This window comes from Euryarchaeota archaeon (assembly GCA_016207515.1).
Classification (GTDB): Archaea; Thermoplasmatota; SW-10-69-26; order JACQPN01; family JACQPN01; genus JACQPN01.
Genome location: JACQPN010000025.1, coordinates 173,014 through 230,684, shown reverse-complemented (window position 1 = coordinate 230,684; position 57,671 = coordinate 173,014). Strand labels below are relative to the sequence as shown.

The following is a 57,671-nucleotide window of genomic DNA, read 5'->3' as shown; positions in this document are numbered from 1 at the left end:
GGCGTTTCGTTCGTTGTCCACGACCGGCCCGACAATCGTGGCACGGAACTCGGTGTCATCGAAGGTGGGCGCGGACACCCTGGCGGAACCGGAGGTTCCGCCGGGCCGGACGCGCCCTACGGGGCGCGTCACGGGTACATGCTCATCCGCTTGAACCAACCGCTTCACGTCGGCGATGGCGTCGAAGTCGAGAACCCGGACGGAGGCACGGGCTTTGGTCAGGCCGTGGAGGCGATGTATGTCGATGGACGCCCCGTCCAGGAGGCGTCGGCGGGCACGTTGGTGGCTGTGCCGAAAAAGGGTTGGGTCGTCGAGGGCTCGAAAGTGAACAAGACGCTAGACATCATTCTTTTCACCGACGCACAACTTTCTTACACCGATCGACAACGGCGTATCGGCGTCTCCGTCCGGGCAAGTCTCAACGCGGCCGGGCTCGTGGTCACGATAGCGGATGATGACGGGAACACCGGTGTCGGGTCGTCTCCCGCGGAAGGCGCGCGTGGCGAAGGAATGACTGCGGAGGCGTTGAAGCACCAGCTGAAGAAACTCGGGGACACGCCGTTCAAGCCGCGCCAGTTCGAGATAGACGTGGCGCCGGGCCTACACGTGAGTCTGTCGCAGGTGAACGCCGCGCGACGCGCCGCGGTGGCAGCGCTGAAACAGGTACGTACAAGTAGGTACAAGAGAGCGCCCGCGGCCTTGCCGGCCGAAGATCCATCGCCGGGGCCGGCCCACGTCGTCGACAGGCCGCGCCTCGCCGTCACGGTGCAAGGCGTGAAGTTGACGACGGCAGCTTGCGAGAACGGCGCGGATGCGGTCTACTACGCTGGACTAGATTGGGGAGGCGACAAGGACGAGTGGAACCTCGAACGGATCCGCGAATCCGCAGAAGTCGCGAGATCACACAACGTGCCGTTCTGGATACACTTCCCGTACATCACGCGAGACGCCGACCTTGAGTACATCCGCACGATAATGCCCGACCTTGCCGCCATGAAGCCTGCGGGCGCGGTCGTTGGAAACCTCGGAGCCTTGGAACTAGTGAAGGAGTTCGGGCTCAAGGCGCGCGCCGATTACCCGATGAACACGTACAACAGCCACGCGCTCTCCGTGATGAAGGAGATGGGCTTCGAATCCGCGTGCCTCTCCCCCGAGATGACGCTTGCCGAGATGGCGGCCGTGGCGAAAGAATCACCGATACCGATCGAAGCGGTCTCGCACGGCCAGTTGCACCTCATGGTGTCGGAGCACTGCGCGATCGGCGCCGTCGAAGGCTGCTACACGAAGGGAAAACACGTCCCGTGCAGGCGCCACGACTATGAACTCGTCGACGAGAAGGGATTCAGGTTCCAACTCGTCACCGACGGAAAATGCAGGATGCACCTCATGAACTCGCGAGAACTCGCGATGTTGAACAAACTCCCCGACCTCGTGAACGCCGGGATAGCGACCTTGCGCATGGACACGGAAGGGCTGAAGCCCGAGACGGTGGGGCCGATACTTCGCACGTACCGCACCGCCCTCGACGAACTCATCCTGCAGCGGGAAAGCTACCGGTTCAACGACTCGTTGTGGGAATCGATGAAGGCGAACAGCAGCCTGCCGTTCACGACGGGGCATTTTTACCGGGGCGTGGATTGAGATCGTGGCGCCGAGAGGACTTCGCGCCTGCGCCGGCTAACTCACTTCCGGACCTTGACGCCGATGGCCTTGGCGACCGACGTCTGGTCCTCGTCCCAGGCGATGAGAGTGGCCCCACGTTCGGCTGCCGTGGCGAGGGCAAAAGCGTCGCCGAGACTGATCGAAGCGTGCTCCGCCTTGATGTCGGCAGCATGGTCCCAAGTTTCAATGGCGTCGGCGGCCTCTACACCAGCCGCCTGGAGCCACGTGAGCGCCTCACGCGCTCTCCCCTTGTTCTTCCGCGCAAGCACGTATCTGACTTCGCTCAGGTTCACGACACTGCAGGCCGCGCTGGCCCTGCCGGCACGCACCTCGTCGAGGAAAGTCTCGATCCGATCGGCCCCCGGCTCGTCGAGAAAGAACGCAACAAGCGGCTCCGCGTCGAAGACGATCACAGGCGGAACTTCCGCCTGGCGCGCGCCTCATCGTCGCCGCGTTCCCTTCGAAGCAGTGCCACGCCCGACTCTCGGCCAAAGTCGGCCTTCATGAAGCCCTTCATCTTGGCAGGAGTCGGCAGCGGCTCGACAACCAATCTTCCGCTGACGATCCGAAAACTCACGAAGCCAGGTGCCCCGATGCCGAAGAGGGCTCCAAACCTTGACGGGATGATCGCCTGGCCCTTCTCCGTGACTCGGACAACCTCGGGATTATTACTTGCCATGAAATATTACTTCGACCCAAGCAATACTCAAACCCTACCAAGAAATGGGCGATTCGCCGCCCCGTTGAGACCAATACGCCTCACGAAGCGCGTACGTCGTCTCCATGTACTGGATGGCCTCCGATGGCTTCGGCGCGGGTGTCGACTCACCCTTGAGGTAGGCGACGGCAGCGGGGACGATCTCGGGACCGACGTAGCCCCAGCCCATCTGGACCCAGGGCGTGGGGAGGATGGGGGCACTAGTCCCACTAAAGACAGTGTCGATGGGATCTTCATAGGCCCCCGGTCGAGGCGTCCAGTCGCGTGGCCCCCAGTAGTTCGCGGTGACGTTTAACGCTTCAAGGACCATCGCACCCTCTTGGGCATGGCCCCTTGTCGCGTTCGCATGAATTTCCTGTAGGAGCAGCGCAGCGGTTCCGGCGACCAACGGGGTGGCGATGCTGGTGCCGGAAACCAAGACGAATCTGTTCGCAGAATACGCGTCCACTACGAGGGCGACGTCCTCTGCGACGAAACTCGTCGCTCTAGACGTTGTGGCGTCATCGCCGCTCTGATTAGTGTGAACTCCGCCCACAATGATTGCAGGTGGCGCGTGGTAGACCGATGCGTATGACGGCGAAGGATCGTTCCCGGCCGCGACGAAGAGAAGTTTTCCGCTCTCGCCTAACGATTGGATGGAATCACGAAGCTCGGAATCCCACGGCGTCGATGGATTCCCTGGGATGGCGAATGATAACGAGGCTATGTCGATCCATTGCTGGTCCCTCACCCACCGTAGGGCCGCCGCCGTGTTGCCGATGACCTCCGGGAGGTTTGTCGCGTAGGCGTTTGGGATCTTGATCATGACTACGGTTGCGTTCGGAAACGCCGTGCGTGCCAGATAGCTCATAGCAGTGCCGTGGCCGTTTTCGTCGAACACCGGCCGGTATTCCGGCGGATACACGGGTCGCTGGGCGTCGCTAGGGTTGTAAATCGACGGCAGTGAAATGGCGAAAATCCCGGTTCCGGCGAATTCATACAAGGTGTCATTCTTTAGGCTGTTCCACAAATCGCGATCTTTTTCTAATCGTTGCTCGAACGTAAGCGTCGAATCGAGCGACACTTCCAGCGTGGTTGCGTTCGCGCCGGAAAGGACGGCCCGCGCTCGCGCCCCCGACGCGGCCGCCGGCGAGTAGGAAGCCGAGAAGAATTCGTGGTACGGTACGATGCCGGTGTCGAGAATTGCTACTACAATCGGGCCGACCTCCCTGATCGCGCCTACGGTGACCCCCGAAGGCGCGTCTGACGTTGGTGTACCAGGGGCCACGCATCCAGATATGATTAGGACGGCTAGAAGCGCCGCTGTCGGGTGCCTCATCCTGCGTCGATGAGCCTTCGCGCTTATCGGCATTATGGAACGGTTCATGTCCAGAGGAAGGGCATTTAAACTTTTCCCCAAACGGGTCGAACCTTGGGCCCTGTGTAGACGAAAGTGTTTTGGCGTGATACGACGCCTGGTGTCGTGGTTGGTTCTATGTCGGGAGGAACGCTGGTTTGGAGCAGTGTGGCATGTTTGTTAATCGTTCTTGCGGCTGTAGCGCCACCGGCGACGGCAGAAGACGGGCGAAACACGGGTTCGGTCGCCTCCACGTGTGGCGTCGGCAAGATTCCTGCTTTCAATCCTGCGGCATGCGTCAAGGCGGCCGCGGCATGCGCCAAGGACATTTCACGTCCCTGCCCGGTTTACGTGCCTTGTAAACTTAATGAAGAATGCAAACGCCCGCAATTCTAGGGGTTTTCATCGTGCGCTCCCTCGCCCTTGTTGTCGGTTTGTTCCTCATGGCACAAGGAACGGCCTTTGGTGAAGTCTCCGCTGGCATTGCGGGAGTCCTCGGATTGGAGGTCGAAAACGGGCGCCCGGGCGATTGCTCAATCGAAGACGTCCGGTCAGATTGCCTGTTTTCGTACGCGGGGCGTGAAACCAGTGAGCCCGGCGACGACGAGCTAGAGGCATCTCACGACGTTAATGCCATGAAGGGATTCGTTGCGGCCCCGTTAATCCCAGCGGTCCAAGTATCGAAGGAGATCGACCTCGAACACGCGGGAACTGGAAACCCGCTCTTTATGACATATGCGACCTCGGATGATGTGAGAAGGTCAACAATACGCGCTAATTCAGGTTTGGATGTAACGACGAATCGATCGGGATTGTGGATCGACTCGCCTTCCGCCCTAGAGGACGCCGCGTTCGCGCGTTGGCACTTCGCCGCGTGGGATGATGACGATCACGCAATCAACTACACGCGAGTATCATTTCCGATCTACGGGTTCGTCGTCGGTCCATCTGACACATATCTTGACCTCCTCCCGGCAACAGAGGATGTGCTATGCGAAGCTGTCGGACCTGAATGGGTCAGTTGCAATGATCGAACTCTGGCCGCGATGGAGAACGCGTCCCAAACCGCTCTTCCAAATGTAACGGCGACAGTCCTGTACGATGAGGTGGGTCTGGCTGTTTCCACGGCGCCGTCTGATTCCACCGCGAAATACGATTCTGGTCACGGCGCAATCTTCGCCGATTCTCGGGACGATGTCAAGGGCGGAAAATGGCCTATTCCACCGCGGCAGGGTTTGGCTGTCGCTCCACAGTCGCATGACCGATTTCGGTCTCCGGCCGTCGCGTCAGACACGGCCGCTTTGGTGCCATTCACGAATGCCGGAGCCCCCGTGTCCCCGGGCTCACCGGATCAGGTTTCCCCAATCTTGGTATTCTTCGCAACGTTGGGCTTTCCACTCGTGATTCTCGCCCTCTACCGCCGTCTCCATGAGCGCAAGATTCTGGACAACCCTATCCGTCAAGAGATGTTGGCCTTGATCAAGAAGAGCCCCGGAATCTCCGTGTCTGACACGGCGCGTCTGTTGGGCGTCGACTTCAAGACCGCTCTTCATCACTCTCGTGTGCTTGCCGATTACGCCCATGTCGAGTTGGCGAGGAAGGGTCGTTTCCTTCGTCTCTTCGAGAACCACAATTCGTTTGGTGTCAATGAGAAGGGGTACATCCTCGCTTTCGATTCGGAGGTCCGGCGCAAGATCGCGAAGCTTGTGCTTCTTGAGCCCGGCATCACGCAAGCGGAGATGCGGGGCCGTCTCGATTTCGCGAAGAGCACGGTGAACTTCCACGTGTCGCGGTTGGCGTCGAGTGGGATCGTCAAGGCGCACCCGGAGCGGCCGACGGGTTATGTGGTGGCTTCGGAGATCCGTAACAAGGTCATCGACGCCCTCGTCACGGTGGCGGAGACTGCGAGCGCGCGTTCGGTGCCGGCCAAGGGCGATGCGTCTACGCCTTCTATCGTCTGATGGCGTGTGCCTATTCGCCGCATGGACGGCGCTCTTAGGCGAGCGCTTTCTTTGGCCGCGACGTGCGCGTGACGAGTTGCTCAAAAGTCTGCGGTGTGGCGCTCTAGCGGCCCCGGCACGTGGCCGCGAAACCGTGGGTGAAGATTGCTCGGCCAAGCCGCTCACCGTGCTTGACCGTGGTCGAAAATGGTCGTTCTGGCACGATCCGCATGGCGACGCCGGCCGACGACCGAGAAAATCGATGGCGCTGGCCCTTCGTGGCAGGCCGGGCGATAGGCGTTCCCCTACCTGACAGCATATAAATACGGCTGTCCACATTGGCAGCCCGACAACTTGGCTGGCGACGACGAAAAGGAAGGGGAGGAAGGCACGGGCGCCCCGGCGGAACCAGAGGAACCAGAACTCTCGGAACAACAGCTCGCCGAATTCGACAAAGATGGATTGGCCTCCGAAGGAGGCTACATCCGCGTCAAGATGCCGGACAAGAAACAGGGACAACTTTTCGGGATCGCGGATCAGCTGCTCGGCGGGTCACGCCTCAAGGTCATGTGCGAGGACGGGAAGGCCCGCATGTGCCGCATACCGGGCAAGATGAAGCGGCGCATGTGGATACGCGAAGGCGACCTCGTCATCGTGAAGCCGTGGTCTTTCCAGGACGAAAAGGCCGACATCGTCTGGAGGTACACGAAGACGCAGGGCGCGTACCTCTCGAGGAAAGGGATGATTCCGAAGCAGATTGATGTTTTCTAGGCGAATCGGATCAGAGGCCCCTCGTGCCGGTGCCTGGCAACAATTTGCGCGGCCCCCTCACGATTCGTGGGTTCCGGGCAGATCCTTTTCGCGTTCATAGTCCCACGCGGGAACCACCGAATCCGGGCCGAATGCCCGCCTGTCGGTGCTTACGACGAAGGTCCCGAAGTAGCGGGCGGTTGCTGCGACCTGAAGGTCCGACCAGGAAAGGTTTTTTCCGCGCTCTCGCGCCTCCCTTGCCACGCTGGCGGCCTCGCGTACAATCTGCGTGTCGCAGGGAACGAGTTCGAAAAAGAGCGCGAGGTCTGTGATCGCCGCGTTGGCGTCGCTCGCTCCGACGCAATACTCGATCGCCGCCTGCATGGGGACGAAGATTGGGCCTGGCAACTGGCGAAGGCGCGCCAGGGCGGGCCGGATGGATGCGGGCCTGTGCTTGGAATCGATGAGGAAAGTCGCGTCGAGGACCGGCACGTCTCACTCCTCCTTCTCGCCATCGACGGAATCCGCTTGCCTCATCTTTCGGATGAACTCGAGATGCTCCTCGCGGGACATGTCGAATTCGATAGGGGTATCGAGGAATTTCATCGGGTCTTTTTCCCAATGGAGTGCCTGGACAAGACGGATCACTACGTCGCTGTCGCTCTCGCCCTCCCTTTTTTCGCGCCGAAGCATGGCGAAGGCGTCGTCGCTAAGGGTCGTTGTGCGGGCCATAGGTAACAGTAGGTAACGTTTTAGTATTTATGTGTTTGGTTTTCGATGTGGCACGGTCAGGAGAAAAGGCCGCTGTTCGGCATCGCGGCGCATCATGTCGCATAATCCGAACTGACGATCATACGGGAGGGCCGGAAGGTTCGGAGGTGCCGAAAGCCAGGAAACGCTGAAGCGCCGGATGTGGAAAGGCGATGTCGATCTCGTCATCGTGAAGCCGCGGGCGATCCAGGATGAGAAGGCCGAAATCGTGTGGAGATACACGAAGGGCAAGGGCTTTGCCTTTCGAGGAAAGGGATGAAACCGAAGCAGACGCGTGTATTTTTTTAGATGTGGGCGACGGCGTCCTAGCGGGTCAGGCGTTGATCGGCGGTCGGAGCTCCGGCAGATGGTGCCGGTGCCAAAGCGGCCTGCCCCATGCGTGGAAAGTGCGAGAGGAGGAACGACCGCGCAGCTTCTTCGTCGCCCGCGAGCACGATCTTCCTGACTGGTTCCAGGATCTCGTCCGGGTTCGCCGCGGCCTCGGCCCGGGCGCGAAGAACAAACGGGTGTTTCGTGGCCGACAAGGGTTCCGATGGGTAGGTAAGAGTCTCCTGAAGCCTCTCGCCGGGCCTTAGGCCGGTGAATTCGACCTTGATGTCCTTTCCAGGCTCCAAGCCATGGAGGCGGATGAAACCTTCCGCGATCCGTAGTATCCTCACGGGCTTGCCCATCTCGAGAACGAAGAGTTCCTCTCCGTCGCCCATCGCGGCCGCTTGGAGGACCAAGGAGACGGCTTCGCTGGTCACCATGAAATAGCGTTCGACGTCCGGATGGGTCACCGTCACGGGCCCTCCCCGTTGTATCTGTTTTTCGAATATGGTCAGTACGGATCCGCGCGAACCAAGGACGTTGCCGAAGCGGACCGCGGCCTTCTTCATCGATCCCTGTGTCTTTCCGACTGCGGAGAACACCACCAGTTCGGCGAGGCGCTTCGACGCGCCCATCACGCTCGACGGGTCTACGGCCTTGTCGGTGGAGATGAGGACAAAACTTTCGCAACCCGCGCCCTGGGCGGCGTACATGACGTTTGCCGTGCCGAGGACGTTCACGTCGAGGGCCTGGATGGGCCAAGCCTCCATCATTGGAACGTGCTTGTAGGCGGCCGCATGGAAGACGAGTTGTGGCCTTTCGCGGTGTAGAAGGCCTTCCAATGCGCGGGCATTTCGTACGTCGACGAGCGCCTCGTGTATTCGGACCGTAGTCGCGATTGTCCGAAGCTCCATGCCGAGGTCGTGGAGCCGGCTCTCGTCAGTGTCCAGGACGGTGATCGTCGAGGGGCCGAAGGCCACCACTTGTCGGCACAATTCTGCGCCTATGGTCCCGGCCGCGCCCGTCACGAGGACACGTTTGCCCGCGATGAGACCGTGCAGGTCGTCCGGGTTGATCTTGACCGGGTCCCGGCCTATCAGATCCTCTACGCGGACGTCCCTCGTGGATTCGATAGTGAACGAGTCGTCCATGAGTTCCCGCAGCGTCGGGACGATGCGCACCTTTTGGATGCCGTTCGCCCGGCACGTCTCGACGACGTCTGCGACGAACTCCCCGCTTGCGTCCGGGACGCATATGACGACTGCCGAGGCGCCCGTCTCGCGCAGTTTCTGCCCAAGGGCGGAGGTGGGTCCAAGGACGGGGACGCCGAGGATCGCGGTAGAATGGGCGAGTGCATCGTCCTCAATGAAACCGACGACGTGGTAATCAGTGCGCGTCGTCGATTCCTGGATGCTTTTCAGGACCTGCACGCCCGCTTCGCCGGCTCCGACGATCAACGTGCGCGTTCCTTCCTGGAGCGCCCCGCTCACGACGATCCGCCTCAATCGCTTGGCCAGCCGGAAAGACGCGATGAAAAGTAGCGACAAGGGTGCCTGGATCAGGACTAGGGTCCGCGGGAAGGCGGTCGCCGGGTCTACGACGTACCAAGCCTGGGCGACGGTAGCGACCACGGCGGTGGCGGCGAGCATCGCCAGGGTGAGCTTCACCGCGTCCCGGAGCCCGAAAAACGCCCAACTGATGCGGTAGAGGCCGAATGCAATGAAAGTCGAGACGGTCGCGGCCGCGCAGAGTCCGGCGACGATCGCGACGCGGTCGAGGCCGATCGTGCCCAAGTTGCCTTGGAAACGGAGGAGGAAGGTGACGAGGACCGCGGTACTGACGAGGATCCCGTCCACCCCGATGAAAAACGCCAACCGACGGCGTGGCGTCACCCGCAAGCCGTGAATTAGGCGCGCCTCGTCGCCTTTCCGTCCCAAATCGTCCGCCATGGGAAGCCCGTGCGTTCTGCCCCGGTCCTACGAATCCGACACAGAGACGTAGGTATATATAGAGGTTCCATGACGGCCGCGTCTTGACTTCTTTCATGGTACGAGGGGGTGCCTCGACCGGGGCTCGAATCACGATCGGGCGGGTCTGGGTTTGACCGCCGCCCAAGCGCCGATCACCACGATGTACGCAAGGGCCACCATCGGCACCGCGGTGTCGGGGCTCGAATAGGCGAGGAACGCCGCGAGAGCAAGAAGGACATCCAACGCAAGAACGGCACCAACGACCGCCGAGTGCGACCACCCCCCCTGGACGAGCCGCTGATAGGCATGTGACCGGTGAGCGACCCAGAACGGCTCTCGGTTGCCGATTCTCCTGATGACGGTGAGCGTCGCGTCCCCGATGAATGGCGCAAGAAGGATCGCCCATACGGTGAGCGGCGGGCCGTTCGTCACCTCCGACAGGATGGCCAAGGCGGCGAAGGAGAAGCCGAGAAAACCGCTGCCGACGTCTCCCATGAAGATCCGCGCCGGGGACTTGTTCCACGCAAGAAATCCGAGGCAGGCCGCCCCGAGCGCCGCGGAAAGGGTCGCAAGCGCCTCTGAACCGGAGGCATATAGTAACGCCGCGCCTACGCCGGCCACGAAGACACCTTGAGCCGCCGCGAGGCCATCGATCCCGTCCATGAAATTGTAGAGGTTAATCATCCAGATGACGCCGATGATGGCGATCGTCGTGCCAAAAACGCCAAGCGTCCACGACCCGGCGCCCACGCGTAGGACCTGAAGACCACCGAGGGCGAGAAGCGACCCCACCGCCACGCTTGTCCAGACCGCCATTCGGACGGTGTTCCCGCGACTCTTCACGTCATCGAGGAAACCGATGATGGCGACGATGCCACCGCCCGCGCCCAGGACCAAGGCGGGCAATGGTCCTATTGCGGATGAGTTGTACAACAGGTACAAGACACACTCAAAAGTCACGACGATGGCGACGCCGCCGCCGCGAAGCTTCGGGGCCGTGTGCAGGCTCCGGTCGTTTGGGCGGTCGACGAGGCCGATCCGTTTGGCGACATGGATCATCGCCCCGGCCAGTACGAAGCTCAAGAGCGCCGCCGCGGCAATGAGGCCCCAATCCGGTGTCACATTCTCCGCTCCGGGACCGGGGCTTTGCCGCCCTCAATCGATAATCTCTTCAACGTTTCCCGCCAGCCTTCACCGAGGGGCCACTTCGGTACGTAGCCAAAATCCCGGCGAGCGGCGTGGCCTACGACCGACATGTCCTCGGTGATCTTCGCCAGCGTCTCGCGGTTCCAACCGACGGCGTCACCCTTTAGACGCCTCCAGGCCCCGACGGAAGCAAATGCGATTCCGGCTGCCGCCGCCGGCACATGCAGGGTGGGGCGCGGTCTTCCGAGGGCATTGGCCATTGCGTCCGCGATCTCTTTCATGGTGTGCGGTTCGCCGTCCGTCACGATGTAGGTCCGGCCACGGGTCTCTTTGTTGTGGGCGGCGGCCGCGAGGGCCGCCGCGGCATCGTCTTCGAAAACGAGGCTTCTGCGGTTGTCGGCTCGCCCCACGTGGACGAACCGTCCCTTCCGGATGTAATCCAACATGCGGAGATAATTCCCTTTCATGCGGCCACCGTAGACGGCGCCGAGGCGGATCACCACTGAATCGGGCCTCGCCTCCCGGACGGCAAGCTCCCCCTCTAGTTTGCTCCTGGAGTAGGGGTCAGGGGGTCGTGGCGGGGTCTCGTCGTCCCATGTTTCGCCGCGGCGCGTCGGCCCGAGGACGTTGATGGTGCTGGCGTGGACGATCGTCTCCACGCCGGCATCTCGCGCGGCACGCGCGACGTTTCTCGCGCCGTCCACGTTGACGGCCGCGTATCTCTCACGCGGCACCGCGATTGGTGCGCGCTCGTGTAACGTCGCCGCCAAGTGGAAAACCGCCTCAACGCCTCTTGTAACACGCTTCATCGCTTCAGGATCGGAGACGTCGGCGGCCACGCACTCTTGGCCTTGGCGGAAGGAGGCTTGAGGCGGAAGGCGTCGGGCGACCGCGCGGACGTTCCAACCCTGGTCTATGAGCAGCTTGATGAGTGTGGGTCCGACCACACCGGTGGCCCCTGTGACGAGCGCTGTCTTAGTCAACGGTAACAGTCGCCGATTATGGTAGATGGGCATTTGAAATAGGCGGAAACGGAGCCCACGCTGGCGCGAAGAAAAGGGCCAGGTGGCATAAACACGCCATCAGCCGAAACGGACGCGCGCCCGCGGATCAGGGTGCAAGAGCTGGCTCCGCCAGGATGGACGACTCGTTCTCGAGGAACCAGCGGTAGGTGTCTTCCAGGCCTTTGCGGAAGGGGATCTTTGGCCGCCAACCCAGGTTCGAGAGGCGCGTCGTGTCGAGCAATTTCTTCGGTTGGCCGTCGGGCTTACTCGGATCGAACATGACTTGGCCATGGTATCCGACGACTTCGGCCATGGTGCGTGCCGCTTCGCCGATGGTCATGTCGGTGCCGGCGCCGACGTTGATGGTCCGTTCGTCCTCGTACGTCTCCATCAGGAAAAGCGCGGCATCGGCCAAGTCGTCGCAGTGCAGGAACTCGCGCCGCGGTGCGCCAGTCCCCCAAATCACGACATCCTTGGCGCCCGCCTTCTTGGCTTCGTGGAATCGTCTCATCAATGCCGGAAGCACGTGGGAATACAAGGGGTGGAAGTTGTCGCCGGGCCCGTAGAGGTTCGCCGGCATGGCGCTTATCGCATCGAACCCGTATTGCCGCCGGTAGGCCTGGCACGTCTTGATGCCGGCGATCTTCGCCACGGCATACCATTCGTTCGTGGGTTCGAGGCTACCAGTCAGCAGGTGTTCCTCTTTCATCGGCTGCGGAGCGAGGCGCGGGTAGATGCAGGAAGAACCTAGGAATAGGAGCTTCGTCACACCCGACCTGTAAGCGGCATCGATTACATTGGATTGTATCATCAGGTTGTTCCAGATGAACTCGGCCGGGAGCGTGTTGTTGGCATGGATGCCGCCGACCTTTGCGGCCGCGACGAACACGAATTCGGGTCGCTCCTCGTCGAAGAACCCGCGTACCCGGGCCTGGTCCGTCAAGTCGAGCTCGTTTCGCGTCCTCGTGACGAGGTTGGTGTGGCCGGCGGATTGTAATCGTCTCGTTATCGCGGAGCCGACCAGGCCGCGGTGCCCAGCGACGAAGATCTTCGACCCCCTATTCATTGGCCTTGCCTCCGCCCACTTTGTGGCCCGCTAGTCTTAGCGTCTTTTCCTGCTGGGCGAGCTCAAGATCGTGATCGACCATCATCTGGACGAGTTCCTCGAAGCCGATACGCGGCTTCCAACCGAGCGTGCGCGCGGCTTTGGATGCGTCGCCGCGCAGGTGATCGGTCTCCGTGGGGCGAAGGTATCTCTTGTCCACCTTGACGTGGGCCTTCCAATCCAGTTTGGCATGAGAGAACGCCGCCTCCACGAACTCGGTCACCGAGTGCGAGCGGCCCGTGGCGACGACGAAATCCCCCGCGGTCGTTGCTTGGAGCATCGACCACATGGCCTCGACGTAATCCCCCGCGAATCCCCAATCGCGCTGCGCTTCGAGGTTGCCCAAGTACAGTGTTTTCTGGAGGCCTAACTTGATCCTGCCCACAGCCCTCGTGATCTTCCTTGTCACGAAAGTCTCTCCACGTCGAGGTGATTCGTGGTTGAACAGGATGCCATTCGCGATGAAAAGCCCGTACGCCTCGCGGTAGTTCACAGCGTAGTGGTGGGCAGCGACCTTGCTCGCCGCGTATGGGCTACGAGGAAGGAAAGGGCTGGTCTCGGACTGCGCCGGAGGCGTCGATCCGAACATCTCGGAGGATCCAGCCTGATAGTACTTCACTTGCCGACCCGTCGTCGCGGCGTGGTCTCGAAGGGTCTCCAGCATCCGTAGCGTGCCCATGGCGACCGTATCGGCCGTGTACTCCGGCAGGTCGAAACTCACCTTGACGTGCGATTGGGCGCCGAGGTTGTAGACCTCGTCTGGCCGCACCGTCTCCATGATGCGTCGTAGGCTCGTCCCGTCCGTCATGTCGCCGTGATGGAGGAAGAGGCGGGTCCCCTTCTCGTGCGGGTCATGATAGAGGTGGTCGAGCCTACCCGTGTTGAAACTCGAAGCGCGCCGGATGATCCCATGGACCTCGTAGCCTTTCCCTAGGAGCAGTTCGGTGAGGTAGGACCCGTCTTGGCCCGTCACCCCGGTCACTAGCGCTTTCTTCATTCCCTATCGCACACTCTCCGACATGGCCGTGGACGTCTTAAGCCGTTGGTGAGGCGTGCCTGAGACGTCTTGAAAGAGCCGCTCGTAGGAGTCTATTGCGGTGTTCTTGGAGAAGGATCCGTCCGCCTCGAGGCGGCCGCGCCTTCCCATCTCCGTGCGCATCGTCGCGTCCTTCTCAAGCGAAAGAAGGGCTTCGGCAAGTCCCTTTGCGTCCCCGGGTTCGAGGCATATGCCACATCCAGCCGATTGGACGAGGTTCCAGACATCGCTCCCAGGATCCGCCGCCAGGACGATCGGCCGCCCGCTGGCCATTATCTCGTACGTCTTCGACGGCAACGAATCGCTTGACGCGCCCCGCTTGTAGAGTGAAAGGTGCACGTCCATGGCGGCGCGCATTTCGGGCAACCGTTCGCGGGGTTGGAATGGGAGGAAAAGTATGTTACGAAGACCAAGGCGCCCGGCTTCGGCCACGAGCCCTGGTTTCGAAATCCCCTCTCCGACTATGACGAACCGCATTTCCGACAGGCCTTCGACCGCCTTTGCGGCCTTGAGGAGGGTCTCGAGCTCGGAGGCGTAACCGAGGTTGCCGGCGTAACCCACGGCGAACCTTCCGTCGAGCCCATGTTCGGTCGAGAATGCGTTGATGCGCGCAAGGGGCCGGATGAAGCGGGTGTCAACGAAATTCGGGACCACCACTACCCGTCCAGAAGGCACTCCTTTCCTCTCGATGTTGGTCTTGAACGACGGGGCGATCACCGTGATCCGCGAGGCCCTGTCGTACATGAACCGTTCGAGGCGGCGAAGCAAGGTGATGGTGCCCCGGCCGCGGACCATGCCCATCCGGATGGGAACATCCGGGTAGAGGTCTTGTACGTTGTATATCCAGGGTGCGCCGAACCGTGACGCGGCCAACCACGCGGTGAGTCCCACGAAGAAGGAGCCGTTCGGCGCGAACACGGCATCGTATGGGCCTTTCGCCGTCAACGAAGCCCAGAGGGCGAACAGGTTGAACGTGAGGTAGTTGAGGATACGCCGGGTCCGCTTCTCCTTCCCGCCGCGAGCGTGCACGTATACGCGGATGATATCGACGCCTTTCTCGTTGGTTCGATAAGAGAAACGGCCTCGCCACTCTGGCTCCGTCTCGAAGCGCGCATAATGGGGAACGGCCGTGACGACGGTCACGGCGTGCCCTCGTTCCACTAGGCCTTCTGCAACTTGAGCGACAAGGTTCCCGGTGGGGTTCGCGTCCGGCGGGTAATGGTTGTTGATGAAAAGCAGGCGCATTGGACGGGCCTTCAAGTTCTCTTTTCCAGGACGCGGTTCCCGAGCGCCAGGACGTCCATCTTTGTGCGCAGGAAACAATCCAGCGCCTCCTCCGGCCTGTGCACGATCGGTTCGTTCTCGTTGAATGAGGTGTTCAAGAGTACCGGCACACCGGTGCGCTTCTCAAAGTGCTTCAGTAAGAGCCAATAGCGGGGATTGGCGGCCCGGTCCACGGTCTGGAGCCGCCCCGATTCGTCGACGTGTGTCACGGCCGGGATGATCGTCCTTTTGTCCGCACGGACGGGGTAGACTTGGATCATGAAAGGATCCGGGACGGCGTCCACGAAGAAGTCGCTAAGAGATTCCTTCAGGATCGATGGTGCGAACGGTCGGAACCTCTCCCGGAACTTGATCTTCGTGTTGATGATCTCGCGCATGTCCGCTCTTCGTGGATCCGCGAGGATGCTCCTGTTCCCAAGGGCGCGCGCGCCCCATTCCATGCGGCCCTGGAACCAGCCGACGATGGCGCCCTCTGATATCCGGCCGGCCACATACGAGCAAAGCGCCTCCTCTTCGGGGAATTCCTTGAAAGTGCAATGTTGGCCCAGGAGGTCAGTCTCCCGCGCTTTGATGGCTGCCCCGTGGGAAGCGTCGTCGAACGAGGGCCCCCAATAGGAATGGTGCATCACGAACCGCGGTCCGGTTCCGCCCTTCATGTTATGGACGTAGAGCGCTGCGCCAAGCGAAGTGCCGGCGTCGCCGGCCGCGGGTTGGATGAAGACCTCTTTGAAATCGGTCCTTTCACGGATCTTGCCGTTCGCGACGCTGTTCATCGCGCATCCTCCGGCAAAGGCGAGCCTCGACATCCGCGTACGTTCCGCCAAGCCATTGAGCACGTGCGCCTGCGCCTCCTCGAACACGACTTGCAAGGAAGCGGCGAGGTCCTCGTGCTTCTTTGCCACGGCCTCCTTGGGATCTCGTCGTTTTCCGAGGAGCTCCTCCATCCTCTTCGAGTAGACGGCGCCCATCGTGGGCTCACCTTCGTCCCACGTCATGTTCACGCCGCCCGTGTGGTGGCGGAAGTAGGACAGATCCAATTCGAAGCGACCCTTCGGCCGGAGGCGGAGGAGCTTTCGGATCTTTTCGGCGTGTTCCGGCGAGCCGTACGGGGCAAGGCCCATGACCTTGTACTCATCGCCGTACTTCGTGAAGCCGAGGAATTGCGTGATCGCGAGATAGAGCATCCCAAGAGAGTGGGGGAAATGCACACGATCGACCACGTCGAGGCGGGGCCCGCGTCCAACGGCGTACGAAGTGCTGACGAAATCCCCGAAGCCGTCTATTGCGCAGACCGCTGCCTCCTCGAACGGTGATGCATAGTAGGCGCTGGCGAGATGCGCCGGATGGTGTTCGACCCAATGGGTCCGGCTTGACACGCTTTTTGAGTCGAGCCCAAGCGTCTCCGCCACCCGACCGGGAACGTTCCTAATGCGGCCGGAGTTTCGGGCGCGGTCACCCACGAGCCTTGGGCTGGGGAGCCGCGACGCGACGAACAATGCCTTGCGCAGGAGGTGGGCGTTGGGGTCTCGCGCGATAGCGAAATCCGTGACCGCGGCAGGAGAAACGCCTCCGATCTCCAGACACCTCTTGATCGACTCACTCGGGAACCCTGCCCAATGCTTGATGCGGCGGAACCGCTCCTCCTCGACGGCTGCCACCAGTTGGCCGTCAACGACCAGCGCGGCTGAAGAGTCGCCGTGGAATGCGGAGATGCCGAGGATGACGCGCTTCATGGGGGATTCTCCTTCTAGTCACGGGCTTGGATTCACACGCGCCGCGGCGGCTCGTCCTTGAGGCCGAGTCCGGGTCGGGGGGCGCCACGGGCCCTGAAAAGGTCGCACTCAGGCTTGAAAAACACAGACGTACAATGGGGGGTCCAAACGCCCGGCGCGAACCCGTGGAAGTCGACGCGGCCCCAGCCCGCGTCATCAATAGCATCGAGCATCCGGTACTTCCCTTCCCCCCGGGGGTCCCACGGGTAATCCGTGTCGTCGACCACTATCAAGCCGGTCGGTTTCGTCACGGTAAGCGCGGTCTCGACGCACTCGAACCTAGGGCCGCCGTCGACAATCGTGATGTCGAAAGGGCCACCATTTGCCAGATTTGGGAACGAGCCGGTATCCGCGGCGATGCGAATCTCGACATTCGGGAGTGCGGCCAAATCGCGCCTTAAGAGTTTCTCCCAGGATGGATCGTCCTCAATCGTCGTGACCCTTGCAGCGCGGTGCGCCCACCAAATGGTGGATTGGCCGCCGCCGAATTCCAGGATGGCAAGCGGGGCCGTTTCGAGGCCCGCCAAGAACGCCGTCGCACCATAGGTGTACCATGGAATTGGGTCATGGGCCGCATTTTCCGCGCGCCCGACGAGGGCGCTATGCGCATGTCCGGTTTCCAGCGCGAACCGCACGGGCGTGAGGACGGCGCTGAGGATCCGGTTTGCCAGGCCGCGTCGCCGTTGCGCCGGCGTTCTCAATCCGCGGTACTTCGGCCAATTCGCCGTCGTGACTGCCATATCTTCACATCCACCATGAACCTGAACCAGAGTCCCTGCATGAAGTGGAAGATCAATCCTTCTCGCCCATCAACAAACCCGAGCCTCAGGAAGTAACGGTAGAACCAGTAAAGGAAGGCCCGAAGGAAAAGCGGTGCCCGATCATAGAGCCGTGAACGCAGCCACCGTTTCCTTTCGACGGGCGTGCCGCTCGCCCGCGCTTGGACGGTCCTAGGTTGGTCGGCCCGCGCGCGGTATTCATCGGCCTCAAGCGTGGCCCAGCGGAGGTGTCGCGCGACGAACCGGTCAATGTCGCTTGTCAGGACGTCCACGTAATCGTTCTTGAGTCGTCCGACATCGCCATCCACGACGAAGTGTTGATCGTAGCCGCGGTCCTCGCACCGGCCTGCACCACGTTTGTACAGGCGCAGATGGAAAGAAGGGTAATGTCCGCCGTGGCGGATCCAGCGGCCCATGAAGATGGTGCGTTTACAAAGCAGATACGCGGCCGTTTCGGCGCGGGGTTTCTCCAAGATGGAGTTGATCTCCTCCACGAGTTGCGGTGTCAGCCGCTCGTCCGCGTCCAGGTGCAGCAACCACGGGTTTTCAAGCGCCACGTTGTCTTGCGCCCAATTGCGCTGGGCGGCATAATTTTCGAAGGGATGGCTTACGACCGAGGCGCCCGCCTTTTCGGCAAGCGCCACGGTGGAGTCCCGGCTTCCCGAATCGACGACGAATACGTCGCACTCGAGCCCTTCTAGGCTGTGAAGACAGGCCGGGAGCAACCGTTCCTCGTCCTGCGTCAAGACGATGACGCCGAGGGGTGTGGAGGATCGCCCCATCACTGGTTACCCTCCAGCATCGCCTCGTTCTTGGAAAGCCACGCCCCAAGGGCCACGACCGCCCAGACCCGGGACCATGCGGCACTATCGGGTTGTCGCTCGAACCGTTGGACCAATCGGTCCACAGAGGTCGAATCGACGAGTTTGGCGTCTTTGACCACCCTGACGTTCCTGTCCATCGTGGCGGAAAGCGGTCCTTGGAGCCATCTGCTGATCGGAAGCGTGAAACCGCGCTTTGGCCGCCGAAGCTGTTCCGGCGAATAAAACTCGCGGCACGCCTCTCGCAGAAGGAATTTCGCCGGTTTTCCGCGCGGCATGAAAGAAGGTCCCGGCAGGCCGCAGGCCCATTCCACCAATTCCCGGTCAAGTAGCGGTACGCGAATCTCCAGGGAGTTCGCCATTCCGAAGACGTCCCCGTCCCGAAGCAGCGTGTTTCTCATGTAGTAGGAGCATTCGAGCATCCGGACAGCGGCCTGCGCATCCCTTGGCAGGGTCGCAGGCGGTCCACTTTCCGGCGTCGGTTGGTAATCATCGTCGAGTCCGAGACGGCTCGGGGTCGTTACGAGTTCGCCCATCTCGGAATCCGACATGAGTCGGCGGTAGTGGAGGTAGAGCCCGCGCACTTCGGCGCCGTTCATGCCGATGTCGGCGGCCTTGCGCCTCGCCACCTCGCTTCTCATCCCGCCGACGAATGCGAGCGCCTGGGATCGCACGCGTTGCGGGACAGCCGCAGTAAGTGCCATGCCACGGTTCCAACTGGGGACGTCCCTGAACGAGCTGTAGCCTCCGAAGACCTCGTCGCCGCCTTGGCCGGATAGAGCCACCTTGATGCCCCCTTCATGGACGGCCTTGGAGACAAGGTACGAGTTCGCACCGTCCATGCTCGGTTGGTCCATCGAGTCAAGAGCCTTTTCGATCCATTTGCAGGCCGTCGCGGACGTGATGGGCTTCTCGTGGTGATCTGTTCCGAGACGGGTCGCCGTCTCGCGAGCGATCACGCCTTCGTCGAACGTCTCTTCGTCGGGGAAAGTCACGGTGAAGGTGTTCACGCTAGTCTTCGAGGCCTTGGCGGCAAGGCCCGCGACGGCGGTCGAGTCGAGTCCTGAGCTCAAGAACACGCCCACTGGGACGTCGCTCATGAGGTGGCGGCCGACGGCCGCTTCAAGGAGGCGACGGGCCTCAATGACGTTTTCTTGAATCGACGAGTGCCCTAGAACGGGCGATGGGAAATCCCAATACCTGTGGGGTCCGTGAATGCCCCCGTCATTACCGACGGCGAGCCAGGTGGCCGGCGGGAGGCACCGGACGCCTTCAAGGATCGTAAGGGGTTCCTGGACCGATCCGTAGGCCAGGAATGAAGCGAGGCCGGCGCGACTGATTGTGGGCCGAACGAGGCCGCTGGCGGTCATGGCCTTGACTTCGGAGGCGAAAACAAATTGGCCTCCGGTCGTGGAAGAATAGTACAGCGGTTTGATGCCTAGGGGATCGCGGGCCAGGGTCAGCCGGTGTTTGTCCGGGTCCCAGATCGCAAGGGCGAACATTCCCGAAAACCTGGAGAACGCGTCCGGGCCCCAACGTTCGAATGCCTGTAGCGCGACCTCCGTATCGCTCGTGCCTGTAAACGATGCTCCGGCCGCTTCGAGCTCTGACCGGATTTGGGGTGCATTGTAAAGTTCGCCATTGTAGACCATCGTGGCGCCGCTCTTTCCCACCATGGGTTGGTCGCCGGTCTTGGAGAGATCCACGATCGCCAGTCGCCGGTTCCCGATGCAAGCGGCCGGATTCTCCGCCACGATCGCCGCGCCGGAACCGTCGGGACCGCGGTGGACCTGCGCAGCCAGCATCCGGGACGTCGCCTCCGAGGCTTCGCCGCGCCGGATATTCCCGATCACACCGCAGATTCCGCACATCTTAGGTCCCTGAGCCTAGGCTATGGTTTTCCTGTCGCGCGTCGAGAGTGCATAGAGGCTGTCCGCCAGTCCCATCAGCGGCGGAGCCAACTTGCTGAGCGATTTCAGCGTCTCGGAAACGCGCACGACCGCGCGATGTTCTGGTCGAAGTAGGTCGAGGTCGGTCGTCTGCGGGTTCAGGGTGAAGAATCCATCGATCATTATGCGGGTCTTTCCTATTGCCTTACCGAAGACGGCCCTCATCTCGCCGGCCGTCCAATAACGGACCCCAAAGCCAGTGGCCTCCTTGAAGCCCTGGCGCGCCTGATGCAAGACGTTTCGCACTCCGTAGCGGTTCGGCAGTTGCACGAGGGACGTCCCTCCCGGCCGAAGCACCCGGCCCATGTCTTGAAGGGCATTTGTCGCGTCTTTCTTCGAAAAATGCTGCAAGACACTGTAGGAGAAGCACGTGTCGAAGCTGGCGTCGCGAAATGGCAGGGCCCTTCCGTCGCCGACCACAAATCGTGGAGAAACGCCCAATTGCTTCGCGACGCGGTTGGCGGCCATTACGGCGGGAAGCGACGGGTCGAGTCCTATGGCGGCATATCCTTGGCGTTCGGCCGCGACACACCAGCGGCCCCAATTTGACCCGATCTCCAGAAAGGTCTTCCCCTGCCCGGGCTCGAGCGGGAGTCGAGGGATGGGATAACGCTTGAGCCGCCCGATCAATGGGCGGTACATGTACCCGTTGGTGGCCGCGATCTCCTTTTGGACGAACGGGTCGATTTCGCCGGGTGAGAGCAGGCGATCGATCGTTTGGTCCTCGTTCTTTTCCCGTTTCCATTCGTCGGCCAGCGCGAGCGACGTCGTGATCGTTGAATGGGTCGGTTCGGTTTCGCCGATGAGCATCACTGGAACGCCGGCCACCACGGGGTACCGATGGTCCTTGCTGCACGCCAAGGAATCCTTGTCGAGCGTCACGTCGAGGCGGTCGCGCGGGCAGACTAGGAGCCTCTCGAACCATTCGTGATCCTCTGCATCGATCATCGCGCCACGACCACCTCCGTGGGGGTTCGTTCCCGTTTTTCGCCGGACAGAAGCCGCTCATAGGCCGAGTGCATCGCCCGGGCGACCTTCGGCCATGCGAGGCGCTCCGTCGCCAGGCGGCGCCCACCGGCCGACAGGGCGCTTGCGACCGGTAGGTCCGAAAGGACATCCGTGATTCCATTCGCGAGCGCGTCCGGGTCCCACGCCACGACACGGGCGGCGGCGTACTCGTTGAGCAATCCGAAACAGATGTTTTCCGTGATCACAAGCGGCGTGCCGAGGGCAAGCGCCTCGTTCATCGCGACGGAATGCGCCTCGTGGAGCGAAGTGAGGAGGAAGGTGTCTGCATCGACGATCGCCTCCATCGCCTGGACCGTGGAAAGCGGGCCGGTGAAACACACGTGGTCCGCGATTCCGAGTTCCTGCGACAATGTCTCGAGGCCGCGTCGTTCGCCTCCATCGGGGCCCGCGAAGACGAGCACCACGTCGCCGCGCGTCCTTAGGACACGTTGGAGCGCCATCAATTGGAGATCGAGCCCTTTGCTCCAGTGGAGTCGGCCGAGGAAAAGCAGCATCCGCCTTTGCGCCACCTGGGGGAAGGCGGCGCGGAAGCCGCCTTTGGCGGGGATGGTGGTGGGCAGATCGATGCCATTTGGGACCACGAACGTCTCGGTGTGGTCACCCACGCTCGTTTTCGAGTCTGCCGCCTCGTACTCGTTGAAGAAATGGATGGCGCGTGCCCGTCGTACAGTCGATTTTTCCAAGAGTTCGAAGTACGCCGCCTTCACGAACCCGTTTCTGCGCCTCGATGCCGTCTGAAGCATCCCGCGCGGGGAGATGACGTATGGTACTCCCGCTCGCGAGGATTCCCTCGCGGCCAACGTGATCGCGGGCCCCCACAGGCTGTGAAGGTGGATGAGATCGTAGTCCTTGGCCGATGCACGTAAGGCGTCGCGGAAATCTCGCGTCGGCATCTCGCGTGTTCTCCATGCGGGCGCAAACCAACGTACGTCAAAGCCGTTCCCGGAATCCGGGACGGTTGTCGCCGAGCCGGGCGCGCGGAACGTCCAAAGGTCGATCTCGGCTCCCGCGCCTTCGAGCGCGGAACATAGCGCCGGGACACTTCGCGCCGGCCCTCCCGTACGCGGGTCGAGACATGGAACTACGTGAAGGACCTTCATCTCGTTCACAGAACTCGTCGTAACAAGAAGTCGCCGAATCCCCCTGTGCCTTTCCGGCCCCGAACGCCGGTCGCGATTGCCGCGGCCTTCCAGAACCCGTCCGAGTATCGTGGAAGGTCCCAATCGGCAATGATCTTCGAGGACGCCTTTCCCATATCGGGCCACCGCTTGCGCTCATCGGACATGCGGTCTAGCGCCTCGCGTATCGCCACGGGATCGCGCGGGTCGAATCTTAGACCATTCACGCCGTCTGAAACCAGATCCTCCGCACAACCGCAGGGGTCTGACACCATGACCGGCAGGCCAGCGGCCATCGCCTCGTTCACCGCGAGGCCCCATGGTTCCGCAAGACTCGGTTGGATGTAGACGTCGGCACGATGGTACTCCTCGACCAACGCATCCTCGTCGACTCGGCCCGTCAACCGGATCTTCTCGGTCATTCCGAGTTCGCGTATCTTTGCCTCGATTGCCGGTCGTGTTGGTCCTTCACCCGTGATGGTCCACGTCCAATCGGCTTTGGCACGGTGAAGGGCCTCGATGACGGCAGGCACATTCTTCCGATCGATGAGTCGTAGGCAACTTAGTAATCTCGGTCGACGGTCTGGGTCTTGCCCCTGCGAATCACTTGCAGATCGGCTCGCGAACCGGGAATTGTCGACCACATCGCAACCGGTCACGCACCTGTCGCGCGGGACGCCAAGCGTCTCCATGTAGCGAACATGGGGCGAGCCGGCGACGAATGCAGCGTCGAAACGGGCGAGGATCGTGCGCCGGTAGAGCGACTTGCGGATGCCTTGGCTTGCATCCATGGGTTGGCTGTCCGAAATGATTACTCGCGGCGTTCGTGTCTTCATCGCCCATGATAGGCCCGCGCGAGCCTCGTCAAATGCCCAGCCTGGAATGAAAACGACGTCTGGCTTCATTCGGCCAAGCTCGTGCTGGAGCGCCTCCCGCTTCTCGTTTCCCCGTAGTTGCCAATAATCGGCCTCCGGGAAGAGCGTCCTTCTGTCGAAGCCGCTCCGTCCCGATGTCGCGTTGGTCCAGCCGTAGTCACTTTGAGACCCCGCTATCTCGATGCCTGTCAGCTCATCGCCGGAAGCCTCGCCCGACCGGGCGGCCTGCCTCAACTGCGCCTCGTGGTAGGGCCCGAACTTGGCGCACAGGACGGCGACTTTCATTGCAGGGCACCGCCGGTCGCCGCTTTCCGGCCGACTATCGCCATGCCCCGGGCGGGTCGCCGGGAAATGCCCTCGACGCTCGCGGCCTCAAGCGACGAAACGACATCGGCCTCGCTCTGGACGAACTCGTAGGCCGGGGCATACGTGTCGAACGTGTCGAGGACGGTCCAATGCCACTGTTCGCGAATACTCAGGCGCCTCCAGTAGTGGCGCGCAGATATGGGAAAACACTTGACGACGGTCTGTCCGCCGGGTAGAAGCGAGATGACGAGGGTGATCGGAAAGAAGATCGCGGTCAGGAAAAGGCTCAAGATGTAGTTGGCTCGGGGAGGCAACCGGCGTGTGATGGGACGAAGGTACGTCCGGGCCATCAAGAAACGCGTCCATCGGCGTTCGTAGATCCAGTAAGCGATCTCACCGCCTGGTCTCAGATAGATGGGGAGCGTTCGCATGGCTTTGGCGGGGTCGGGCGTGTGCTGGAGCACGCCGAGGGAGAATAGTTTGTCAAACACGCCGCGCCGGAATGGCAAGGCGTAGATGGAGGCCTGGATGCAATCCACCTGCAGGCCGAGTTCCTTCGTGTTCCGTGCACATGCCTCGATGGCTCTGGCGGTCAAATCGACCGCCACGACCATTGCGCCCCAAGAGGCGGCGATCGCCGTGAACCGACCGGCGCCACAGCCGGCGTCCAGTACGAGCCTGCGTTGGAGATCGTTTTCATCCCATCCAGTCTCGGCCCGGAATCGTTTCTCCGATTCCTTGGTGCGGTTGAAAGCGTCGATCTGGGTCCGGTTGAATTTTTCCCACTGGATACCAAAATTCGATGCGTAGTCATCTCCGCCTACGACGAAACGAGGGATTCCGTGAACTATCGGGTATGTCTGGTTACATCCTTGGCAGTTCAGCTGACCGCTCTCTATTTCGCCGGTCTTTTCCTGCCTGGTCGAAATCGAAAGGCCGGCGTCGCATTTTGGGCACGCAAGGATTTCGATCAGTTCCGGTCGCAAGTTGGTCTCCTATTTGGGTGGGCGTCACGTTGTTTCGGGAGCGGTGGCGCCGACCGCAGCGTTTATCGATGGGGCCCTGGTCGGGATGGGGTACGTGAGGAGGATCGTCGCCAGGAACCCGTACGCGAAGTACCCGAAATATACCGGCGCGTAAAGGCGGAAGGACGCTATCACGAATGCCATCAGCATGACGAGCGAGACCGCCATGCAACGCTGCCGTTGGAGGTCGAGCGATCGAAGCAACCGCTCGGCGAATACCATGAGAAACCCAAGCCACAGCGCGATGAACACGATTCCCAGTATCCCCCAACTCATGTAGTACTGGCCTATGATCGACGGTGTGACGTTGTAGCCTGGATCACCTTGGGTGTATTGAGAATTGAAATATTGCCACGTCTCCACGATTGGTTTGTCGGCCCAGAACATCCTCGGGATCCAATGCAACGCGAAGTAGTGGATGGTGGGTTCGAGGAAATAGGGGTGCTGACTGGGCACCAGGTACTCGGCGAAGAGGAGCGCGCTGAACTGGTCCACGCTTGAAAGCTTCCCCAGTTCGTTCGGCACGTATGTGCCGATCTTGTCCCAACCGTATTGTCGGTAGGCGAACTGCGCCTGGAAAAGCAATAGCACCACGACGGCGGCTGCGATGACTGTGAGCGCCCGCTTGCGGGTCATGGCCCGAAACGACAGTAGCCCAAGCGCGAGGGCGGGCAGCAAGACAAACAATAGGATGTGCCTTGCCCCACCGAATATCGCGATCATGATGCCAAGACCCGCGAGCCCTAACCAGGGTGGGCGCCTCGCAGGTTTCGAAACGACCGCTTCGGCGAACACGAGCGCCATGCCAAACATGCCGAAGGGGTACAGGTAACGACCCCAATCACCTTGGGCCATCGCCTCGTCGTGGCTCCGGGATTCTATCAGGTCCGTCACGCCTTCGATCACATCGAAGCGATACCCCGCTAGCCACGGGAGGATCGCAAGCGCCACCAGCGCAATCTTGAGGTTCCGCTTGCTGTCTGAAAGAGAGTCAACGCGCGCCCGCACGAATCCACCAACGCGACCAAGGTCAGGTCGGTAAGAGTATCCGGCGAGAAGCATGACCTGGAAAAGGGCCACATAGAAAAGGCCCGTGGAGACCAGCGTCCCCGGATATTGGGATCCGATGAGGATCGTGGGGCCGCCACGAGGCGTGGCGAAAGGCAACGCCTCATACGCCATGGTGAGGGCGTCAATCCAAAAAAAGAGGAACACGGAGGCCATGAGCAGCGTTTTTCCGAGGGAACGCGTGTGTAACGCCTCGATCCCACACGAGATCACCAAGGCTATCGATAGGCCGGCCAGAATCGTGACGGCGGTCCGCATCTCGACGTCGGTCGTCGTCGGTGCAAGTGATGCGAGTATCAGCATCAGGATGCAGAGCGCCCACTGCGCGTGGGCGACGCGCGGCGGCTCTTTTGACAATTGGTCCTCGCTCATACTATGTCCACGACTTTTCGAATTCTTGCGCGGCACGTTTCCATGCGTAGTGATGTCGGAGACGGCGTGCTTCTTGCCGCATGCGGGTATATCTCGAGGCGTCCACGATCAAGGGTTCGATGGCATCCGCGAGGCCATCGGGCGTCACGTCTCGTTCCACGAGGATCCCGGCGCCGGCTGGAATCGCGTCCGGTATCCCACCTACGGCCGTGCCGAGCACTGGGACTCCTAGCCTCAAAGATTCAAGGGTCGAGATGCCGAGGCCCTCCGCGTAAGAGGGGAGACAGCCCAGGTCGAAACCTGACACTTCGCGCACGAAGCGTTCCATTTCCCCTCGTTTGTCGATGAAGCCAAAAGATCTTAACAGTCGATGTTTCCGGAGATCGGCGGGGACCTCGCCGATGACGCGTACTTCAACCCCATGGCCTCGTTTGGCCAGTAGCTCGGCCGCTCCGACAAGTCGCCTCAATCCCTTTCGTTCCGGGTGTTTTCCCGTGAAACCGAGGCGGAACGGGCGCTTCGCGAGATCGGCCTCGACCGGGGAGCCGTCGATGCCGGCGGTAAGACGCTCCACGACACTCTCGTCCAGATTTGCGCCCGGGAGTACGACTTTGACCTTGGCACCTTCTATGCCACAGCCATGTCGAACGGCGTCGGCGGCCCAACGCGACATGCAAACGACACGATGTGCGCCCGAGTAGGCTTGGCGTTCGGATTCGAGCGCCTCTTGTCGGATGCGTCGGCCGATCCGCGAGCCCTCGCCGTACTCGTCGAACAGTGGCTTCAAGGGCATGTCGATGTAATGTCCATAGCGCACGTCGGCGTCTTTCGCCAGGCGCGGCGGTGGAAAAAGCTGGAAATGACTGACCAATTCGTTTCCTTCGATTTGGGTGCCGGCGGCCCGATACAGCTTCTCAAGGCACGAGGGCGAGTATTGGAAGCCGCCCGGTCGGTCGCCGGAAAGGACACGGCCCGCGTTCCAGGCGAATCGTCGCCATTTGACGCGCTCCAGATGGAGGTTGAGCGCCGAACTGGCGAAGCCAATCTCGTGGGCCGCCTTGAAGAAGTGGTACGGGATGCCGCTCCAGGCCGCTGGATCGCCAGCATTGCCGAGGACCGCAATTGCCCGCCCCTGCGACGCCTTCGGGGCCGTCTCGTCTGATCGCGATTCAAGCGCCGTTGATGCCAAGCAGGGCCTCGTATTTGCGGGTCGTGATCTTTGCGTCGTAGTTCGCCAACGCGAACTCGCGCGCTCGTTTTCCCAATTCCATGCGTCGTTCCTCATCCTTCCAAAGGGCGATCATGGCCGCGGCCATCGCCTGGGGATCGCGCGGGGGCACCAAGACTCCGCATTCGCCGTTACCAAGGACTTCGCGGCATGGGCCGATGTCCGTGGCGACGATGGGAAGGCCTGCGGCCATGGCTTCGGTTATCGCCACGCCAAATCCTTCGTCCTCACTGGTCGCGAATGCGAAGATGTCCCATTGCGGGAGAAGTGCCTTCGCATCTCTCACGTCTCCAAGCAGGTCGACGCTCTCTCGCAGGCCGAATTTAGCGAGAAGCCTCTCGATCTCGGTGCGCGTGGGCCCGTCCCCGACAAGGACAAGACGCGCGGTGGGCACGGCCATTGCCACGTGCGCAAAGGCCCTAATCAGATTTTCGTGATCCTTGATTGGATCCATCCTGGCAATCGTCCCTATCAAGGGTCCGGCTCGGTGGGCAGCAGCTATCGATTGTGACGCGTTTGGAGCCGATCGGGGCAAAAGATCAAGGCCGTTGGGGATCAAGGCGTCATCGCGTCCGGCGCCGTAGAGGGTCCTGATCTCGCGACGGACGTGCATGGACGGTGCCACTTCCACGACGCCGAACGCGCGTGCGATGCGCGCGGCCTTGCGCGCCACCACGAGGCGCGACCGTTCGGGTCGGGCGTTTTGGATCGTGACGACGACCTTTCTCACGAGAGCTATCCGGGCCGCGACGGAAACGAGCGCGTGCAAGCCGAATGCGTGACAGAGTACCGCACTGGCCCGGAGTCTAAGGAGGAGATAAGCCAGGCGAAGGATGAACGACGCTCTTCTTCCAGGCCGGTATTCACAAAAATGAACCTGCGCGATAGCGCGGAAATCGCTTTCGAGACGTCCCTTCGGGGAGGTGAGGAACACGACATGGGGTTCCACTCGTCGGGAATCGTGGTTCTTGATGATTGCCAGTGCATGGGTCTCAACACCGCCGATGTTCGGCGCACCGAGGACGTGAACGATCCGCGACTTTCTCACAGAATCCCATTTTGCGCTGGCGGTTCCGGGTTCGATGCCGGGCCCTGTCGATGGGCCGGCGGCCTCCACCTTCAATGGGGCCCCTCTGATCGTGCGCGTTTCAACGCGTCGTGGCGTAAGTGCGGCCCCGGCGCACGACCCCCTTGCCTCGGTGCGGTCATTCGGTCGCGGCCTCTTGCGTGATTTCGCGCCTACGCGGGGCCTCTTGGCCGAGGAGGTGTTGGTACGCGCGTTCAATCTCGGTTGCGACATGCGCCATAGTGGGTGGCGCGGGGACCGTAGCCCTCAGCTCTGCCAAAGCTTCATGGTCGGTGGCTAGAGTGTCGAGGATTCTCGCAAGCGCCGCGTGGTCCCCAGGAGGAAAGAGGAGGCCGCCGTTTCGTTCGCTTACGAGTTCTTCGATGCCACCAAGCCTCGACCCGATTACCGGAATGCCCACGGACCACGACTCAAGGACGGTTAGTGGGCCCGTTTCAAGCCATGTGGACGGGACGACGCATACGTCGGCCGTCGACGTGATCCCGATGAGAGCTTGGCGCTCCATGGGGCCTGCGAAAAAGATTCGCTTGTCGCCTGCCGCAAGTCGGCGCATTGCGTCGAGCATTGCATCCTGGTCGGGCGAGCCGCCGCCCGCGATTACGACTCGTATCCCCAGACCTCTCGGAAGAGACTTGACGGCGCGCACAAGCACGTCAACACCCTTCACTTTGGTAATGCGCCCCATGTAAAGGACGCGTAGTCCCCTTTCCATCGATCCATTCTGCCAGAGGCTCTCGTCCGGCGTAACGGTCGGATCGGAGGGGTTGCCCGTGGACGTAAGGAACACATTGGATTCCGGGACGCCGTTGGTCAGCACCAGATCGCGGACCCAGCGGGCGTACACGTGCATGAGATCGATCGATGACGTCATCTCTTGCCACGCTGAAGCGAACCTCTTTGTCATTTCGCGCGCCGAGAAAAGTCGTCCCGCCTGGCCCGGCAACAAACGCGCGACGCCCGAAAGATCGACCTCGCTCGCGAGGCGCGCGATCGGCGCCGGCGCCCCATTGGATTCCAGCCTGCACGACGTGCATCGTTTTTCCAGGATCTCGCCGTCGCATGGCGTCTTGCCGCGGAGAAGAAGACTACGTTGAAGACACGATTGGCCAGGGCTATGATAGGTCATGACGACCTTGGCGCCCCGCTTCTTCGCCAATTCGATGTGCGTCAGAGATGCGCTGAACCCAAAATCGTGTAGGTGCACGATGTCGGGCTGGAAGGAATCGAGGAGTTCGCCGTAACCGGGGGTTGCTTTCGGACGGCAGGCGTACACGTCAGCCCGTTCCACGTCCGGAAGAGATGCAAGTGCGTGCACCTGGACGCCATCCATCTCGTAGATTCCCGGGTCGGGTCGCCCGTAGCACACGTGGAAGGCCACACGGACGTCGTGGCCTCGCTTCACCAGGTTGGTGGCGAGGCCATGTGTAAAGTTCTCTCGCCCTCCGACCGAGTGGGGCAAGTAGTCGCTAGGGAGCATCAGGATCTTCGTTCTAAGTTCCCCCGTTTTCCATCATCGAGGCGTAAAGGCGCTCGTAGTTTGTGACCAGGGCATCGACTGAGAAGGCGGTTTCAGCCCGGTGGCGGCAGGCGCTTCGATCGATCTTGTCGATCATTCCCACGGCTTGGACCATCTCGCGCTCCGATTCGCAGATGAATCCCTCCACGCCGTGCGTGATTATCTCCGGTACGGCTCCCCGTTTGGAGGCGATAACGGGGGTGCCATGCGCGAGCGCTTCGACGACGACGCGGCCGAAGGGCTCGTCCCATTCGATAGGGAAGAGCAGCGCCTTCGCTTTTGCGAGTAGGGTCTCCTTTCTGTCGTTGTCGACTTCGCCCAAGTACTCAATCTGCCCGTCCTTAAGGTGAGGCGCGATCTCGCTTTCGAAATACCCCGCGCTTTGCGGATCCGGATTTGCCTTTCCCACGATGAGAAGTCTTTCGCCGGTGGCCTTGGCCAGCTTGATCGCGGTGTGCGCTCCCTTGTCGCGAGAAAGTCTGCCGAGGAAAAGCAGGTATTGGGCCCCCCCCTGGTCCTTGGTAGCGGAACCGCCGTTCGTCTCGATTCCGTTGTGTATCGTGATCCAGCGGCCAACGTTCCGTACGTGTCTCGATTGGGCGTCGCTGATACTGACGAACGCGAGGTTTCGGCCGCCAAGACGCCGGAAGTGTTCGACGTCCTTGCCGATTATCGGGTTGTGGAACGTGACGACCTTAGCCATCCGTGGCCTCAACGCGGCCGGTTCGAAGTAGTCGGCGCGCCCGTGCCAGTGGAGAACGTCATAGTGCGGCAACATTCCGGCAAGGCGGGCCCAAAAGGCCGCCTTCGCCCACGCGCGTTGGGCCTTTGATCCCTTCTGTTGCTCGGAGTAGGTAACGAGGCGACACGGGACTTTCGAGCCGGTGCCCGCCATTAGCGTGACATCATGTCCGCGCGCGTGGAGTCCCGACACAAGTTGTGCGACCTCGCGCTCGATTCCGCCGTAACGCGGCGGGGGGACGGGGATGAGACTCGATGTGACGACGAGGATCTTGAGGCGCTTTGCGGCCACGGGAGCGGCGACTTCGAGGTTCGTCATCTTGCCTCCAGCATGGATCGATACAGCGCCTCGTAGCGGTCTACCATATGATCGACCGTGAACCGCGTCTCCACGGTCCGACGGCACGCCCGCCGGTCGATGCTTTCGACCCGCTTTACGGCCTCCACCATTCCCTCGAAATCATCGCAGATGAAACCGTCCACGCCGTCCGTGATGACCTCGGGCACAGCGCCCCGGCGAAAGGCGATTACGGGCGTGCCGCAGGCGAGAGCTTCGAGCATGACGAGCCCGAAGGGTTCTTCCCATTCAATCGGAAAAAGAAGTGCTTTGGCCCCCGATAAGATTTCGTTCTTCTTGGCGTCGTCAACTTCCCCGACATAGACGATTTGTCTCCCGTCAATCTGGGGTCTGATCTCATTTTCCCAGTAGGGCAAGCTCCGGCTATCGGGATGATCCACGACGTTGCCTGCGACCACTAGTTTGTTACCCGTCGCTTTGGCGACTCGGATCGCCGTATGGACGCCCTTTGGTCGCCATATGCGCCCAAGGAAGGCAAGGTGGGCGCTTTGGTCTGTTGCATGGGCTGGTCGGTACAGCCGCGAATCCACGGCATATGGCATGGCTTGCCATTGCCCGAACCCGCTCACACCCCGGATGTGGTTCCGGCTCAAGCCGGTGAACCACAGATGCCGACGCGCCCGCTTGGAAAGGCGGCCAATATCTTCCCTCGCAAGCGGTCCGTGAAAGGACAAGGCGGTCGGCGTGGCAGTGAACGCCTTCGGATCGAGGTAGTCGGGGCGATGATGTGAATTTACGACATCTGCGTCCAAGGAAAGGTGCCGGAGCGCCCGTTTGAACGATTTCTTCAGTGACCAGCGGACCAAGGGGTTTTCGTTGGCATTGCCCTGGCGATAGACGTGGACGGGGACGGGCGCCTGCGCGTCCTTGCCGGCCATCACGCGGACCTCGTGACCACGAGCATGGAGTCCGCTTAATAGCCACCAAACGCACCGTTCGACCCCCCCGTACCCGATAGGAGGTAGTCGATGATCTGGCGAGGCGATAAGTACAATCTTCATGATGTTGATGCGCTTGAACCCCGTCCAAGAAGTCGTTCCATGTTGTTGCTTGCCAAGTGTCGTTCGCGAACCAAGGTTGCGCACTTCTTGCTCAAGGTTGTCCGCGCATTGGTATCCAACGACAGGGCGTCCAGAAGAATGGATGCCAACGCTGCGTTCTCAAGACCAGTACAAATGAACGGAAGCTCATTGTCCCGGTAATAGGTCGACACTGCCGACCCACGTGGTGCGTGTGCAACAGTAGGGACTCCGGCGGCTATGTAGTCAACGAGCCTAGACGGAAGAAGGAACGGAAGCCCCGGGTGGCCCGGATCAAACTCCGTTGGTAAGAAGCAAATGGAAGATCTGGCGGCCTCTCGAAGAAGCGTCTCCTCGTCGGGAATCCAACCGAGTAGTTGCAAACGGTCTTTCCGGAACCCGAGGCTCACGAGTTGATCCGCGGTCGCAAAGCCAGCGACCCGAACCCTTACGGGGCCAAGTTTTCTCTCAACGTCGGGTAGGGCCCGAGCCAAGAGCGAGAGGCTTGGGAGATCATATGGATGAATGCTGCCCGACAGGAAGACGCTCGGAGGGTCTTGGCCGTTCGGGAGTCGAGTCGACGATTGGAGGGCATTGAACGTGCTATCCCTAACCACGTGCGGTGAAACGCCAAATTCAAGGCCGAAAATGTTCGAATAGTGTCTTGCTAGGTTTGCGGTTTGGGTGAAACGAAGGGCCGAATTCTTCACAAGGGAAGAGAAGGAATTTCGAACCAGCTGCCGTGTCCAGGGATTCTTGTAGAGGGCGGTGGACCACAGCACGTCGCATCCCATACTCAAAGTTGATGGGATTTCTGGCAGGCGCTCCACCAGTCGGGACGCGTACACTACCGAATCGTGGTCGGAATCAATGAAAATGAGAATTCGTGGCGACCCGATCCGCCGAAGATAATGCGCAAGTTCCTTTGGCGTCGGATAAGCCAATCTATGCTGGAGTTGCACGTGCCTCAGGAATCGGTGGACGGGCGCCACCACGGGATTCCCGGATAGATTCAGGAACACATATCCGCGCGACACCTTCAGCCACTCGGAAGGTCTCAGCGGAGGCGGGACGCGGGCCGACTGCGTGCATGCAACGATCTCAGGCCGCTCTGGAAAATCCGACAGAAGCCCGTAAACATGGCCTGCCAGGCCACTCCCGTCCCACGGGGGCCACCCCTCGCAAAAGACGGCAAAACTACCCGTTCCGTTCATCGAGCTCACCCTTGGTAACAAGAAATCTTGTCAATCGTTACGGGCGCAGAGGAAAACCAACCGCTCTGCTTCCCGTTGAGGGATGTGCACCGCAGTGTCGTTGAAGTTTCCGGTCTCAAGACGTTCGTCGACGGCGGTCACGCTCAATCCCGCCCGGGCTAGGCGATTCGTGATGTCCGGTCCGTAAAGTCGCACGTGCGTCTCGGAGCCAAATTGGGCCAACCGGTCCTTGGGATCCATGTGTTCGGCACCGTCCATGGTCTGCTTCGCAAAAATCGGAACGGCCACGACTGCGATGCCAGAAGGCCTCAAGACCCGTCGTATCTCTTTCATGGCCTTGATATCCTCCGTGACGTGCTCTAGTACGTGCGAACACACGATAAAGTCGCGGGACTGGTCGGGTAGTTGCATCGAGGTGATATCAAGTTGCACCATTTCACGCGTCCACGGCTGAATATCGGCCGCAGTGTAGCGCCCTTTGTGCACATCCCTGAGCACGCGAGCCAATGCTTCCTCGGGCGCAATGTGAAGAACGTCGGCGGGGCGTTGCATGAGGTTGGTTCGTCTCTCCATGACATGCATCATGAATCGATGTCTCGGGAGAGAATAACACCGCGGGCACACAGAATTGGGGTGCACACCATCCCAGACCACTTCTCCGTCGATGGAAAAACGTTCGTACTGTGGGAGGAAGCTTCGGAACCTTCCGCGGCATATCGGGCACCGGAACCGGTTGCCTTTCATCGACGCAGCGCGGATTTCTCGCTTGACTGCACGCAACGGTCCAAGAACCGACGCGCCGAGGGATCTTGAGATCATGAATCTACATCCAGACGAGCGGGCATGTTGTGTTCCTCGCCATGAGACTAGGAATCGCGCTCGCTGAGAATCGGGTCCTTGACGGGCCACCAGATTTTCAGCGCCGGGTCGTTCCACTTGATGGTGAACTGGCCATTCCTGTTGTAGTACGTGTTTTGCTTGTAGTGGAATATGGCCCGATCGCTCATGACAACGTGACCGTTAGCAAATCTTGGCGGAATGAGCAATTGCAATCGGTTCTCGTCGGAGAGGGTGAATGCTTCCCATTTGCGGTATTGGGGGTGGGTCGGGTCGTTATTCGTAACTACTTGGTAGATTTTTCCGTACAGGCAGCTGATAAGCTTCCAGGTCTCGTTGTCCCCATGCAATCCTCGAAGCACATGTCGAGTGGAAGTGGAAATGTCGTCTTGCACGAAGTTCACGTGGATCCCAAATTGTCGATACAATTGCTCGTTGTATATTTCCACATACGAGCCGCGAAAATCGTGGAATACGGTCGGGGGCGTGATCATCAGGACTCCATCCAGTTTGGTTTTTACAACTTCCATAGCACATCTCCCGTGAATCGTCTCATCAAATTGGGTCGTCCGTGGCCGTCATCGGAAGCCAAAGTTGACTGGGGCCGAATGCGGATGAAGAAAGCTCGTTCCCCACTACCGTGGTCTCCAAACGAGCAGAGAGTAGGCCTCGTGGAAAAGACTTCCAAATTGGAACCTGCGCACTTCCAATATCTCGGCCTGCCCTTGGCTTTCCAGACGACGGATAGCAGGCAGGAAACCTTCTAGGTATCCTCGCATATGGTGATACTTGATGGCCATCTGATCGAACGAATGATCCGGCTCGTACAGTTCGACCAGTGGCTCCAGGTGGACGCAGATATCGGGTTCATGCCCGATAAGAAAATCGATGAATTTCCGATGCTGGGCTCCCACTTGTTCCAGCGCCGCCAGCGTGAATATCGCGGTGCCTTTCCCCATCACGATGGTATCGTCTGGATCAAAGAAATCGAAGAGACGACCACGGAGGTGCAGACCTTGGGCCTTGCCGACGGCATTAACAAGATTCACCGCGGATTGGGCCCAATCGAGCCCAACGAGTTCCTTTTCCGGGAAAACCTTGGCAAGATCAACGAGGTTTCGGCCGGTGCCACATCCGAACTCGAAGACTCTTGAGGCGTCGCGTAAGTATGCATGATAGATCCATCGACGAAACGCTGCGACCAGACGTATTTCGAAATCAGGATCCGGGACACCGGCGTAGTCGCCGCGCCAACGGATTACGTTTGTGGGGTGGAAATAACGCGGTCTCAGCGCGCTCTCAATTTCGTCGCCGCCAGAGTACGCCTGGAGATTTTCGCCCCACCCGCGTTCCCAATCGTCCTTTCGGCTCGCGTTCGACTTCGGTAGGGCGTCTTTACGAAGAACGTCTCTCACGCGATCCATCGTGGCGTGTCGCAGGCTTTCATCAGGTCTCTGGTAAAGGAGCGGGGTGGCATTGATGAGGTCTACCACGTCAGGCGGAATCTCACTAGGGCTGCGTCCCACTGCAAGGGCAAATTCTTTGACGTCTATGCGTCGGTGGGATCGGTCCTTTGCCGGCGTCGACACATCGTCGACATGGGAAGTCCGTTCCTGGTCGTTGATAGCCATCAGCCTCCACCAGCGGCGGCTAGTAGGCCCTTACCGGCTTTCCAGTCTGCCAAAACCAACGCACCGAGATACTGAAACACGTCAAATTCACCCGACGCCACACGATTCTTTAGTTCCGGTAGAGTAGCAAGAATGACTTGGATGCCGCGCTCTGGTTCATGGTGGCCCGTAGGCGAGGCATCCTCCGCCACGAAAACGTGTTGCTTGGAGCCATTACGACTCGTGAGTGCTTTGTACCGGCCCAGGTACGTGTAGGTTCGAGCGGTGTAACCTGTCTCTTCAAGAAGTTCACGGGCCGCGGCGTCTTCCGGCATCTCATCGGCATTCATTTGCCCGCTCGGAAATTCCAATGTCGATTCGCGCACGGCGGGTCGGAATTGCTTCACGAGGACAACCTCGCGCCTGCGGGTCAAAGCAAGCACGATCACCCCCGGCGGGGCGCGGATAGTATAGTACGGTTCGCTCCCAAGTTCTGGGTGTTCCGGAAAAGATTCCTCGAGGATCTGGAACCATTTGGTTTCGAATACTGTTCGCGCTGTATGCATGCTGTCAACCGCTTCCTGGCCTGGAGGCACAAGGTTCAATTGTCATCCGCATTTCTTCGCCGCCGGCCACCAACGAAAAACGTATTGTTGTCATAGATTCTTTCGATTTGCTCGAGTTCTTTCGGAGACAATGCGGGAAGGCCGCCCGCGGCGACGTTCTCATGAACTTCCTTTGCAGTCAACATACCTGGGATTACGCTGGCGACGGCCGGGTCCGAAATGCAGTAGAGTAGGGCTAGTTGTGTGATGGAGCACCCACGGGCATTGGCGATTTCTTCGAATTTCTTTGGCGCCTCTGCCCAGATGCGGATTTGATCTCTTGGCCAAAATGAACGATGGTCGTCATTGGGGAAGGTAGCGTTCGGACCGTAGCGACCGGTCAGGAAGCCGAATGCTAGCGGTGTCCGGGCGATTAGCCCTACGCCAGCTTGACAAGCTGCTTCAAACAGCCCGCTCCTTCTCGACCTTTGGTCAATAAGGTTCAGGTTGATCTCCATGACGTCCAGATCGGTCTTTGCGATTGCGAGAGCGGCGTCTTCGGGCGAACGCGCCGAAATCCCAAATGCCGTTATTTTTCCATGATCTTTGAGGTCGCGCATGGTATCGAGTATCGCGGGTTCTTTGACCAATAGGTCCACAGGTGGGCTGTGGAGCATGTAGATATCGAGGTGGTCCGTCCCCAGACGGTTGAGGCTGGCGTCAAGAGATTTGAGTATGTGGGCGGGCGTGAACAACTGGTGGCCATCGTGCGATAGGTATCCTGTCTTCGATGAAATCACAATCTCATCGCGGACGTCCCCAAGCGCTTCCCCGATCAGCCTTTCGCTTCGCCCATCTCCGTAAAGGTCTGCCGTGTCGTAGAAGATGATTCCGTTTTCGAAACCTAGGCGAAGGGACGCCCGTGATTCTTCATCATCAACCGGTCCGTAGGAGTCGCCCATGCCCCAGGTCCCGAATCCGACCTCCGAAACCTTAAGACCACTCTTTCCAACGTCGCGTGTCCTCATCTCAATCTCCCCGTCGCGACCTCGGGGCGAACGAACAACTTGCTCCCCTTGCGAATGTTGGCTGGATTTCGTTCGCTTGTCTCCACGTACCAGCGCACGGTGTTCTCCAAGGCGGTCCGATATGCAGTGTACTTGAAGTCGCTAAGCCTGACGAATCGGGAATTGTCGGTGCTCTTCCTCGAAACGCCCGCGGGTTTGCTCGTGTCGAACTCTAGACGTTCGCGGGAGATCCCGTACATGTCGGCCAGCATTTCGGCGATTTCCCGAACTGAATGTTCCTCTGTCGTACCTATGTGCAGAATTTGAGGTTCATCGTAGTGCTCTAGGCACCACATATAGGCGCGGGCAATGTCCTTCCCGTACGTGACTTCGCGAAGCGGCGAGCCGTCACCCCACATTACGATTGCCTTATCCCCTCCGCGATTCTCGTAAAACCTCCTTATGAGTGTTGGCGTCAGGGTAGCGTCATCGTAATTGAAATTGTCGTGCTCCCCAAATATCCCGTTCGGGACAACGCCGATCAAGTTCATGCCGAATTCTGATCGCCAAGCACGAATCATCGGATCGACCAAGCGCTTAGCGAATGCGTAGCTATAGTTGGACGAATGGGGGGGGCCATCGTGGATGTAATCCTCCTTTATTGGCAATGGCGCATTGGGAGAGTACATCCCTGTCGACAGAGACATGACGGTTTTTTCTATTTCGTATTTCCGAGCCGCCTCGACGACGTTGACATTCATGAGGACGTTGTCGCGAAGGAGGGTAGCCGGGTGTTTTGTGCTAAGGCCGATTCCACCAGAGATTGCGGCCATGTGTAAAACCGCGTCGGGTCTCAGCCTTGCGAAAAGGGTGTCCACGGCCTGCGGGTCCGTCAGGTCGCAATCGCGGGATGCGAGGAAGGTGAATTCATTTTCCTCATATTCCTTGGCAATGGCTTTCAGTCCGCTGCCCGCAACGCCGGACGCCCCAGTCACCAGGATTTTCTTGAATCGGGTCATTTTCTTTCCTCGGGAGAGTGTGAGTTTGTGTAAACCGCAGCCGGTTAGGCGCCGTCGGTCGCGATGATCGAACTTCCAGTAGACTCGAACGAGAAAGGCACCCATAGGTACTGACTAAGTGCTCGTTGCACGTTCCTCTGCTTGCCAGGGGGAATGTAGAAGAGCATGAACCCTCCGGCGCCTGCGCCAAGCAGTTTTCCGCCAAGCGCGCCGTTTGCCTTTGCTGTCCTGTACACCCCGTCGATGACGTCATTCGATACCGCTTCGGCGAGGCCTCGTTTCAATTGCCAGGCCTCGTCGAGCAGGGCCCCGAAGTCATCGACGGAGGCTTTGCCCGCAAGGATCGCTGCGCCCTCTTCCGCCATATCCATCATGCGTAGCACGGATTCGCTCTTCCTTTCGAGATTGGACGAAACCTCCTTGGCAACGTCCGACGCCGTGCGGACCATGCCGGTGTAGAGCATGATCAAGTTCGATTCAAGTTCCTTGTGGCGATCTTGGGCGACCTTCACAGGTTCAACGTCGATCTTTCCTGACTTGAGAAACCGTATCCGGTTTAGTCCACCGTGGGCGGCCGCGACTTGATCTTGCGCCCCAACGCTGTCTTTCATCACATTCTGCTCGAGCTCGATTGCTTTCAGCGCCAGTTCGTGCTTTCCAATCGTCTGGCCGCGAAGGGCCGTGAGCGCGTGGATCAATCCCACGGAAAACGATGAGCTGGAGCCCATTCCGCTTCTCGCCGGGAGGTCACCTTGGTGATGAATTTCGAGACCGAGCGCGTCGTCGAAACCCATGTACTTCAGACATTCGCGGACGGCTGGATGCAAGATGTCCTTAAGTGTCGTCACCGTCTCGATATGAGACCACACGATCCTGTGCTTTATGTTGAAGAAGGGCGGCAGGTAGCGGCACGAAATGTAGCAGTACTTGTCTATCGTTGTTGACAAGACGACGCCGCCTTCCCGGAGATACCAGGCAGGGTAATCACTCCCACCTCCGAAGAACGAAATCCGATACGGGGTCCTCGAGATAATCATTGATCAACTTCCTCACTGGCGAACGATTGACGGCTACCGCTTAACGAGACATTCTGACGCGAAGTCCATCTCCCATGGATTTCTCCGCGGCAGTGCTCGTCGGATTCTTGGCCCAATCCATGATTTTCCGCGTGACGCCATGCCGATCCAGGCCGTCCAGACGGCGAAGATAGTCTCGGCTTCCAACTTCGAATCGATACTGGTCAGGAAGGGCAAGTCGTAGGACGGGAACTCGGATCCCATGGTCCGAAAGGGTCTCCAAGATGATGCTTCCAAGGCCGCCTACGATGGAATGCTCCTCGAGCGTCACTATCCTCGCCGTCCCGTCCAAAAGTGACGCCAGCCTTGGTGCGTCCACGGGTTTCAATCGGTACACGTCGACGACGCGCGCGCTGATCCCTGACGCTTCAAGGTCGTCTGCCACCTGAAGCGCTTGTGTGGTCATCACGCCGGTGGCGACAATCGTGAGGTCGGTTCCGTTTCGTACAATCCCGCATCCTTGTGTGAACTCTGCGGAGTCGGGTTCGTACATCGGCGTGAAGGGCCCCTTGTCCAGGCGGATGTACTTGGGGCCCGGTGTCCTGTAGGCGAGCGGGATTATGCCTCCTGCCATCGTGTAATCTGAGGGGCTCCAGATGGTCATGCCGGGCAGGCACCGCATTACGGCAATGTCTTGAGTGATGTGGTGGGTCGGGCCGTCGATACTGTATACGTACCCGGCGCCCATCCCAATCACGGTCACTGGCAAATTCATGCAAGCTACGTCCACCTTGAGTTGTTCGTAGCACCGCAGCGTGACGAAGTTTCCGATTCCGTAAACGAACGGGATCTTGCCTTCGACCGCCAGGCCGCCAGCCACGCTAATCGCATTCTGTTCAGAGACACCGACGTTGTAGAATTGATCGGGAATATCCCGCTTGAATTCCTTGAATTTGCGTGCACCCATGTCGGCCGATATGACGACCACATCGCGGTCGGCCACAGCTATTTTGTAGAGCTCCTCAAAAGTGGCGTCCCGCGCCTCCGTGTAGATTGTGCGGACGGGTTTCATGCCAGTTCTCTCCTGATTTCCGGGATGCGCTCGGCGGGCGGCAAGGTGTGATGGGCAAGGGGTGTGTTCGCGAGGGCCGAGATGCCCTTACCTTTCACGGTGTGGGCGATGATCATGAGCGGCCTATCGGACCTTCGACCGTGGATGCCTGCCAACGCCCCTTCAATCTCAGCGAATGAGTGGCCGTCTATCTCGATGACTTCCCACCCGAAGGCTTTCCATTTTTCGGCAAGGGGCGCGAGACCGGCCGTGTTCTCAATGAAGTCCTCAGAGCCCAATTTGTTATAATCAGTGACTGCGACGAGATTTCCCAATTTTTGTTGCCGGGCGAAAATCGCGGCCTCCCACACCGATCCTTCCTGAGTCTCCGCGTCGCCGATAATCACCACCGTGAGGTGCTCCTTCTTGTCGATCTTGGATGCCAATGCCATCCCGCACGCGACGCCAAGCCCGTGGCCTAGCGAGCCCCCGACGATTTCCACTCCCGGGATCCTGTTGTCCGTGTGCCCACTCAATATGCTTCCATCGTCAAGAAAATGCTCCAATTCGCTTCTCGGAAACAACCCGAGGTCCGCGAGCACGACGTAAAGTGAGTTGGTGCCGTGCGCCTTGCTGAATACGAGTCGATCGCGGCCTTCCCAACGCGGATTCCCTGCGTCGAAGCGGAGAATCTTGCCATAGTACAGTGCCACTAAGATTTCGACACAAGATAGCGATCCTCCAAGGTGTCCTTTCCCGGCACGCATCACCATCTCGAATGTGTCGCGTCGGACTTCTTTGGCCTTCTGGACAAGAGCTTGAGTTTGCATCTGCGATTCCTCGATCAAGTTTTGGTTCTGAATGTTCAAGGTTCAGTGGCTACCCTTTGTGGGCGCGTGTTCGCTCGCGATGATAATCCAATAGATCGCGAAGGGTGGTTTCCACGGGAATCTCTGCCCTCCACCCGGTCGCGGCCTTGAATTTGGAGATGTCGGGTACTTGCAACGTGACGTCGGACGGCCGGAGCAACTTCGGATCCACGACGTGTTCGATTGGCACTCGCGCCATCTTTTTCAGCATCGCCAAGATCTCCCCGATAGTCATGACGCGTTCTCCTCCGATGTTATATACCTCTCCCGGTGAGCACTTTTCCATCATCAACCAATAGGCTCGAACAGTGTCGCGCACATCCGCCATTGTGCGGACGCTGTCGAGGTTTCCCACCCGAACGGGATTCTCCCTGTGGCCCAACTCAATCTCGGCAATCTGCTGGGCAAAAGCGCTTTCCGCGAATACGTCGCCGCGACGGGGACCTGTGTGCGTGAACATTCTCGTACGGATCGTCTTGAGTCCGTAGCTTAAGAAATACTGGTATGCGATCATGTCCTCGCCGACTTTCGATACCGCGTACGGGCTCGCGGGTCGGAATGGGTTTTTCTCGCTTATCGGTACTTCGGAAGGTAGGACCTGACCGTACACCTCTGAGGAACTGCATATGTGGATGAGCGGGTCCTGCTCGGCGATGCGAACAGCGTCGAGAAGATTGGTGGTCCCAATGACGTTGGTTTGCAGTGTGTCGGCGGGGGCGATGAAACTGGACGAGACGTAAGACTGCGCGGCTAGATGGAATACCCGATCCGGTCGGATCTCACGCAATAGGTGGACGAGGGAATTCAAGTCGCGTAGTTCTGCCTGATGCAACGTTACTTTGTGCATGACCTGGCGGAGGTTCTCGAGCGGGCTTCGCCACCGCACTAACCCATGTACTTCGGCTGTCGCGTGGTTCTTTGTAATGTATTCGGCAAGGTGGCTACCGACCATGCCCGTGATTCCAGTAATGAGGATTTTCATCTTGTCACAACCTTCGATTTGGGAAAACGGGCGCCGGTCGGCCCGCCATGTTTTTCTCTGACCATGCGGTGCCCTGTGACCCTAGCACCGACCATATTAATCCTTTGTCGGAAAGTGACGGAACAGCAGCATGGGCGCGAGGTGCTTTTTATGGCCTTCCCAGTGCATTGACATGAATGGCCGGTCGAGTCAGTGCCCCGTCTCCGTGTCCATTCGTGAAACCATGTGACATCCCGACCGCGGGCCACCCCTCGGGTCGGCATCTACCGAATTGCCGACGAATCTGGATCCGGGTCACGATTCAACAAGGTCGCCCATTAGATTCGCCCAGGCCGTGGACGCCCGGTGATTGCGGTTGGCGATGGTCAAGTACTTCTTGTGAAGATCCTGGATCTCATGGATTGGCAGCGCTAACACGTCGAGAAACGTGGCTGCGAGGCGTTCGGGAGCGTTGCCCGTCTCGCAAAAACGCAAGGCGTTCTCGTTGAAATACCGGATGACGAACGAACTTGCGCTTCCATGGATCACGATTGGTGGGCCGGCTGCAAGGCAATCCACCATGCGTGAAGGCGCATCGATGGATGTCTCGTACGACTCGTCCAGCGAATCCGGCAGATAGATGCAATCGCATTGCGACGCCAACTCGAGGACGGTATCGCGGTCTCGCACCCAGCCATGGACCGCAAACTGACTGTCTCGAACCCCCCATGAAGTCAACAGGTCTCGAGTCCAATCGCCGCAGGTCACGAGCTCGATTTTCTTGGCACTGGCTGTCCTTAATTTTGCGATTGCTGCACCCAAAATCGAAATGTTTTGCCGAAAATGAGGGCGGGGTGTTCCTGGAAGGAATATTCGAAACGGTTCGTTCACGTCCCGCGGGAAAGGCGTCCATTTCCACGCGGCATCAATCACGGAATCCTGAAGTGGCGTGCTTTGAACACGAACCGGGTGCCCAAATTGAGCGGAATAGCGCAATGATGAGGCATTGCTTCCCGAAAAGCGCGCCGAGGCGCGGCTGGCAATGGAACGAAGAGCAGCCATCCTGGCGCGGTGGAATAGCGGATTCTTTGACGTCCGAGAGTGCCAAATGGTGTAGTCGCCGAGCCAGTAACGGAGGTCCACGCGCTTGTTAAGCCGTCGACAAAGGGCCGCCATGTAGAAATCTAGTAGGGCGTCGCCGTTCGGATGGAGGAGGAGACGGTCGATCTCGTGCTCGTCGAGCATGCGGGCGAGGCGCCGTGGCGAAGGCTCCAGCGTGGCATCTGCTCCTAACGATGCCAAAGCTCTGGCGATCCACGGAGTTGAAAGCCGCGATGAAAGGTGCACCAGCTTCATCCCGTTGGTTTTCGATTCTTCCTCTGCCTTGCGAGGTTTGACCGTGTATGCGACCATTCGTGGCTTTGTGGGTGCTCCACCAATCAGGGCCTTGAGGACGTTGCCGGTGCTGCCCGACTCCGAAGGTGGATACCCACCGACGACGACGGCACTTCTAATTGCCACTTTCATCCCCTTGACTCGTCGACGAATCCGTAAGCGGTCTCATTTCGCCCAACGTCGGCGCCCGATTGTCCATACGCATGGCTTCGTCGGCAATCCCTTCGAATTATCTCGCATCGTCGACTTTCCTGATAGCTAGGTTGCCGCCGTCTTTAGCCATGGAGCGCGCGTTATTGTGCGACGGGCCGCGGGAGAATCGCCGCGGCTCGGTGCCGTTTGTCCCACATGGCCCCGCATGGCATCCGTGGTGTCCCCCAGGATGGCTTGAACACGGCCGCCCGTGAGTCGCGAACGTTTCATCTCGCATTGACCCCTGCTTTGTCGATTCCCAGGAACTTTGCTCGTTGGACGCTGGCCAACTGGCGCCGCGCAACGCCGTGGTACTTCCGCCTCAGCGCGGCTCTGTCGTCAGGGCCCAGTGACACGACCTCGGAAAGCGTGGCGGCCAGATCTTTCGGGGCGAGGCTTTGACAGACATAATCAAGATCGTTCGCTTCCATGTAATCGACAATGCCAGTATCCGGTCCACCGTGCGCCAGGATTGGTACGCCTGCGACGAGATAATCCGACGCTCGTGATGGGCACCCGCAATTGTTTTGTCGGGTCGTTTCGGCGAAGGTGCTTGCAATAAACGCGCACGACGCTTGTTGCCCTGCGCGGATCACGTCTGCCTTGGTTCTGAGCCTGCCAAGGAACCTGATGTCCCGCTCTTCGAACCCAAACCTAAGAAACTCCCCTTTGGCCACATTCCCGGACGCCACTAGAAGAGGTCTGCGGCCCACTTGGCGCTCAACAAGATCGAAAGCACGCGCCAAAGTGCCGAAGCTTTCGCCGAGGTGCCCGTTGTTTCCGGATATGAAGACCGTGGGACGATCCATGGGCCCGGGGGGCGGGAACTCGCGACTCTCGTGCCGGCGAAGGGCTTCGTCATGAATTGGGTTGTACATCACATCGAACGGGAGGCCGTAACGCTGTTCATAGGAGCGTCTCATTCGTTCACACGACACGAACCTAGGGTCGCACCGCGCGAGCACGAATTTGAAGGCCGCGTTGAACCTCTTCTTTCTCCCGCCTCTCAACACTTGCTCAACATGGACCGTCGGTTCGTCAGCTACCCAAATGGCGGCCCTGTGCTTCGGGATTTCCCGGAGCAATCTTGCCAGGAACCGCATGAACTCGAAACCGTACCCAGTGTGGATAAGCAATCTAACGTCGCCCAGTTCGCTAATACGTTTTCCCAACGCACATGCGGACGGTTGGGAAAGAAGTTGGTTCATCCCGGTCTCGTAAAGAACTCGTCGAAAGGGTCGCCACCTGTCGGATGAACATAAATCGACAAAAATGCTTTCCCAATGGGGTGTTCTTGGCGCGACGTCCTCCTTCCATGGCTGAGCGCCATACACGACGAGCCGAGGAAAATTGGGCGGCGAGTGGACTAGTTGGAACAGGTTTGCGGCCGCACCGAATGAATTCTCGAGGGGAGGTGGTGAGTCGGTTAACAGTACGTAGGCTGGCTCGAGTCCGGCGTCACCGACTTCCCTCATCGAGGTCTCTCCTGCCATCGCCGTTGATATCGTATGTGGGTTGGGCGTCATTTCACATTCTCCATCGGCGACGCAAGGCAACGGACGGGCGTCGTACAGTTGGCGAACGCCCTTGGCCCATGTTCCGGCGAGGCACTTTGCGAGAACGGCGTTCCAAGGCAAGGCCGAATGAAACCCTTTGTAAACGCGCCTTTCCGCAACAGGGGGCGGGGTCGTCAATCCGGAGCGCCGAACACCAAGAAGGCCCGTCGTGAATCAGGAGTCTAGCTTTCACGCGCCATGCAGACTGGCGCGAACGATTTTGCCCAGACCATGGAAGGCGTCTCAATTCGGAAGCGCGACCCGTGCAGGCATGCTAATCGCTGGCGCCTCCGTCATCGGGGTGCGTAAGCCAGGGGAGGACAGGCCGGACCACGCCCAATGAGGGGCCCCGATAGTCGCCGATTCCTTCCCCGTCATCAATTGTTTCAAACGCCAGGACATTGGCGATCATCCCCGCCCCCGGCCTTCCATCCTTCATCAATAGGCAAGACAACTTGTGTAGGCCGGCTGCCAAGAAACGGCCTGGGATCGTGCACTGCGTTCTGTAGAGCCCTTCGGAGTAGACGCGGCCACCCCAGTTTGGTTCATGGAAATTGGCCGTGGCAAAAAGAAGCAAGTCCATCGCGTTGTGGACTTGGAAGCTGGCGTTCAGACGCGTTCCATCTTTCTTGCAGTAGAAATCCATCTCAAGGGTCACTGGCCTCGCTATGTCATGGGTGCCAGACACCTTGCCCGCCTCGTCTTTGATACGCACTGCCCGGATCTCGGCGAACTCCGACCCAGGCCCCGTTCCGGGCGCCCATGTCGTCTCGGCTCCGGTCGCCAACCCCTCGGCCACGTACTTCTCCACGACTTCCCGCGTTGCGCCATCCATTTTCACGCGTCCGCGTTCAAGGAGGATCGTCCGGTCACAAAGTGAGACGATGGATGGGAGCGAATGGCTCACAAATAACACGGTGCGACCTGTCGCCGCGACCTCGTTCATGCGTCCAAGGCACTTCCTTTGGAAGGCGGAGTCGCCAACGGCCAACGCCTCATCGACTAGCAAGACGTCGGGCTCGAGGTGGGCCGCCACGGCGAAGGCCAGCCGCAGGTACATGCCGCTGGAATAGAACTTCACCGGCGTGTCGGCAAACTTTTCGAGTTCGGCAAAATCCATGATGGCGTTGTATCGGGCAGTGATTTCGGCTCGTTTCATGCCTAGGATTGCGCCGCTCAAGAAGGTGTTCTCTCGCCCGGTCAACTCGTGATGAAAGCCGGTTCCGACGTCAAGCAAAGAGCCCACGCGACCGCGAATGAATGCCCTACCAGTTGTTGGTTGCGTGATGCGGGAAAGGATTTTCAGGAGTGTGCTTTTTCCGGCGCCGTTGCGGCCGATGATGCCCACTACTTGGCCCGTCGGTATCTCGAACGAGACGTCTGTGAGCGCCCAGAAGGTCTCCCGTCGGCCTCTGCCGCGCGCACGTGGCTTAAATTTGTCCGTCAAGTACTCGCGCAGGGTTTGCTGCTGGCCGCGTTCGCCGAGGCGGTAGGTTTTCCCGAGGCCCTCTACCGTGATTGCCGCTTGACTTGGCGTGCTTGAGCTGACGCGGCTCTTCACAGATGGGACCGCCTCGCCCGGTTCGGGGGGGTCAATTCTTGAATTCATGGCTATCCCGGGCAAATCCTGTCGTTTCGAGTCTTGCGCCATGTTCTATACCTGTCCAACGATTCCGTTCATTCGTACGCCTTCGCGATCCGGCTCCCGACTAGTGGATCCATACTGCGCGAGTTGGTTCCTCAAAGGCACCGCGCGTGCATCATACGACGTCGGCGAAGTGGCGCTCGATGCGTTTGAAGTAGAAGGCACCCGTCACAAAGATGATTAGGGCCGCCGCGGCGCTCACTGCGATCAAGGGTCCCGGCGCGGTCTCGGTCCTGAGGAGGGCCCATCTGAAGCCCTCCACAACGCCAGCCATTGGGTTAAGGGCGGAGAGCGTTCGGAACGGTTCGGGGAAGATGCTCGACGGGTACGCGATTGGTGTCGCGAAAAACCAAAACTGTACGAGGAACGGGACCGCGTAGCGGACGTCTCGGAATTCGACATTGAGTGCGGACAGCCACAGCCCGACTCCGAGGGCGGTTACCACAGCCAAGAGCACTAAGAAGGGCAGCAAAAGGATCTGGGGTCCAGGCACGATTCCGAAGTAGATTATCATACCAACGAGGACAACGCCTGCTATGAGGAAATCGACGAGTCCTGCCAGAATCGCGGAAAACGGTATCACGAGCCGCGGAAAGTAGACCTTGGTCAATAGGTTCCTGTTCCCAACGAGGCTATTCGACGACTCGTTAAGCGAAAACGCGAAAAGTTGCCAAGGGACGAGTGCACAGAAGGCGAAGATCGGGTAAGGCACGCCGTCCGATGGCATTTTCGCCAATTGGCCAAAGACCACGCTGAAGACGACCATCGTGAAAAAAGGTTGGATGATTGCCCAAGATGCACCAAGCGCAGTTTGCTTGTAGCGAACCTTCACGTCGCGCCACGTGAGGAAGTACAGTAATTCGCGGTAGGCCCAGAGCTCCTTGAGATTCAGCGGCGCCCATCCCCGACTTGGTTGTATCACGAAGGTTGGTGATTCCGCGCTCTTCTCGTTCGTTGTAGACACCATGGTTTAGAGGCTCCAGTATGAAACGCTTCCCTTCAGCGGGTCATCGGCGTAGACGCCTTTCACGTCGACGAACACGCGCTCCTTTCCTTCCCCAGAAAGCAGTTCAATCAATCTCCCGAGCCCGCGCTCAACGAACGAGGCGTGTGGGACCGCGACGACAATCGCGTCGTACTTGGCGCGCTCGGTGAAGGGGTCGGCGATGAGAGCAAGTTCGTCGTCCGTGACGGTGCGGCCATCGACTATCGGGTCGTGGGCGGCGATGATCATACCATGGCGGCGTAGTTCACGTATGACATCGAACGAGCGGCTGTTCCGCGTGTCACGTACATTCTCCTTGAAGGCGAGACCCAAGACCAGTACACGGGATCCGCGCGGCGCCTTTCCCGCAGCGACCATCAGACGCACGGTCTCGGCCGCCACGTGGCGGCCCATGGCATCGTTGATCCGACGACCCGCGACTATGACCTCCGGGTGATAGCCCACGGCCGTCGCCTTGTACGTAAGGTAGTACGGATCGACCGGGATGCAGTGCCCGCCCACGAGACCGGGCTGGAACGGGAGGAAATTCCATTTCGTCCGTGCGGCGGAGAGCACCTCGCGGGTGTCGATGCCAAGTTTGTGGAAGAGCACGGAGAGCTCGTTCATGAGCGCAATGTTGAGGTCTCGCTGGATGTTCTCAATGACCTTGGCTGCCTCCGCGGTCTTGATGTCGGGCGCGCGGTGAACGCCGGCCTTCGCGACGAGCGAGTATGTGCGCGCCACCACATCCAAAGTGGCGGGGTCGCTTCCGGATACGATCTTGACGATCTTGTCGATAGTGTGCGCGCGGTCGCCCGGGTTGATGCGTTCCGGCGAATACCCGACCCCGAAATCCTTGCCGACCTTAAGCCCCGATTCCTTTTCCAGGATCGGGATGCATTTTTCTTCCGTGCAGCCGGGATAGACGGTGGACTCGTATGCGACGATGCGTCCGCGCGTGAGGTTGGCGCCCACGGTCCGGCTCGCCGCCAAAAGTGGCCCAAAGTCAGGTTGGTTCACTTCGTCGACTGGCGTGGGCACGGCGATGATTATGAATCTCGCGTCGCGAAGTCGAGCGGCATCCGAAGTGAACTCGACCTTCGCTCCGGTCACTTCCTCGGGCGTGGACTCCTTGTTGCGGTCGAGCCCACTTCGAAGTTCTTTCACGCGGGCGTCGTCGATGTCGAATCCGATCGTCTGCGTTTCGCGCCCGAAGGCGAGAGCGAGCGGGAGCCCGACGTAGCCTAGCCCGACGACGGCTATCGGAGATGTTACTTCGGTCGTCATTCTCGGTCGATCCTCAGTGTCTGGGCGAAATCCCTGTTCCCCATGTACCAGTCGACGGTCGCGCGCAGCCCCGTGTCCAGGTCAACTTGTGGTTTCCAGTCAAGGAGTTTCTTGGCCTTCGAGATGTCGGCCCACGTCGCCTGGACGTCCGCGCGGTGCATCGCCTGCCGGTCGAACGTGGCCGTCTTCCCTATCAGGCGTTCAAGCTTGGAGATCACGGTGGAAAGCGGCGTGGGCGCGTCGCTCCCGAGATTGATAATCTCGTAACCGAGCGGCGTCATCGCCGCGATCGTTCCACGCGCTATGTCCTCGACGAACGTGAAATCGCGCTCCTGCGCACCGGTCCCTTGGAGAAGAAGCGGTTCGCCCTCGGCGATCCAACGTACGAACCGGAAGATACTCATCTCGGGTCGTCCGGCGGGGCCATAGACGGTGAAGTACCGGGGAATTGTGAAGTCCAAGCCGTAGAGATGGTGGTACGTGAAGGCCAACGTCTCAGCCGCCTTTTTCGACGCCGCATAGGGCGACAAAGGACGAGACGTGGCCGCGTCCTCGCGAAACGGGCGCGGCGTGTCCGCGCCGTAGAGACTCGACGTGGAGGCTTGCACGATCTTTTTCACATCATGGTGACGGCATGCCTCGAAGAGCGAGATGGCGCCGTCGACGTTCGTTTGGCAATACAGGCGAGGGTCAGCGATCGATTGACGGACACCGGCCCGGGCGGCCAGGTTGAGCACGGCGTCGAAGCGATGTTTCGCGAAGACGGATTTCATAGTCGTCGGATCTGTCACGTCGCCGCGGACGAAGCTGAAGCCTTCCCGGCTGGACAGTCGCGAAAGACGCCACTCCTTCAGCCGGACATCGTAGGCCGAGTTGAGGTTGTCAACGCCGACCACCGAATGGCCTGCATCGAGAAGGAGCTCCGCCGTCCGCGAGCCGATAAAACCGGCGGACCCGGTGAGAAGAATGGTCGTCATGGGACGCTCCTTCCTGCGCGTATTCGAACCGCTCTTTCGTTTCGTCGAAACGCACGACGCAGGGGCCAGATTCGCCGGGGTCCTATGATCATGTGCATTCCTGCGCGAAGTAGTCGCGGTGCGAATCTTATTCCGCCGTACTGCACAGATTTGCGAAGATGTTCAAGGGTTGCCCCCCAGTCGCGGCGCCTGTAAGCGTCGACCATCGCCCACATGTTCCCACTGGCCCGCGATTCCTTTTCCACTTCGCGAAATTCCATGGGCGTGTTCGAATCGGCGAATAGCCGGTCGATGATCCGCAACTTGTCGACGCCGAACGTAGATCGTTGTCGGCCAGTCACAGAGGCGTCGTGCAACCGGAACCGCGCCCAAACTGCCGACTCATGTTGGATGTCTCCGACGAGTGAAAGCCTTAGCCAGAGTTCCCAATCGATTGTTTTCCCCGCGCCCGGATCCATGAACCCCACCGCGGCAAGCGCGGAAGACCGTATGAAGGCGGAAGGCGTAGCGCAATTGTTCACCATCGTCCGAAGGGATTCGCGGGAGCTCCATGGCGAGCCGACGAGCAGCCCGGTTTGTGAACCTTTTGCGTCAATCACCGCACACCGACCAAAGGTCATCGCGGCGGTCGGATGGGACGCGAGGCTCAGTGCTGCCGCATGCAACGCACCGGGCTCGTAGAGATCGTCTGACGCTTGGAGTCCGATGATTTCACCGGTCGACAACCGCCACCCATTGTTGATGGCATACGCGTTCCCATCGTCGGGTTCACTCACGAACTTGGTAATCCACCGACCGTAAGCGCCGACGATTTCCGACGTCTTGTCGCGGCTCGCCCCGTCCATGATGAAGTACTCGATGTCGGGGTAGCCTTGCAACAGCACGGACCGTATCGTCTCTTCTATGAACCGCCCCTGGTTATAACTCGCGGTGATGATGCTGATGCGGGGCCATGGTCGCCCGTCTGGCATGGTCGACGGTTGCGGCGGAGCTGCGTCCGTCCACGGCCAGCCGGTCCGGCCCGGCGGTGGGGGCGGCAAGTCCTCGAGCGTCGGAAGGCTCTTCCGAACTGCTTGTTCAGACACGGCTACTTGTTTCACTTTTTTTCCTCGCAAAAGCGCGGGCCGATGCGCCCATTTCCCTGATTGAAGTGATTACGTTTGCATCCAAGCTAGCGTGGGTCCAGACACCTACCTCGCGACGCGCCGCCCGGACGAGCAGCGCCTTTTGAAAGACGACGGCGAGGCTGGTGGCGACGGCGACGCCCAGTGTCCCGAAATACGTCACGCCAGCGACGGATCCGACCACGCCCAGAATGGCGGTGGCCGCCATGATAAACATCACAGACCGTTGGCGGCCTGTCATCAAGAGGGCCATTCCGGCGGATCCTCCGCACGCGTTCAATGCGTCTCCTGCCGCGAGCACCACGAGTATCAAGGCGGCTTGGGCGTAAAAGTCGCCGTAAATGAGCGAAAGGATCGGACCGCCAGCCACGGCAAAGAGGCAAAGGGCGGCCATCGCGGGAACGGCGCCAAGCGTCGCAGCCGTCCGGAGAATACGCGCCACTCCGGCCGTGTTTCCCCGCGCGTGCTGACTCGCAATCATCGGCGGGACGACCGCGTCCATGATAAGAAACGGGATTACCGCAACGCCCGCAAGCCTTTGCGCCGCCGCGTAGACGCCCACGTCGGTGGCGCCCCGATACGCGCCGACGATTACGACGTCCGCATAATTCAACACGAAGAGGGTGCCGTTCGCAACGAGGATCGGCATGGAAAGGGAAAGGAGTCGCGCGGTCGGGACACCGTTTCCGAGCGGCACGTTTCGAAGACGCAAGGCGAGAAGGCCGCCGCCCAATAGAAGGCTTCCCACCGCGGCTCCCGCCCCGACGAAGACTGCCGCTTCAAGCGAAGCGCGCCCGTCTAACACAAAAACTGCGGCTAGTACGACGGCGTTCAACAGTGAGGCGAGTGAGGGCCCGAGAAGCGATGCCATGCGGATGTCCGAAAGCCCGCGGAAACTCTCGGCAACGAGGACCACGAGGGCTTGAGCGATCATCCAGGCGGCAGCAAACCCCAAAACGCCTACAAGCGGGCCCGAATGAAACACGTCCTCGGCGAGCCGGGCGCCGGGGCCCACGAGAAGGACGGCCGCAAGAAGCGCTCCGATGCCGGCAGAGGCAAGAAGCGCCGCGAGCACGGTCGAGGGCACCCCTTTTCGCGACTCCTGGGAATCGTCGATGGCAACGACCCGGATTAGCGTCGGTCCAAGGCCGAACTGCGCGAGCATCCCGCCCGCCGAAACGATGGTCACAGCGAGGAAATAGGTCCCAAACTCTGCCGGCGAGAGCAACCGGGCGAGGATCACGTTTGCGACCAAGGCGGTGACCGCGAGAACTGCGCGGCCAAGAAGCGCCCACGCGCCGCCCGAGAGAAGCCGGGCGCCTATCTGCCTCGCCTCGGCGTGGGAATCCTGGCCTTGCGTGGCCGCCGTCGCACTCATGCTTTCCATTTTCCGGTCCCTGTTTGAGAATCTGAGGGGATGCCACGCGGTGGGAACCTGCGTGACACCCCTGATCATTCTGAGTGGGTTGAAAACGTCTCGTCCCAGCCCCCGCTAGCCGCGCCCACCCTCTTATCAAAGTGGAGTCACTCAATTCAGCATGAGCGCAGGAGGTTCTCGAGCCAGGGCTTGCCAAGTCCGGTGCAGGCTGCGAACGCGTCGATGAGGAGGCGTTCCTGCACCGGTTTTGACAGGGTGAAAGTGTCGTTCGCGCCCCCGGACTGGAGTCTCTTGATTATGAGGCGCATCTGGGTCTGCGTCACGGTCCGGCCCATCTCACGGGCCCGCTCGGCAAGGGCACTCGCCAAGTTGACGAGGCCACCGAGGGGAAGGGCCCTGTACGAACCGACGTACTTGACGAAGCCGCAATGGGCGCAGAAGGGGTGCGGCGCGAGGTGGTTGTCGTCGACCGTCGGCAGCCACGGCCATGACCTGGGTTCCGCCGTTTCATGCCTTGGGATCGAGCTCAAGGCGGCGACCCCTCGGTGAGCCCCGACGGTCTCGGCGTCGCGCTGCTCTACCCGTTTGATGATCTCGACCGCGATTTGCGATTCGACGGCATCTCCGATGTCGGGCGGCCCTTCTGGCGTGGGCGGTTCCCTGGCCTTCATCATGACCGATGTCAAGCCACCCATCGGGCTCAGCGGTTCCGAAGCGTGGGGCGAATCATGTCGCCTGGCGATCCCCAGCCCGTGTGCAGCGGCGCATCAACGGGGTCGGCACAGTTGCCACTAAATACTATTATTGTTCCCACCGACGCGACAATCCGCGACCTTCTATAAATGCGTTTGTGCGCGTCGGGCGGGCGCACCAGTGGTTCCCTCATCTGGGCGGAAGGTCAACGAGGTAGATTCCGTAATGGATTTCGGTCAGGTTGCGATTCGAGGCAACGTCACACCCGGCGGGGTGAAACACGACCGTGATTCCATGCTGATTGAGGAAAGCCTGGTCACGACAAGCGTCGTAAAGGAAACGGCGCATCGGAATCACAAGATCTGTGCCGAACGGCGGCCAAATGCCGACGGAGGTCCGGATGCCCGTGATGCTCCAGAACGCGTTTGATTCGGTGACGCCCACGGCGGCGCTCGAATACGCGTGGTCGGCGTCCCGGAAACCTGCAATGTTGTCGCGCAACCACACCATGTTCTCGAAATGCTCCGGCTCCACCAACCGGTAGTATTCCTCACTCAAGTGCGCGGGCATCGCGCCGGACAACACGAAGCCGACCACCAAGAATCCCGAAACGCAAAGCGTCAACCCGCGTGCCCCTCGGCGGATCCGGCCGGCGGCCAAGGCGGAATCGAGGACCCGTTCGCCAACGCCGAGGAGGAACACGAGGCCCAATCCGGCGATCAAGATCAGTGGGACAAACTGCAACGTCATAGCGCGGTCGTACAGCCGATCGAACGGCAATCCAAAATCCGTGAAACCGACTACAATCGAATAATATCCTGCGCCGGCAAGGAGCATCGCCTTCTCAAAGGCAGACCTCTTGGATCCGACGGCCACCGCGGCGCCGGCGACCACAAGCACCAGCGCCGACGCGCCGAGACCGCGGGCCAAATACAGGGCGGTCGGAGAATACGGATCCCCCGCAAGCGTCGCCTCTCGAGAACCCGCGACAAAACTCTGAATCCCTTGGAGGGCAGCACCCGTCGATGGAAACAGGGCGAAGCCCACTACGGCGGCCGCTATTAGGCTTGCGAGGAGGGTCAGCCCTTTGCGCCTCGAATCCTTGCTGACGATGAACAGGAAAGCGCAGGCCACCATGATCGAGGCCCCCGCCACCGACGAATGCGGGTGCGAAAGCAGGATGACGAGAAGCGTCAATGGAACAAATGCAAATTGGAACCATTTAGTCGCATATCTTGCGATGACGAGAAGACCCATCAAAAGGAAAAGACCGAATGCGAGTGGCACGTAGATGCCGGGACCGAGGAAGCGCGTGCTCGTCGGGATGAATGCGACGAGAAGAGCCGCGGCCAAGCCGTAATCCAGCGGACCGCCGCGTCCAATCGCGAATGCGGAACTCGCGCGCACCAACGCAAATGCCGTGGGCATCAGAAGGAAGATCGGCAGGAACCCCGCGTCCTCGCCGCCAAAGCCAAGCGACGCGAAAAGTGCCGTGAACATGTGGAAGCCCCCTTCGTAATGGGAGACTTGAGCGGAGCCGGCTCCCGACGTTTGACCAAGAACGCAGATCTTCGTCTCGTCGAGAAGGCAACCGGCCTGCGACCAGTGGATCCATTCATCGGAATGGATCGGCAGCGGGTAGGACGCATGCGGCGCGTAAGTGACCACGGTCACGACGGCGGCGACCCCGGCGACCGCGACGAGGGCGGGGACCCTGGCCACGACCTGGTTCCACCGGGGGATCAACGTCCGGTAAGAGACCCGCTCGCGCGCCAACCCCCAAGCGGTCACAAGGAGCGGCGGCACCGTGACAACTAGAAAAGACAGGCCCGCCCCATCGAAATCGGGCCTCAGTTCGATGGCCCTATTAAGTACCAAAGCGACAAACACCCACGCGACCACGTGGCAGGTGATTCCCGCCGGCCCCCGGACGCTCCATGTGGATTTCCGGAAAAGGAGTCGGCCGAGGACCATGCCTGGGAGACCAATGAGCGCGACGAATGCCGCGCTGAACCAGAGAATTGAGCCCGCGTCGAGCGGCACAGCGGGCAACGCCGCCCATGGGGGATAATTGTTTCCCACCCTGGCCTTCATCTAAATGCCACGGTGCCCGAGGTCTCGTTTGCTCGTAACTCTCGAAATCGTGCTCAGGCTCGCGGAACACGCCAACAGTTTAGACTAGTGGGGTTTCTGCACCGCGGTTGAAGGAGTAAACCTGGAAATATTCGTGGATTCACCACAACCGACACGGTTATCTACCACCACTTGTTTCCGGGTTCCGACGCAAGATAGCACTCGTGCTAATCTTGGCGCCGTCTCCTGAAAAGAGAGATGGGAAACGCATACATGGAGGAAGAAAAATGAGCAATGTTCCGAGGAAGATTCAGACTGCAATTTTGGTAGCGCTTCTCACCACATCGGTGCTGACGGTCCTACCGGTAGACTTCATCGCCGGCTCTGCGGACGCCAGTCACGGTGTCGGCGGCACGGGATGCACAACGCAAAGCGGCTCGACCGCCTACGGTAGCTACTGTCTGGCGACGATCACCGATGTGTTTGACGTCTACGACAGCGCCAGCGCGACCCGCGCTCGAAGCGCGGAATACAACGCGAATGTGGCCCTTCGAATTGCCAATGGGTCTGCCGTGGGCGGATACGGCTCAGGAACGGGTGGCGACGTATATTTATACTCACCTAGTCAGGTCGCGGCAGGCCAGGTTGGCGATATCAACTCCACGAAGTACACTGACTCCAAGACCATGGACGGGAATGGTAACGGAACGTTCCCCTCGCGTGCTTTCAGTGAGGTCGGCACCTGGATTGTCCTTGACTACAACCAGAAACACGCGGCGGCCTTCGTGGTGAACGCCGCGAGAACCCTGGTGGTGAGCGTTCTACCTACGTCCCTTACGTATGCCCAGTTGGGGGATTCGACCCTAACTATCACTGTCGCGGATGCCGCCGGCACATCGCTCAGTGAGTACAACGGAGTGAACGTAACGATATCTTACGTTGATGGGACCGGAGCCACGGTCACGACGACAGTTTCCACGAATGACGCCGGCAAGAGCTCCTGGGTGAAAGCTTCCTCCTTCATCGCCGCCGGCGCCCAGAACCTGAACGTGACGGCCACCCAGAACACGACCGGGACATCGGCCGCGGAACGGACGGACTGGAAGCTCATTCCAGTTAACGCCGACGTTCTCTCCATCACGGATCTCACGTCAGGTAGCACGGCAAAGAGCGGCTTCTCCTCCAACAAGACATATAACATTACGTACCCCGGCGGATCCCAGGGCATTAACTGGAGCAAGCCAACGAACATCACGTTGACGGACGGAACAAATACGTACCGCACCCAAAACGTGACTTCGTCAAGCTTCCCGATAACCATCACAAATGGAACGGGCACATCAGTCTCTTCGGGCAGCAACGTTACCTTCGGCCTCCAGACATTCGGTGTTGTGACGAACCTCAACATCACGAGCAACTGGAACCGTACCGGTACCTGGACGCTAACTGTCCAACAGAACTTCACCGGCGGAACCACCGATGTGAACAACGGCTTCGAGTACACGAAGGCCGTCACCTTCACGGTGGAATCACCGGCTGCAGTGAATGTTAATGTCATCAGCCCCGCCAATGCAACGGCGGCGGTCGGCGCCCCGGGCACGAGCGCCAACCCGCAGTCCACGGTGGCGATCGGCCTCCAGGTCCTCGGCTCGACCGAGACCACCTTCGGTGGCTACACGCGGCTCACGACGGACAATTCCGGCACGAGCCCGCGCGCGATCACTGACGTGTTCACGGTGACGGGAGACGTTCTCTTCCCGTTCAACGCGACACAGGTCGCTCCGAGCCCGACTGACAACAACGCGACCGGCAACTGGACTTTGACCATCGCGCCCACGCGCGGAAGCGGCACCATCACGATCGGTGTCAAGTGGGGCAACAACGCGACTGTCACGAAGACCATCAGCATCGCGACGGGCGGCGTCATCACGGCGTCGGTGAGCGAGATCAAGTCGGACACGCCGACGGACATCACGTTCACGTTGACCGACTCGACGGGCACCCTGCTCCAAGGGTTCGGTAACGTCTCGCTCCTTAGGCGTGACACGGGCGCACTCGTGAACGGCACGACCGGGAACGGAACTGCTGGAAACGGTCTGAACGGCCAATACCTCATTCGCGGAATCAACAGCACGCTGGCGAA

General features: G+C 60.1%; 49 protein-coding genes (2 of these 49 only partly in view). 4 read left to right on the top strand and 45 right to left on the bottom strand.

Features of this window, described 5'->3' with window-relative positions:
* Positions 1-1,641, top strand: partial view of a DUF3656 domain-containing protein gene (locus HY556_11725; GenBank protein ID MBI4394444.1) — the 3' portion only. It extends 897 nt beyond the left edge of the window; the window shows 1,641 of its 2,538 coding nt (coding positions 898-2,538); its start codon lies off the left edge, out of view; it ends in the stop codon at positions 1,639-1,641.
* Positions 1,642-1,682: 41 nt separating this feature from the next.
* Here HY556_11725 and HY556_11720 read toward each other — a convergent pair whose 3' ends face one another.
* From HY556_11720 to HY556_11710, 3 genes are read right to left on the bottom strand one after another with little or no spacing between them, the layout of a single operon-like run.
* Positions 1,683-2,075: a PIN domain-containing protein gene (locus HY556_11720; protein MBI4394443.1), complete on the bottom strand. Its 393-nt coding sequence runs from the start codon at positions 2,073-2,075 to the stop codon at positions 1,683-1,685.
* On the bottom strand, positions 2,072-2,341 hold the full coding sequence (locus HY556_11715) for an AbrB/MazE/SpoVT family DNA-binding domain-containing protein (protein ID MBI4394442.1): 270 nt from the start codon (positions 2,339-2,341) through the stop codon (positions 2,072-2,074). Before HY556_11715 ends, HY556_11720 begins: the two co-directional genes overlap by 4 nt.
* A gap of 34 nt (positions 2,342-2,375) precedes the next feature.
* Positions 2,376-3,746 carry a S8/S53 family peptidase gene (locus HY556_11710; GenBank protein MBI4394441.1) on the bottom strand — a complete coding sequence of 457 codons (1,371 nt, stop codon included), beginning with the start codon at positions 3,744-3,746 and terminating at the stop codon, positions 2,376-2,378.
* 1,370 nt (positions 3,747-5,116) lie between these two features.
* Here HY556_11710 and HY556_11705 point away from each other — a divergent pair.
* Complete coding sequence (locus HY556_11705; GenBank protein MBI4394440.1) at positions 5,117-5,677, top strand: winged helix-turn-helix transcriptional regulator; 561 nt, start codon at positions 5,117-5,119, stop codon at positions 5,675-5,677.
* A gap of 474 nt (positions 5,678-6,151) precedes the next feature.
* Positions 6,152-6,427 (top strand): translation initiation factor eIF-1A, encoded by a 276-nt coding sequence (gene eif1A / locus HY556_11700; protein MBI4394439.1) that lies wholly within the window; start codon positions 6,152-6,154, stop codon positions 6,425-6,427.
* Positions 6,428-6,484: 57 nt separating this feature from the next.
* On the opposite strand, the gene HY556_11695 is transcribed toward eif1A, so the two are convergent.
* The 42 genes from HY556_11695 to HY556_11490 form a co-directional block, all read right to left on the bottom strand.
* Positions 6,485-6,898, bottom strand: a complete 414-nt coding sequence (locus HY556_11695; GenBank protein MBI4394438.1) for a PIN domain-containing protein — start codon at positions 6,896-6,898, stop codon at positions 6,485-6,487.
* Between the two features lie 3 nt (positions 6,899-6,901).
* Positions 6,902-7,138, bottom strand: coding sequence for a hypothetical protein (locus tag HY556_11690; protein MBI4394437.1), 237 nt, complete (start codon positions 7,136-7,138; stop codon positions 6,902-6,904).
* A gap of 344 nt (positions 7,139-7,482) precedes the next feature.
* Positions 7,483-9,435 (bottom strand): polysaccharide biosynthesis protein, encoded by a 1,953-nt coding sequence (locus tag HY556_11685; GenBank protein MBI4394436.1) that lies wholly within the window; start codon positions 9,433-9,435, stop codon positions 7,483-7,485.
* Between the two features lie 129 nt (positions 9,436-9,564).
* Positions 9,565-10,578, bottom strand: coding sequence for a glycosyltransferase family 4 protein (locus HY556_11680; protein ID MBI4394435.1), 1,014 nt, complete (start codon positions 10,576-10,578; stop codon positions 9,565-9,567).
* Positions 10,575-11,585 (bottom strand): NAD-dependent epimerase/dehydratase family protein, encoded by a 1,011-nt coding sequence (locus HY556_11675; GenBank protein MBI4394434.1) that lies wholly within the window; start codon positions 11,583-11,585, stop codon positions 10,575-10,577. The genes HY556_11680 and HY556_11675 overlap by 4 nt, the downstream gene beginning before the upstream one ends.
* Positions 11,586-11,712: 127 nt before the next feature.
* Positions 11,713-12,672, bottom strand: a complete 960-nt coding sequence (locus HY556_11670) for a GDP-L-fucose synthase (protein MBI4394433.1) — start codon at positions 12,670-12,672, stop codon at positions 11,713-11,715.
* Complete coding sequence (gmd, locus tag HY556_11665; GenBank protein MBI4394432.1) at positions 12,665-13,708, bottom strand: GDP-mannose 4,6-dehydratase; 1,044 nt, start codon at positions 13,706-13,708, stop codon at positions 12,665-12,667. The genes HY556_11670 and gmd overlap by 8 nt, the downstream gene beginning before the upstream one ends.
* A gap of 3 nt (positions 13,709-13,711) precedes the next feature.
* Complete coding sequence (locus tag HY556_11660) at positions 13,712-15,007, bottom strand: glycosyltransferase family 4 protein (GenBank protein ID MBI4394431.1); 1,296 nt, start codon at positions 15,005-15,007, stop codon at positions 13,712-13,714.
* Positions 15,004-16,764 (bottom strand): carbamoyltransferase, encoded by a 1,761-nt coding sequence (locus HY556_11655; GenBank protein MBI4394430.1) that lies wholly within the window; start codon positions 16,762-16,764, stop codon positions 15,004-15,006. Before HY556_11655 ends, HY556_11660 begins: the two co-directional genes overlap by 4 nt.
* A gap of 32 nt (positions 16,765-16,796) precedes the next feature.
* The gene (locus HY556_11650; GenBank protein ID MBI4394429.1) at positions 16,797-17,543 is read right to left on the bottom strand and encodes a class I SAM-dependent methyltransferase; all 747 of its coding nucleotides are present in this window, start codon (positions 17,541-17,543) and stop codon (positions 16,797-16,799) included.
* Positions 17,501-18,364, bottom strand: a complete 864-nt coding sequence (locus tag HY556_11645) for a glycosyltransferase family 2 protein (GenBank protein MBI4394428.1) — start codon at positions 18,362-18,364, stop codon at positions 17,501-17,503. The genes HY556_11650 and HY556_11645 overlap by 43 nt, the downstream gene beginning before the upstream one ends.
* Positions 18,364-20,274, bottom strand: coding sequence for an asparagine synthase (glutamine-hydrolyzing) (gene asnB / locus HY556_11640; GenBank protein MBI4394427.1), 1,911 nt, complete (start codon positions 20,272-20,274; stop codon positions 18,364-18,366). The genes HY556_11645 and asnB overlap by 1 nt, the downstream gene beginning before the upstream one ends.
* A 15-nt stretch (positions 20,275-20,289) precedes the next feature.
* Positions 20,290-21,300, bottom strand: coding sequence for a methyltransferase domain-containing protein (locus HY556_11635; protein MBI4394426.1), 1,011 nt, complete (start codon positions 21,298-21,300; stop codon positions 20,290-20,292).
* Positions 21,297-22,481: a glycosyltransferase gene (locus HY556_11630; protein MBI4394425.1), complete on the bottom strand. Its 1,185-nt coding sequence runs from the start codon at positions 22,479-22,481 to the stop codon at positions 21,297-21,299. Before HY556_11630 ends, HY556_11635 begins: the two co-directional genes overlap by 4 nt.
* Positions 22,482-22,486: 5 nt before the next feature.
* Positions 22,487-23,659 carry a glycosyltransferase family 4 protein gene (locus HY556_11625; protein MBI4394424.1) on the bottom strand — a complete coding sequence of 391 codons (1,173 nt, stop codon included), beginning with the start codon at positions 23,657-23,659 and terminating at the stop codon, positions 22,487-22,489.
* A complete protein-coding gene (locus tag HY556_11620) occupies positions 23,656-24,666 on the bottom strand; it encodes a methyltransferase domain-containing protein (GenBank protein ID MBI4394423.1) in 1,011 nt (336 codons plus the stop codon). The genes HY556_11625 and HY556_11620 overlap by 4 nt, the downstream gene beginning before the upstream one ends.
* 24 nt (positions 24,667-24,690) lie before the next feature.
* On the bottom strand, positions 24,691-26,145 hold the full coding sequence (locus tag HY556_11615) for an oligosaccharide repeat unit polymerase (GenBank protein ID MBI4394422.1): 1,455 nt from the start codon (positions 26,143-26,145) through the stop codon (positions 24,691-24,693).
* Position 26,146: 1 nt separating this feature from the next.
* A complete protein-coding gene (locus tag HY556_11610; GenBank protein MBI4394421.1) occupies positions 26,147-27,334 on the bottom strand; it encodes a glycosyltransferase family 4 protein in 1,188 nt (395 codons plus the stop codon).
* Positions 27,315-28,496, bottom strand: a complete 1,182-nt coding sequence (locus HY556_11605) for a glycosyltransferase (protein ID MBI4394420.1) — start codon at positions 28,494-28,496, stop codon at positions 27,315-27,317. The genes HY556_11610 and HY556_11605 overlap by 20 nt, the downstream gene beginning before the upstream one ends.
* Positions 28,497-28,578: 82 nt before the next feature.
* Complete coding sequence (locus HY556_11600; protein MBI4394419.1) at positions 28,579-29,937, bottom strand: glycosyltransferase; 1,359 nt, start codon at positions 29,935-29,937, stop codon at positions 28,579-28,581.
* Between the two features lie 13 nt (positions 29,938-29,950).
* Complete coding sequence (locus HY556_11595) at positions 29,951-31,036, bottom strand: glycosyltransferase family 4 protein (GenBank protein MBI4394418.1); 1,086 nt, start codon at positions 31,034-31,036, stop codon at positions 29,951-29,953.
* The gene (locus HY556_11590; protein MBI4394417.1) at positions 31,033-32,076 is read right to left on the bottom strand and encodes a glycosyltransferase family 4 protein; all 1,044 of its coding nucleotides are present in this window, start codon (positions 32,074-32,076) and stop codon (positions 31,033-31,035) included. Before HY556_11590 ends, HY556_11595 begins: the two co-directional genes overlap by 4 nt.
* 1,262 nt (positions 32,077-33,338) lie before the next feature.
* Positions 33,339-33,860 carry a methyltransferase domain-containing protein gene (locus HY556_11585; GenBank protein MBI4394416.1) on the bottom strand — a complete coding sequence of 174 codons (522 nt, stop codon included), beginning with the start codon at positions 33,858-33,860 and terminating at the stop codon, positions 33,339-33,341.
* 314 nt (positions 33,861-34,174) lie between these two features.
* The gene (locus HY556_11580; GenBank protein ID MBI4394415.1) at positions 34,175-34,675 is read right to left on the bottom strand and encodes a dTDP-4-dehydrorhamnose 3,5-epimerase family protein; all 501 of its coding nucleotides are present in this window, start codon (positions 34,673-34,675) and stop codon (positions 34,175-34,177) included.
* Positions 34,676-34,780: 105 nt separating this feature from the next.
* The gene (locus HY556_11575) at positions 34,781-35,569 is read right to left on the bottom strand and encodes a hypothetical protein (GenBank protein MBI4394414.1); all 789 of its coding nucleotides are present in this window, start codon (positions 35,567-35,569) and stop codon (positions 34,781-34,783) included.
* Between the two features lie 206 nt (positions 35,570-35,775).
* Positions 35,776-36,321 (bottom strand): NUDIX hydrolase, encoded by a 546-nt coding sequence (locus HY556_11570; GenBank protein MBI4394413.1) that lies wholly within the window; start codon positions 36,319-36,321, stop codon positions 35,776-35,778.
* Positions 36,322-36,356: 35 nt separating this feature from the next.
* Positions 36,357-37,328, bottom strand: coding sequence for an aldo/keto reductase (locus HY556_11565; GenBank protein MBI4394412.1), 972 nt, complete (start codon positions 37,326-37,328; stop codon positions 36,357-36,359).
* Positions 37,325-38,326 (bottom strand): NAD-dependent epimerase/dehydratase family protein, encoded by a 1,002-nt coding sequence (locus tag HY556_11560; protein MBI4394411.1) that lies wholly within the window; start codon positions 38,324-38,326, stop codon positions 37,325-37,327. The genes HY556_11565 and HY556_11560 overlap by 4 nt, the downstream gene beginning before the upstream one ends.
* A gap of 44 nt (positions 38,327-38,370) precedes the next feature.
* Positions 38,371-39,363 (bottom strand): kinase, encoded by a 993-nt coding sequence (locus tag HY556_11555; GenBank protein ID MBI4394410.1) that lies wholly within the window; start codon positions 39,361-39,363, stop codon positions 38,371-38,373.
* A 40-nt stretch (positions 39,364-39,403) separates the two neighbouring features.
* Positions 39,404-40,414: a 1-deoxy-D-xylulose-5-phosphate synthase gene (locus tag HY556_11550; protein ID MBI4394409.1), complete on the bottom strand. Its 1,011-nt coding sequence runs from the start codon at positions 40,412-40,414 to the stop codon at positions 39,404-39,406.
* A complete protein-coding gene (locus HY556_11545) occupies positions 40,411-41,223 on the bottom strand; it encodes a transketolase (GenBank protein ID MBI4394408.1) in 813 nt (270 codons plus the stop codon). Before HY556_11545 ends, HY556_11550 begins: the two co-directional genes overlap by 4 nt.
* Positions 41,224-41,272: 49 nt before the next feature.
* A complete protein-coding gene (locus HY556_11540) occupies positions 41,273-42,244 on the bottom strand; it encodes a GDP-mannose 4,6-dehydratase (protein MBI4394407.1) in 972 nt (323 codons plus the stop codon).
* A 294-nt stretch (positions 42,245-42,538) separates the two neighbouring features.
* Positions 42,539-43,750: a hypothetical protein gene (locus tag HY556_11535; protein ID MBI4394406.1), complete on the bottom strand. Its 1,212-nt coding sequence runs from the start codon at positions 43,748-43,750 to the stop codon at positions 42,539-42,541.
* A 287-nt stretch (positions 43,751-44,037) separates the two neighbouring features.
* Positions 44,038-44,982, bottom strand: a complete 945-nt coding sequence (locus HY556_11530) for a hypothetical protein (GenBank protein MBI4394405.1) — start codon at positions 44,980-44,982, stop codon at positions 44,038-44,040.
* A gap of 658 nt (positions 44,983-45,640) precedes the next feature.
* Positions 45,641-46,975, bottom strand: a complete 1,335-nt coding sequence (locus tag HY556_11525) for an ATP-binding cassette domain-containing protein (protein ID MBI4394404.1) — start codon at positions 46,973-46,975, stop codon at positions 45,641-45,643.
* 151 nt (positions 46,976-47,126) lie between these two features.
* Positions 47,127-47,978 (bottom strand): ABC transporter permease, encoded by an 852-nt coding sequence (locus HY556_11520; protein MBI4394403.1) that lies wholly within the window; start codon positions 47,976-47,978, stop codon positions 47,127-47,129.
* 3 nt (positions 47,979-47,981) lie between these two features.
* A complete protein-coding gene (locus HY556_11515) occupies positions 47,982-49,283 on the bottom strand; it encodes a nucleotide sugar dehydrogenase (GenBank protein ID MBI4394402.1) in 1,302 nt (433 codons plus the stop codon).
* Positions 49,280-50,260 carry an SDR family NAD(P)-dependent oxidoreductase gene (locus HY556_11510; protein MBI4394401.1) on the bottom strand — a complete coding sequence of 327 codons (981 nt, stop codon included), beginning with the start codon at positions 50,258-50,260 and terminating at the stop codon, positions 49,280-49,282. Before HY556_11510 ends, HY556_11515 begins: the two co-directional genes overlap by 4 nt.
* Positions 50,257-51,231, bottom strand: coding sequence for a glycosyltransferase (locus HY556_11505; GenBank protein MBI4394400.1), 975 nt, complete (start codon positions 51,229-51,231; stop codon positions 50,257-50,259). Before HY556_11505 ends, HY556_11510 begins: the two co-directional genes overlap by 4 nt.
* A 106-nt stretch (positions 51,232-51,337) precedes the next feature.
* Positions 51,338-52,762 carry an oligosaccharide flippase family protein gene (locus tag HY556_11500; GenBank protein MBI4394399.1) on the bottom strand — a complete coding sequence of 475 codons (1,425 nt, stop codon included), beginning with the start codon at positions 52,760-52,762 and terminating at the stop codon, positions 51,338-51,340.
* A 155-nt stretch (positions 52,763-52,917) separates the two neighbouring features.
* On the bottom strand, positions 52,918-53,436 hold the full coding sequence (locus HY556_11495; GenBank protein MBI4394398.1) for a hypothetical protein: 519 nt from the start codon (positions 53,434-53,436) through the stop codon (positions 52,918-52,920).
* A 208-nt stretch (positions 53,437-53,644) separates the two neighbouring features.
* Positions 53,645-55,549 (bottom strand): hypothetical protein, encoded by a 1,905-nt coding sequence (locus HY556_11490; protein ID MBI4394397.1) that lies wholly within the window; start codon positions 55,547-55,549, stop codon positions 53,645-53,647.
* 266 nt (positions 55,550-55,815) lie between these two features.
* On the opposite strand from HY556_11490, the gene HY556_11485 reads away from it, so the two are divergent.
* Positions 55,816-57,671, top strand: partial view of a PGF-CTERM sorting domain-containing protein gene (locus HY556_11485; protein ID MBI4394396.1) — the start only. It continues 1,924 nt past the right edge of the window; the window shows 1,856 of its 3,780 coding nt (coding positions 1-1,856); its start codon is at positions 55,816-55,818; the stop codon falls past the right edge of the window.

Bases quoted from the DNA above. Each gene is read 5' to 3' on its own strand.
- HY556_11560 (MBI4394411.1), bottom strand. From the start codon at position 38,326: ATGACCCGATTCAAGAAAATCCTGGTGACTGGGGCGTCCGGCGTTGCG.
- HY556_11630 (MBI4394425.1), bottom strand. From the start codon at position 22,481: ATGAAGGTCCTTCACGTAGTTCCATGTCTCGACCCGCGTACGGGAGGG.
- HY556_11600 (MBI4394419.1), bottom strand. From the start codon at position 29,937: ATGCTCCCTAGCGACTACTTGCCCCACTCGGTCGGAGGGCGAGAGAAC.
- HY556_11495 (MBI4394398.1), bottom strand. From the start codon at position 53,436: ATGATGAAGGCCAGGGAACCGCCCACGCCAGAAGGGCCGCCCGACATC.
- HY556_11615 (MBI4394422.1), bottom strand. From the start codon at position 26,145: ATGAGCGAGGACCAATTGTCAAAAGAGCCGCCGCGCGTCGCCCACGCG.
- HY556_11635 (MBI4394426.1), bottom strand. From the start codon at position 21,300: ATGATCGATGCAGAGGATCACGAATGGTTCGAGAGGCTCCTAGTCTGC.
- HY556_11650 (MBI4394429.1), bottom strand. From the start codon at position 17,543: ATGGCAGTCACGACGGCGAATTGGCCGAAGTACCGCGGATTGAGAACG.
- HY556_11710 (MBI4394441.1), bottom strand. From the start codon at position 3,746: ATGAACCGTTCCATAATGCCGATAAGCGCGAAGGCTCATCGACGCAGG.
- HY556_11555 (MBI4394410.1), bottom strand. From the start codon at position 39,363: ATGATTATCTCGAGGACCCCGTATCGGATTTCGTTCTTCGGAGGTGGG.
- HY556_11525 (MBI4394404.1), bottom strand. From the start codon at position 46,975: ATGAATTCAAGAATTGACCCCCCCGAACCGGGCGAGGCGGTCCCATCT.
- HY556_11595 (MBI4394418.1), bottom strand. From the start codon at position 31,036: ATGACGAACCTCGAAGTCGCCGCTCCCGTGGCCGCAAAGCGCCTCAAG.
- HY556_11490 (MBI4394397.1), bottom strand. From the start codon at position 55,549: ATGAAGGCCAGGGTGGGAAACAATTATCCCCCATGGGCGGCGTTGCCC.
- HY556_11545 (MBI4394408.1), bottom strand. From the start codon at position 41,223: ATGCAAACTCAAGCTCTTGTCCAGAAGGCCAAAGAAGTCCGACGCGAC.
- HY556_11690 (MBI4394437.1), bottom strand. From the start codon at position 7,138: ATGGCCCGCACAACGACCCTTAGCGACGACGCCTTCGCCATGCTTCGG.
- HY556_11590 (MBI4394417.1), bottom strand. From the start codon at position 32,076: ATGAAGATTGTACTTATCGCCTCGCCAGATCATCGACTACCTCCTATC.
- HY556_11550 (MBI4394409.1), bottom strand. From the start codon at position 40,414: ATGAAACCCGTCCGCACAATCTACACGGAGGCGCGGGACGCCACTTTT.
- HY556_11655 (MBI4394430.1), bottom strand. From the start codon at position 16,764: ATGAAGCGCGTCATCCTCGGCATCTCCGCATTCCACGGCGACTCTTCA.
- HY556_11520 (MBI4394403.1), bottom strand. From the start codon at position 47,978: ATGGTGTCTACAACGAACGAGAAGAGCGCGGAATCACCAACCTTCGTG.
- HY556_11585 (MBI4394416.1), bottom strand. From the start codon at position 33,860: ATGCAACGCCCCGCCGACGTTCTTCACATTGCGCCCGAGGAAGCATTG.
- HY556_11670 (MBI4394433.1), bottom strand. From the start codon at position 12,672: ATGAATAGGGGGTCGAAGATCTTCGTCGCTGGGCACCGCGGCCTGGTC.
- HY556_11625 (MBI4394424.1), bottom strand. From the start codon at position 23,659: ATGAAAGTCGCCGTCCTGTGCGCCAAGTTCGGGCCCTACCACGAGGCG.
- HY556_11575 (MBI4394414.1), bottom strand. From the start codon at position 35,569: ATGGATCGCGTGAGAGACGTTCTTCGTAAAGACGCCCTACCGAAGTCG.
- HY556_11715 (MBI4394442.1), bottom strand. From the start codon at position 2,341: ATGGCAAGTAATAATCCCGAGGTTGTCCGAGTCACGGAGAAGGGCCAG.
- HY556_11580 (MBI4394415.1), bottom strand. From the start codon at position 34,675: ATGGAAGTTGTAAAAACCAAACTGGATGGAGTCCTGATGATCACGCCC.
- HY556_11685 (MBI4394436.1), bottom strand. From the start codon at position 9,435: ATGGCGGACGATTTGGGACGGAAAGGCGACGAGGCGCGCCTAATTCAC.
- HY556_11570 (MBI4394413.1), bottom strand. From the start codon at position 36,321: ATGCATACAGCGCGAACAGTATTCGAAACCAAATGGTTCCAGATCCTC.
- HY556_11565 (MBI4394412.1), bottom strand. From the start codon at position 37,328: ATGAGGACACGCGACGTTGGAAAGAGTGGTCTTAAGGTTTCGGAGGTC.
- HY556_11645 (MBI4394428.1), bottom strand. From the start codon at position 18,364: ATGGGGCGATCCTCCACACCCCTCGGCGTCATCGTCTTGACGCAGGAC.
- eif1A (MBI4394439.1), top strand. From the start codon at position 6,152: ATGCCGGACAAGAAACAGGGACAACTTTTCGGGATCGCGGATCAGCTG.
- asnB (MBI4394427.1), bottom strand. From the start codon at position 20,274: ATGTGCGGAATCTGCGGTGTGATCGGGAATATCCGGCGCGGCGAAGCC.
- HY556_11510 (MBI4394401.1), bottom strand. From the start codon at position 50,260: ATGACGACCATTCTTCTCACCGGGTCCGCCGGTTTTATCGGCTCGCGG.
- HY556_11500 (MBI4394399.1), bottom strand. From the start codon at position 52,762: ATGAGTGCGACGGCGGCCACGCAAGGCCAGGATTCCCACGCCGAGGCG.
- HY556_11515 (MBI4394402.1), bottom strand. From the start codon at position 49,283: ATGACGACCGAAGTAACATCTCCGATAGCCGTCGTCGGGCTAGGCTAC.
- HY556_11535 (MBI4394406.1), bottom strand. From the start codon at position 43,750: ATGAAAGTGGCAATTAGAAGTGCCGTCGTCGTCGGTGGGTATCCACCT.
- gmd (MBI4394432.1), bottom strand. From the start codon at position 13,708: ATGAAGAAAGCGCTAGTGACCGGGGTGACGGGCCAAGACGGGTCCTAC.
- HY556_11505 (MBI4394400.1), bottom strand. From the start codon at position 51,231: ATGCCAGACGGGCGACCATGGCCCCGCATCAGCATCATCACCGCGAGT.
- HY556_11540 (MBI4394407.1), bottom strand. From the start codon at position 42,244: ATGAAAATCCTCATTACTGGAATCACGGGCATGGTCGGTAGCCACCTT.